This window comes from Micromonospora sp. NPDC003241, from assembly GCF_053589795.1.
Genome location: NZ_JBSFSO010000013.1, coordinates 57505 through 115175, shown reverse-complemented (window position 1 = coordinate 115175; position 57671 = coordinate 57505). Strand labels below are relative to the sequence as shown.

The following is a 57671-nucleotide window of genomic DNA, read 5'->3' as shown; positions in this document are numbered from 1 at the left end:
ACGGTCAGCGCGATGACCGAGCCGGCCACCCGCATCCGGGCGCGTGCCGTCTCCGGACGTGCCTGGGCCAGGTACGGGATGATCAGCGAGGAGAGCGTCGTCATCAGCAGCGTCACCGGGCCGAAGACCGTCCGGGCCGCGCCCAGGGCGCCGACCACGGCCACCCCCGCCGTGGCGGCCAGACCGCTCAGGGCCAGTTGGGCCGAACCGGTGGTGACCAGGAACTGCGCGGCGAAGGAGGCGGCCACGCGGGTGCCACGACGGTCGAGGCCCCAGCCGGGCAGCACGCCGTACCGCAGCCGCAGGGCGGCCACGACGCCGATGACCGCACCGGAGACCGCCCAGCCGACGAAGATCATGACCGGTGGCGCCGATCCGAGCACGGCCGCCCCGACGGCCAGCGCGGTGCAGCCCAGCCAGGCACACTCCTGCGCCAGCGCGACCCGGGTGCCGCCGACACCGATGCTGATCGCCTTGACGTAGTCATAGACCACCAGGCCGGGCAGGGCCAGGCCGACGACGGTGAGGTAGTCGGCGCCGACCACCACCCCGGTGGCCGCCGCGAGCAACCCGGACACGACGGCGACGGTGCAGGCGCGGCGGGCCCCCCGCGCGATCTCGGGCCGTGCCGGCCCGATCCGTGCGGCCAGCACCGACTCGGTGACCGCCGTCCGCACCAGGCCGATGACCAGCACGTAGATCGAGAAGGCCAGGGCGAACTGCCCCAGTCTCGACAGTGACTCACCCCGCGCGACGGACACCGAGACCATCAGGTTGCCCACGCTCGACAGCCCGTTCACCGACAGCGCCACCACCGTACGTCGGACGAACGCCCGCCGTCCGCCTGCCCGGGGGACCTCGCTCGCGGCCGACGGGCCGGGGCGCGGCGCCGCCCGGGTCGTCATGTCGGAAGCCGGATGGGCCCCGGCTGTGCCGGCGTCGGCACCCGGTGCCGGGTCAGTCGCAGGAGCAGCAGCACCGGCAGCGCGGCGACGCAGAACTGCACGAACGAGATCATGGACTCCGGATAGACCTTCGACCACATCAGTGGGCTGGCGACCGCGAAACCGAAGAGCGCGAGGCGGATCGGTCCGGGTGGGCCGCCGGCCCGCAGCAGCAGGACCCCGACGAGGGCCCAGCCGGTGTAGAACAGCACCACGCCCCACGGACCGTCGAGGAAGTAGATCGTGCCGAGCGCGAGGAAGGTGTACGCGGACGTCGACGTCCCGCCGAGGTACTCGTTGATCCGCGTGCCGGTCGACAGGGCCGGTCGGTCCGGATCGAGTGCCCGGGGCACCAGTCCGTACCGCACGATCTGGGACGGGCCGGGACGCTCGATGTCGACCGGCACGTCGTACTCGCTGGCGCGCGTCACCTGGAGGTCGAAACGGAGCCGGTCGGCGGAGGTGACCTCCTCGTCGACCGCCACGCCGCCGTCGACCCGGATCTCGTTGCGGGCGGCGTACACCGTCGGCCACGCCAGGAACAGCGCGATGACGGCGACCACCACGAACCGGGTGTGCAGCAGGCCGCAGAGGGCCGCCAGCGCCACCACGAAGGAGAGATAGCCCATCAAGGGAGCGGTCAACGCGGTGGTCACCGCCACCACCACCTGGGCACCGATGAGGTAGGCCGTCCACCGCAGACAGGCCAGCCGGCCCGCCCGTCCGGCGAGCAGACTCGCGGCCAGCAGCGCGAAGGCGAGGTACCGCCAGCCCATGAACAGCGAGCTGAGCATCGCCGTCGGTGACGAGGCCACCTCGCCGGTGAGCTGGGTGAAGATCGTGCCACGACCGGCCCAGGCGCCGACCAGGTCGGCGGTGACGCTGACCAGCGTGACCGCGCGGGCGATCGTGAACAGGCGGGGGTGACCGGCGCTCGCCTCGGTCAGGCCGCGTTGCCACTCGCCGCGTCGGCCCACCCGCCGCAGGGAGGCCAGTTCGACGAGTACGCACCCCGGCAGCGCCAGGGCCAGCAGCATGACGATGAAGCCCAGATCCGGATTGCCGTTGAGCACCGCCATCGGGACGACGAGCACGGCGTACGGGGCCAACACCATCGTGCTCACCGGAAAGAGTTGCAGCAGCCAGTTCAGCCGGGGCAGTTTGCGGCGTCGGCCCCGCTCAGCCCTTGTCGTGTCCGGTGCCGGGGTCGCCGTCGCCAGTCGGTCCTCGGCCACGCGGTACGACGTCGCACACGTCACCGGTCGGCCGTCCGGTCGGTGAGCAGACGATCATAGGTGTCGGTGAATCGGCGCAGCGCCGTCCGGCGGGAGAAGAGGCGCTCGCAGCGACGGCGGGCGGCCTCCGCCATCGCCGGGCCGGAGACGTCCAGGATGTCCAGGATCCTCGCCGCGACGGTCCCGCTCACCTCGTCGGCGGGCTCCAGGGGGACCAACCAGCCGGTCCGCCCGTCGGACACGCACTCGCGGGCACCGTGGGTGGCCGTGAGCACCGTCGGCAGACCACAGGCCATCGCCTCCACGGCCGAGAGACCGAGGCCCTCCTCGTAGGAGGTCTGGAGGAAGACGGACGCGCCTCGGTACAACTCCACCAGGTCGTCGGCCGGGACGTCGGGGCGTACCCGGACCCGCTCACCGAGCCCGAGTTCCGCGACCAGGGCCGGCACATCCGGTGCGAGCCGCCCCCTGCCGGCGAGGACGAGCGGCGGCAGGTCCGGGCGGCGGCGCAGCGCCTCGGCGTAGGCGCGGACCATCCGGTCGAGCCCCTTGCGGGGATCGCCGAGCCGGCAGACCGAGAGCAGGTATCCGTCGGCACGCCAGCCGGACCGCGACGGTGTGAACCGGGCGGTGTCCACGCCGGGCGGCGCGAGCAGGACGTCCGGCAGTCCGAGCGACTCCACCCAGTCGAAGATCACCTGGTTCTCCACCAGGACCGCGTCCGCCGCGCCGAGCGCCGACCGCTCGATCCGGGAGGTGAGCCTGGTCATCGCCGCCCGCCAGAGATCCGACGGGCGCCAGGGCCGCAGTGGACGGTGCGCCCGCTCCCACGCGACGAGCGTCGCCATCTGCACCACGACCGGCGGACCGGCGGCGAGCACCGGAGCCGCCCAGGCGGGGGTGCCGCAGACGACCTGGATGCAGTCGTATCCCGCCAACGCCGTGGTCAGCTCCCGCCGAGGTCGGTACCGCATGACCTCCACCTCGACCGCGTTGGCGCCCCAGTACCGCTCGTGCGGCACCGCGTCGGTCCGCCGCAGCAGGCTGGCGCGCCGCCAGGACCCGGGCGCGAGCAACCGCCGGCTGGTGGTGTCCCGGACGGACGTCGCCAGGTCGTGCACGTCCACGGTGTACCGGTCGGAGGCCGTCAACCCCTCGTACAGCCAGTTGACCACCGAGCCCACCCCGCCGTTGCGGTGCAGCCCGTGAGTCACCAGGGCGATCCGTCGGCGCGACGACGCGCCGGGACGGCGCCCGGTCGAGCCGTGACCCGCCGGTTGCCGACCGGGCGATGGACTCGTCGCTCCTCGAACGCGAACCTGGCCCGGCTCATTACTCATACGTCGGCCTCCGCGATATTCGATCGGGGTCGAGACAGAATAGCCAAAGTAGCATCGTGGTCGACGAATTCCGAACGAATGCACCGCGAGGCGGGTTCGCGAATAGTCGTCACGTCACGCTCGAACAGAAAACGGCGTACGCAATTGACGGACGCCGGCCGGTAGGCCCGGTGCGGCCGATCGGACTGTGGTGAGCTGTGCGCATGGACGGAATCCACCTCGGGCTGGTGCTCCATCCCACCCGGGACACCTCGCCCGTGGTGGACACCATCGCGGCCTGGGCCGTCCGGCACGACGCCACCCTGGCGGTACGCGTCGAGGACCGGCACCGGGTCCCCGAGTCGGTCCGGCCGATGCCGACGGCGGAGCTCGTCGCCCGCTCCGACGTGCTGATCAGCATCGGCGGGGACGGCACCATGCTGGGCGCGCTCCGGATGGCCGTGGACGACCCCACGCCGGTGCTCGGCGTACACCTGGGCAAGGTCGGGTTCCTGGTCGAGGTGGAGCCGCCGGAGGTGCCGGCGGCGCTGGACCGGCTGCTGACCCGGGACTACACCGTGGCGGGGCACAGTTGCCTGGCCTGCGACGTATGCGGCGACGACGTGGTCGCGTTCAACGACATCGCGCTGATCCGCGCGCCGGGCCAGGGTTTCGTCACCGCCACCCTGGCCGTCGACGGACGCCGCTACGGCTACTACCGCTGCGACGCGGTGGTGGTCAGCACGCCGGCCGGGTCGACCGCCTACAGCTACGCGGCGGGCGGGCCGCTGATCTCCCCGGCCACGCGGGCGGTGGTGGTGACCCCGAGCGCGCCGATGTCCGGCATCTCCCGGGCCGTGGTGCTCTCCCCCGACGAGAACGTCCGGCTGGAGCTGCGGCCCGGGTCCGGGCCGGTGGCGGTGGAGGTCGACGGGCTGCTGATCCGCGAGGGGTCGACCTCCGGCGCGGTCGACATCCGCTACCGCCACGACGCGGGCCTGGTGGTACGCCTCGACCCGGGCCGCTTCCAGGAGCGCAGCCAGCTCAAGCTGAGCCTGCTGGACCTGCCGCTGCTGCCCGAGCAACTGCGCGAACTGCTCCCCGAGGAGCTGCGTCACCGCCTCGACCGCCGGATACCACCTCCGGAGTGAATCCGACGTCTCCACATTCGGAGAATGTCTCCCGTTCCTCTGCACGCGACAATTGTTCGCAATTCCGGAAATGAACGACCGGCCAGAGAAACGTGAAAGAGGGAATCGCACGACCTTAATTCGGCTAAGCAGTTAGGGGACGTACGTGGCCCCTGACCTGATGTGGGTCTCCACCGGCCACGGACAGGACAGGGGAGATCGTCATGCCACCCGAGATAACGCCGACGCCCCGGGACCGGACCAGAGTGAACCGACGCCGTACCGCCGTCTTCCTCGCCGCCGACGCCCTCGCCTGGGTCGGCGGCTTCACCGTGGCCGGCTGGGCCCGACACGAACAGGTGCTCACTGCCGACCAGGCCGCCGACATGATGCTGCTCGGTGCCGCCACCGCCGTGTTGCACGTCGGCATCAGCGCACTACGGCGGATCTACTCCGGCCGGCAGCCGCTGGGCACCATCGAGGAGGTCCGTGGGCTCGCCGGCACGACCGCCACCACGGCCGCCCTGGTGCTGCTCGCCCTGCTCGCCTTCGGCGACCGCCCGGTTCCGGCCAGCACCCCGGTGGTCGGCGGCGCACTGGCGCTGCTGTTCATGCTCTGCTCCCGACTGCTGCACCGGCACCGCCGGGACCGCGCCATGCGTCCGGACGCCCGGTCGGCCACTCCGGTACTCCTCTTCGGTCTCGGCGAGGCCGGTCAGGGGCTAGTCCGGGCCATGCTCGGCGACCCGAAGGGGCGTTACCTGCCGGTCGGCGCGCTGGACGACGACCCGGAGCGGCGCGACCTGCGCATCGCCGGGGTCCCGGTGCTGGGCGGTCGGGCGCAGCTCGCCGAGGCGGTCCGTCGCACCGGAGCGACCACGCTGATCTTCTCGGTGGCGAACGCCGACGCCACGCTGATCCGCGAGATCCGGGAGATCACCCTCCGGACCGGCGCCGCCTTCAAGATCATTCCACCGGTCCGCGAGCTGGTGGACCACCGGATCCGGGTCAGCGACGTCCGCGACGTGCAGATCAGCGACCTGCTCGGCCGCCGCCAGGTGGTCGGCGACCTGACGCTCGACGACAACGGCCTCGCCGGCCGACGGGTGCTGGTCACCGGCGCCGGGGGCTCGATCGGCGCGGAACTGTGCCGGCAGATCATGCGCGCCAACCCGGGCGAGCTGATGATGCTCGACCGGGACGAGTCCGCGCTGCACAGCCTCCAGATGTCACTCACCGGACGGGCGTTGCTCGACGGCCCCGAACTCATCCTCGCCGACCTCCGCGACGACGAGGGAATCCGGCGGATCATGCGGGACCGCCGCCCCGAGATCGTCTTCCACGCCGCCGCGCTGAAGCACCTGACCCTGCTGGAACGGCACCCCGGCGAGGCGATCAAGACCAACGTCTGGGGCACGCTCACCGTCCTGGACGCCTGCCGGGACGTCGCCCGCTTCGTCAACATCTCCACCGACAAGGCGGCCAACCCGATCAGTGTGCTCGGCTACTCCAAGCGCCTCACCGAGATGCTCACCGCCCACGCGGCGGCCACCCACCCGGGCACCTTCCTCAGCGTCCGGTTCGGCAACGTGCTCAGCAGCCGAGGCTCGGTGGTGACCGCCTTCCAGCGGCAGATCGAGGCCGGGCAACCGCTGACCGTCACGCACCCCGACGTGACGCGGTACCTGATGACCGTGCAGGAGGCGGTGCACCTGGTCCTCCAGGCGGCCAGCATCGGACGCGACGGCGAGGCCCTGGTGCTCGACATGGGCGAGCCGGTCCGCATCGACGACCTGGCCCGCCGGATGGTCGCCCAGTCGGCCAGTCCGGTGCAGGTCGTCTACACCGGACTGCGCCCCGGCGAGAAGCTGCACGAGGACCTGCTCGGCCACGGCGAGGCCGACCACCGGCCGCTGCATCCGCTGATCTCGCACGTGAGCGTGCCGGCCCTCGATCCACTTGAGGTCAGCGCACTCGACCCGTTCGGCGACCCGGGCCTGATCGTCGACCAACTCGCCGCGCTCTGCGGCGTCCTGCCGGGTACGACCCGGGAACGTCAGCCGGGCATCCCGCTGGCCCGCTGACGCGCCACCGCCGTGCCGTCACCCACACCGGGTGACGGCACGCGGCTGTCCTGCGCACACGGCCGCCCGACCGCGCTCGGCTGTCCCACGGCGGTCACGGCCCGACGTCGCCGGGCCGGTCAGGCGCCGGACAGCACCTCGGTGACCAGTTCCTGCGCCTCCTGCTGGACCCGGGCCAAGTGCTCGGGCCCCTGGAACGACTCGGCGTAGATCTTGTAGACGTCCTCGGTGCCCGACGGGCGGGCGGCGAACCAGCCGGAGGCCGTCGTCACCTTGAGCCCACCGATCGCCGCGCCGTTGCCGGGCGCGGTGGTGAGCGTGGCGGTGATCGGCTCACCGGCCAACTCGGTGGCGCGGACCTGCTCCGGGGAGAGCTTGCCGAGCACGGCCTTCTGCTCCCGGGTGGCCGGCGCGTCGATCCGGGCGTACGCGGGCGCGCCGAACCGGTCGGCCAACTCGGCCCAGTGCTCACTCGGCGTCCGGCCGGTGGTGGCGATGATCTCGGCAGCGAGCAGGCAGAGCAGCAGACCGTCCTTGTCGGTGGTCCACGTCCCGCCGTCGCGGCGCAGGAACGAGGCGCCCGCACTCTCCTCGCCGCCGAAGCCCACCGCGCCGTCGAGCAGCCCGGGCACGAACCACTTGAAGCCGACCGGCACCTCCAGCAACGGACGCCCGAGGTCGGCGGCGACCCGGTCGATCATCGAGGAGGAGACCAGGGTCTTGCCGACGGCCGCGTCCGGACCCCACTGCTCCCGGGTCCGGAACAGGTGGGCGATCGCCACCGCCAGGTAGTGGTTCGGGTTCATCAGCCCGGCGTCCGGCGTGACGATGCCGTGCCGGTCGGCGTCCGCGTCGTTGCCGGTGGCCACCTGGTAGTCGGCGCGCATCGCGATCAGCGAGGCCATCGCGTTCGGCGACGAACAGTCCATCCGGATCTTGCCGTCACCGTCCAGGGTCATGAACCGCCACGTCGGGTCCACCGTCGGGTTGACCACGGTCAACTCCAGCCGGTGCCGCTGGGCGATCTCGCCCCAGTAGTCGACACTCGCCCCGCCGAGCGGATCGGCGCCGATCCGCACCCCGGCGTCGCGGATCGCGTCCAGGTCGATCACCGCCGGCAGGTCGTCCACGTACGCACCGAGGAAGTCGTACGTGCCGGTGGTGTCGACGGCGCGGGCCCGCGCGTACGGGATGCGGCGCACCTCCTTGAGCCCGGCGGCGAGGATCGCGTTCGCGCGGTCCTGGATCCACCGGGTCACGTCGGAGTCCGCCGGACCGCCGTGGGTCGGGTTGTACTTGAACCCGCCGTCGTCCGGCGGATTGTGCGACGGGGTGATGACGATGCCGTCGGCGAGCCCGCTGGTGCGACCCCGGTTGTGGGTGAGGATGGCGTGCGAGACCGCCGGGGTCGGGGTATAGCCGTCCCGGCTGTCCAGCAGCACGGTGACCTCGTTGGCGGCGAGCACCTCCAGGGCGTCCACGGCCGCCGGGGTGGACAACGCGTGGGTGTCCCGGCCCAGGAACAGCGGCCCGTCGACGCCCTGCTCCCGCCGGTAGTCACAGAGCGCCTGGGTGACCGCCAGGATGTGGTCGGAGTTGAACGCGTTGCGCAGGCTCGACCCACGGTGCCCCGAGGTGCCGAAGGAGACCTGCTGCGCCGGGTCGGCCGGGTCGGGATGCTCGGCGTAGTAGGCCGTCACCAGCCGCGGAACGTCGACCAGGTCGGCGGGCTGTGCCGGCTTGCCCGCGCGCGGGTGACCACTCATGGTTCTACCTTCTGTCCCTTGCCAATGACCACGATCCCGTTGTCCGAGACCGTGTAGCGCTCCCGGTCCCGTTCCAGGTCCACGCCGATCTCCGCGCCCTCGGGCACGTAGACGTTCTTGTCGAGGATGGCCCGGCGCACCACCGCGTGCCGGCCGATCTCGACGCCCTCCATCAGCACCGCGCCGTCCACGTGCGCCCAGGAGTGCACCTTGGCCTTCGGCGAGACGATCGAGTTCTCCACCAGCGAGCCGGAGATCACCGCGCCCGGCGACACCATCGAGGCGACCGCGCGGCCGACCCGTTCCCCCCACTGGTGGACGAACTTGGCCGGCGGGTACGGCGGCTGCTCGGTGTAGATCGGCCAGTCGAAGTTGTAGAGGTTGAACACCGGGTGGACGTTGATCAGATCCATGTGGGCGTCGTAGAAGGAGTCGAGCGTCCCCACGTCGCGCCAGTAGCCCCGGTCCCGGTCGGTGCTGCCCGGCACCTCGTTGTCGCGGAAGTCGTAGACGTTGGCCTCGCCGCGCTCCACCAGCATCGGGATGATGCTGCCGCCCATGTCGTGCTTGCTGGTCTTGTCCTCGGCGTCGCGCTCCACCGCCTCGATCAGCGCCCGGGTGGTGAAGACGTAGTTGCCCATCGAGGCGTAGATCTCGTCGGGCGCGTCGGGCAGTCCGACCGCGTCGGTGGGCTTCTCCCGGAAGGCCCGGATCCGTCGGCCGTCCGCGCCGACCTCGATGACGCCGAACTGGTCGGCGGTGTGCAGCGGCTGCCGGATGCCGGCCACCGTCACCCCGGCGCCGGAGGCGATATGGTCCTCCACCATCTGCCGGGGGTCCATCCGGTAGATGTGGTCGGCGCCGAAGACGATCACATAGTCGGGCTGCTCGTCGTAGATCAGGTTGAAGCTCTGATAGATCGCGTCGGCCGAGCCGGCGAACCACCAGGGGCCCCGACGCTGCTGCGCGGGCACCGGCGTCACGTAATTGCCGAGCAGCGTCGACATCCGCCAGGTCTTGGTGATGTGCCGGTCGAGGGAATGGGACTTGTACTGGGTCAGCACGACGATCTTCAGATAGCCGGCGTTGGCCAGGTTGGAGAGGACGAAGTCGACCATGCGGTACATCCCGCCGAACGGGACGGCCGGCTTGGCCCGGTCCGTGGTCAGCGGCATCAGGCGCTTGCCCTCTCCGCCGGCCAGGACGATCGCGAGCACCTTGGCAGCCATGACCAGACGCTATCCATCCCCGTGCTGCTTCACCACTCGTACGGGCACACTTCTGCACTAGGGTGCCGGGCATGAGCGACTCCGCCCCCCTTCGCGTCGACCTGCTCACCCGGGAGTACCCGCCCGAGGTCTACGGCGGTGCCGGGGTCCACGTCGAGTACCTGGCCCGCGAGCTGCGCCGGATCACCGAGGTCCGGGTGCACTGCTTCGGCGCGCCGCGTACCGAGCCGGGAGTCCGGGCGTACGCGGATCCGCCGGCCCTGGCCGGGACGAACGCCGCGCTGCGGACCATGGGCGTGGACCTGGAGATGGCCGCCGGGTGTGCCGGCGCGGACGTGGTGCACAGCCACACCTGGTACGCCAACCTCGCCGGACACACCGCGAAGCTGTTGTACGGGGTGCCGCACGTGGTGACCGCGCACAGCCTGGAGCCGCTGCGACCGTGGAAGGCCGACCAGCTCGGCGGCGGCTACGCGCTCTCCTCCTGGTGCGAGCGCACCGCCTACGAGTCCGCCGACGCGGTCGTGGCGGTCAGCGCCGGCATGCGCCGGGACGTGCTGGCCGCGTACCCGTCGGTGGACCCGGACCGGGTCAAGGTGATCTACAACGGCATCGACACCGCGCAGTACGCCCCCGACCCGGGCACCGACGTGCTGACCCGACTCGGCATCGACCCCGCGCTGCCCAGCGTGGTCTACGTCGGGCGGATCACCCACCAGAAGGGCCTGCCGCACCTGCTGCGCGCCGCCCGCGAACTGCCACCGGAGACGCAGCTCGTGCTGCTGGCCGGCGCACCCGACACGCCGGAGATCGCCGCCGAGGTGGAGGGTCTGGTCGCCGAGCTGCGGTCGCGCCGCTCCGGAGTGGTCTGGGTGGCCGAGATGCTGCCCAAGTCCGAGGTGATCCAGGTGCTCACCCACGCCACCATCTTCGTCTGCCCGTCGGTGTACGAGCCGATGGGCATCGTCAACCTGGAGGCGATGGCCTGCGAGACCGCCGTCGTCGCCACCGCCACCGGCGGCATCCCCGAGGTGGTCGCCGACGGCGAGACCGGCCTGCTGGTCCCGATCGAGCAGGCCACCGACGGCTCCGGCCGCCCGCTGGACCCGGCCCGCTTCGAGGCCGACCTGGCGGACCGACTGAACACGCTGCTGGCCGACCCGGAGCGGGCCGCCGCTCTCGGCCGGGCCGGACGACGGCGCGCGGTGGAGCACTTCTCGTGGGACGCGATCGCGCGCCAGACGCTGGAGCTGTACCGCTCGCTTTCGGTGTAAGGAAGGGCACCTTATTAACGCCTCGTGCATAGCAGGGGTCCCCTGCTAACACAGCTCACCCCGCACCCCCACCAGCTCACCCCGCACCCCCACCAGCTCACCCCGCACCCCCACCAGCTCACCCCGCACCCCCACCAGCTCACCCCGCACCGTCCACCACAGCTCACCCCGTACCGTCGCCACCGACGTGCAGGCTGGTGGCGAGGCGGGTGAGCGCGGCGGGAGCGGTGGCGGCGCGGGCCACCACGGCGACCAGGGCGCGGGCGGACGGGCGGTCGCGTACCTCCCCGGGGGCGGTCCGCTCGGCGTCCAACAGCGCCCGCCCCGCCTGGAGCATGTCGCCGCAGCGGGCGTGCGCGCGGGCCACGTCGAGCAGGTACGCCGCCCGGTGCTCGGTCGGCAGCCACCGCCACCCGCTCCCCGCGACCAGCCGAACGTGTCGAGCCGCCGCCACCCCGACGTCCCCGAGGTCGGCCGCGACCACCGCCCGCGCCGCCTCCACCGCCGCCGTACCGTAGCCGTCCGGCAGCTCGGGCACGATCGCCGCAGCCTGGTCGATCAGCTCGCGCGCGCTGCGGCCGTCGCCCCGACCACCGGCGGCCAGACCCGCCTGGACCAGCAACGTCGTGCGCAGCGCCGCCGCGTCGCCCGTCCCACGTGCGATCCGTTGCGCGGCCACGACCGCCGCGTCCATCGCGGACCGCCGCCGCCCGACCGCCCGCAGCGCCTGACTCAGCGGTACGGTCGCGACGGCGACCAGCAGCGCGTTCCCGGCCCCCAGGGCGACGGCCATCCCCCGGTCCGCCGCCAACCACGCCGACTCCCGCTGGTCCAGCTTGATCAAAGCCAGAGCAATCAGCCCGTACGCGCCGACCAGCATCTCGTCACCGACCGGATCGGGACGGTCGACCCGCACCTGCCGGACCGTGTCGAGCAGGTCGGGTAACAGCCTGAGCAGAGCCGGGTACCGGGCATGCCGGTAGCTCTGCTCGGCATGGTCCAGCCGGGCGCGCACCTGCGCCACGTCGACGGGCCGGGACGACGCCGGGACGTGGTACCTGGCCAGGGCCGCCTGGACCCGCTCCACACCGGCGGCAGCGGGCGCGGATCGCCCGGCCCGGTCCGGCAGCAGGCTCGCCAGGTCGATCCGGAGCGCGTCGGCCACCTCGCGCAGGTTCGACACCCGCTCCACTCGGCGCTCCCCACGTTCGACCTTGTCCACCCAGCTCTTGGACTTGCCGATCCGGTCGGCGAACTGCTGCTGCGTCATGTTCCGCCGGACCCGCCACTGCGCGATCCGCCGCCCCACCGGCACCTCACTCACCGCCACACACCCGCCCACCGACCGCCGCCGCGCCCGCCCTCCACGCACCTCCGCCGCCGATCATGGAGTCGTGGCACTCCCGAAAGGCGCGTATAGCAACAAATTCCGTGCCACAACTCCTTGATCGACGGGGGAAAGCCGGACGCGGGAGGAGGCGAGGCCGTGAGCGGGACCGTCGGCGGGAGGCGACACGCGGCACGTCGGGCGGGACGGGGCGCGGGATGTCGGGCGGGGGCTGGTGCATCCGTGCCTCCTTGCGAGTGGGAGGTGGGGCAGGGCGAGCACGACGGGGAGGTGAAGGCAGGGCGGGGCGGCACGGGGACCCGCCCCGCCCTGGTCAAAGGCACTCCGTTGCTGACGAGAGAACCTCCGGCAACTTCAACTTAGAAGGCTATGCCGTCACAGTCAACAGAGCATGCACGGCGCGTCACTCGGAGTGCGAAGATCGAGGCGCTGACGAGAGGTGGCGCGCCCATGCCGCAAGCACCGCTTTACGAGCAGATCATCAACGATGTCTCGACCGCAGTCCGCGCGGGCACGCTCAAGCCCGGCGACAAGCTGCCGTCCATCGCCGAACTGCGTGAGCAATACCAGTCGAGCGCCTGGCCGGTCCGATACGCCCTGCGCATTCTTGAGGAACGGGGCTGGATCGTCACCCGTCAGGGCAAGGGATCGTTCGTGGCGACTCAACCGCCGGCCTGATCTCCCACGCGCGCCGACCCGCACGAGGGCAGATCGAGCCGGCGCGAGGGCGGCGGGTGGCGACGGGCAAGTGGGGCACGGTACGGCGGTCGAACGAGCGCGAGCCGATCTCGCACAGTAGGTTGAGGCGGTGAGCGGACGGTTCCCGATCGAAGACGTCTCCCCCGTCGTCTCCTGCGGTCGCTACCCGGCCCGAGCGGTCGTCGGCGAGGTGCTGCCGGTGTCGGCAGTCGCGTACCGCGAGGGGCACGACGCGCTCGGCTGCAACGTGGTCTGGCTGGGCCCGGACGGGCTGGCGCGACCGTTCACCCGGATGAGACCGGGCGAGCCGGGCCTGGACCGGTGGCACGCCACGATCGTCCCGGACGCCGTCGGCGACTGGATCTTCACCATCGAGGCGTTCAGCGACCCGTACCTCACCTGGCACAACGCGGTGACCAAGAAGATCGCCGCGGGCCAGGGGCCGGCTGAGCTGGCCAACGATCTGGCCGAGGGCGTACGCGTGCTGCGGGCCGCCGCCGACCTGGTCCCGGCCGCCGAGCGGGCGGGCTTGGACGAGGCGGTACGCGCGCTGGGCGACACGGCGCTGCCGCTGCCGCAGCGGGTGGCTCCGGCGCTGGCCCTGGCCGACATGCTCTGGGCGCACCCGGTCCGCGAGCTGGTCACCACCGGCGAGGAGTACCGCATCTGGGTGGACCGCGAGCGGGCCCTCTTCTCCGCCTGGTACGAATTCTTTCCCCGCTCCGAGGGCGCTATCCCGGCCACCGTCGACGCGCCGGCCCGGTCCGGCACGTTCGCCACCGCCACCGAGCGGCTGCCGGGGGTGGCCGCGATGGGCTTCGACGTGCTCTATCTGCCGCCGATCCACCCGATCGGCCGGGTCAACCGCAAGGGCCCCAACAACACCCTGGTCGCCGGGCCGGACGACGTGGGTTCGCCGTGGGCCATCGGTGCCGCCGAGGGCGGGCACGACACCATCCACCCCGATCTGGGTACGCCGGAGGACTTCCGCGACTTCGTCGCCGCCGCCGCCGAACACGGCCTGGAGGTGGCGATGGACCTGGCGTTGCAGTGCGCCCCCGACCACCCGTGGGTGACCGAGCACCCGGAGTGGTTCACCACCCGGGCCGACGGCAGCATCGCGTACGCGGAGAACCCCCCGAAGAAGTACCAGGACATCTATCCGGTCAACTTCGACAACGACCCGGAGGGCATCCGCGCCGAGGTGCTGCGGGTGGTGCTGCACTGGGTCGGCGAGGGCGTGAAGATCTTCCGGGTGGACAACCCGCACACCAAGCCGGTCGACTTCTGGCACTGGCTGATCGGCGAGGTCAAGCAGGTCGACCCGGACGTGTTGTTCCTCGCCGAGGCGTTCACCCGACCGGCGATGATGCACGGGCTGGCGAAGGTCGGCTTCACCCAGTCGTACACGTACTTCACCTGGCGGACCTCGGCGGCGCAGATGCGCGAGTACTGCGAGGAACTGGTGGCGGCGGCCGACTACATGCGGCCGAACTTCTGGCCGAACACGCCGGACATCCTGCACGCCTCGTTGCAGCACGGCGGACCGCCGATGTTCAAGATCCGGGCGGTGCTGGCCGCGCTGCTCTCCCCCTCCTGGGGCATGTACGCCGGGTTCGAGCTGTTCGAGCACGTCGCGCGCCCCGGCGCGGAGGAGTACATCGACAACGAGAAGTACGAGCTGCGCCCCCGGGACTGGGCCGGCGCGCTGGCGCAGGGGCGGTCGCTGGCGCCGTTCATCGCCACCCTGAACCGGGTCCGCCGGGAGAACCCGGCCCTGCACCGGCTGCGCAACCTGGTCTTCCACGACATCGACAACCCGGCGCTGCTCTGCTGGTCCAAGCACGACCCGGCGACCGGCAACACGGTGCTGGTGATCTGCTCGTTCGACTCGCACACCGTGCAGTGGGGCAACACCACGCTGGACATGCCCGCGTTGGGCCTGGACTGGCACGACCGGTTCACCGTGCACGACGCGCTGACCGGCGCCGCCTACGACTGGGGGCAGCGCAACGCGGTCCGGCTCGACCCGTACCTGCAACCCGCGCACGTGCTGGTGCTGCACCGCGCCGACGCCGCCGCGCCCGGCACCGCCGGCACCGCCACGGCCGCGCCCGGCACCGCCAGCACTGCCACGGCCGCCGCGCCGATCGCCACCACCGTCCCCACCACTGCCGCCCGTCCCCGCAGCGGCACCGACTCCGCCACGAAGGACGACGCCCGATGGACCAGCTGATCTCCGGGGAGACCCACGACCCGCACGCCGTGCTCGGGGCCCACCCGGCGAACGGGCGTACGGTGATCCGCACGATGCGTCGGGGCGCGGCCGATCCGTGTCTGCTGGTCGGGGACCGGCGGTACCCGATGAACCGGGTGCACGACGTCGGCGTCTTCGAGGCGACCGTCCCCGGCGAGGTGTTCGACTACCGCATCGAGTTGGACGGGCAGTCACACGACGACCCGTACCGCCACCCGCCGACCCTGGGCGAGCTGGACCTGCACCTGATCGGCGAGGGCCGGCACGAACGGCTCTGGGAGGCGCTCGGCGCCCGCGTTCGCGACGACGGCGTGGCGTTCGCCGTCTGGGCCCCCAACGCCCGGGGCGTACGGGTGATCGGCGACTTCACCGGCTGGGCGCCGGACGACGGCTGGCCGATGCGGTCGCTGGGCTCCACCGGCGTGTGGGAGATCTTCGTGCCCGGGGTGGCGTCCGGCGCCCGGTACAAGTACCGCGTGCTCGGCGCGGACGGGTACTGGCGGGACAAGGCCGACCCGCTCGCCGCGTACGCGGAGGTGCCGCCGGCCACCGCGTCGGTGGTGCACCGCTCGACCTACGAGTGGACGGACGCGGACTGGCTGGCCCGGCGGGCGAGGCAGCAGCCGCACCAGGAGCCGATGAGCGTGTACGAGGTGCACCTCGGCTCGTGGCGGCCCGGCCTCGGCTACCGGGAACTGGCCGAGCAGTTGGCCGCGTACGTGGTCGAGCTGGGCTTCACCCACGTGGAGTTCCTGCCGGTGATGGAGCACCCGTTCGGCGGCTCCTGGGGCTACCAGGTGACCGGCTACTTCGCCCCGACGTCCCGGTTCGGCGACCCGGACGACTTCCGCTACCTCGTGGACCGGCTGCACGCCGCCGGTGTCGGGGTGATCCTGGACTGGGTGCCCGCGCACTTCCCCAAGGACGAGTGGGCGCTGGCCCGCTTCGACGGCACCCCGCTCTACGAGCACCCGGACCCGCGTCGCGGCGAGCACCCCGACTGGGGCACGTACGTCTTCGACTTCGGCCGCCGCGAGGTCCGCAACTTCCTGGTCGCCAACGCGCTCTACTGGCTGGAGGAGTTCCACGTCGACGGGCTGCGGGTGGACGCGGTCGCCTCGATGCTCTATCTCGACTACTCCCGCGCCGACGGGCAGTGGGTGCCCAACCAGTACGGCGGCCGGGAGAACCTGGAGGCCATCGCGTTCATGCAGGAGACCGACGCGACGGTCTACAAGCACCACCCCGGGGTGGTGATGATCGCCGAGGAGTCCACCGCCTGGCCGGGGGTGACCCGCCCGACCAGCGACGGCGGGCTGGGTTTCGGCTTCAAGTGGAACATGGGCTGGATGCACGACACCCTGCTCTACACCTCGAAGGACCCGATCTACCGGCAGCACCACCACCATCAGCTCACCTTCTCCCTGGCGTACGCCTGGAGCGAGAACTACGTGCTGCCGATCAGCCACGACGAGGTGGTGCACGGCAAGGGCTCGCTGCTCGCCAAGATGCCCGGCGACCAGTGGCAGCGCCTGGCCAACGTGCGCGCGCTGCTGGCGTACATGTGGGCGCACCCGGGCAAGCAACTGCTCTTCATGGGCTGCGAGTTGGCCGACGAGCGGGAGTGGAGCGAGGAGCGCGGCCTCGACTGGTACCTCCTGCACGACCCGGCCCGGGCCGGCGTGCAACGCCTCGTCGGCGACCTCAACCGGGTCTACCGGGACACCCCCGCCCTGTGGGCGCAGGACACCTCCCCCGCCGGCTTCCGCTGGCTCGCCGGTGACGACGTCGCCAACAACACCGTCTCGTTCGTCCGGATCGCTCCCGACGGGGCAACCCTGGTCTGCGTCGCCAACTTCTCCGCCCGGCCCGTGGACGACTACCGGGTCGGCCTGCCGGCGGCGGGCGCCTGGGCCGAGGTGCTCAACACCGACGCCCACCACTACGGCGGCTCCGGCGTCGGCAACCTCGGCACCGTCCACGCCCAGGACATCCCCTGGCACGGGCTACCCGCCTCGGTGGCACTGCGCGTCCCCCCACTCGGCGCCCTCTGGCTCCGCCCGGCCTGACCACTGCCCGGCTCGACCACTGCATAGGGTCGACCACTGCACGGCCTGAACACTGCACGGGTCGTCGTCACGGCCGTGGCCGTCCCAGACGTGGCCGTTGCGGGGCCTGGCCGTCACGGCCGTGGCCGTTGCGGGGCCTGGCCGTCACGGCCGTGGCCGGTGCGGGGCCTGGCCGTCACGGCCGTGGCCGGTGCGGGGCCTGGCCGTCACGGCCGTGGCCGGTGCGGGGCCTGGCCGTCACGGCCGTGGCCGTTGCGGGCCTGGCCGTTGCGGCCTGCGAACCCTTCGACCCCGATACCTCCCTAGCCTCGCCGCCTGTCGAGCTGAACCGTTCGCGCTATCGCGTCGCCAGGAACGGCACGCCGCAGCCTGCGGCCACCTGACGCGATCCGTTCCCGCTCTCAGCTCGACAGGGCCCGACCCTGCTAAAGCAGCCAGGCTCCGATCAGGGGCAGGCCGTCGGTGAGGACGTCGCGGACAGCGCGGTCGAGGGCGACGCGATCAGCCGGTAGAGCGGGACCCTGCCCCGGGCACCGTCCTCGGTGATCTCGCCACCGACCACCACGCGACCACCCGACGAGACCTGTCTCCTCCGGGACGGGCCGGCACACTTCTCCTCCGGGATGGGCCGCCACACTCGCCGCCTCATGTCTGCGTGACAACGCGATCACCAGGTCGGTAACAATTCGCCGGGCTCTCACGTAGATCACCGAGCGGTGAACCGGCGGCGCCCGCGCGCCCGTACCTCCGAGGGCAGTTGACGACGAGGGGGAGAGAAACGATGGCGAGCAACAGACGTACCACCCTGAGCAGTCGGCGCGGGACCTCACCGCGACAGCGGAAGATCGCGGGGGTCGCGGCGATCGGGGTGACCCTCGGCGTGGCCTTCGCGATGGCGACCGGGACCAGCTCGGCGAGCGAGAACTGCGAGGGTCTCGACACGGCCGTGGGCAACAACCTCGCCTTCATCGCCGACCAACTGGTGTTCCCGGACCCGCTGTCGGAGGCCCGGATCGCCAACCGGCAGGCCGTCATCGACCAGCTCGAACAGCGACGCGCGGCGGCCGGCTGCACCGGCGAGGTCGAGGTGCCGGACGCGGACCCGAACGCGGCACTCAACGGCGGCGCGGCGGAGAACTGCGACGGCCTCGACACCGCCGTTCGCAACAACCTGACCTTCATCGCCGGTCAGCGGCAGAACCCGGACGCGCTGTCGGAGGCCCGGATCGCCAACCGGCAGGCCGTCATCGACCAGCTCGAAGACCGCCGGCACCTGGCCGGCTGCACGGGCGAGGTAACGCTCACCCCCGGCGGCTGACCTCCGACGCGCTGGCTCGGGAACGGCGTGCGGGACGGGAACCCCGTCGAGGGCCCGCACGCCGGGCCGGCTCAGACCAGGCCGGCGCCGCGCAGCAGGGTCCAGAGGCCCGCGCCGTCGGGGGCGGAGAGCCACTTCTGCCCGATCGGCCCCTCGGCCGGGCTGTCGTGCGGGACGGGGAGGCTACCGGCCAGCACCGCCTGGGTGGGTGAGAGCCGCCGAATCGCCACGCCTGCCACGTTGTCCGGGTGGGCGGCGGCGAACTCGCGGTAGATCTCCGGGTCGTGCTGGCCGTCGTCGCCGACGAGCAACCAGCGGACGTCGGGGAACTCCTTGGCCAGCCGGGCCAGGGTGGCGCGCTTGTGCTCCCGGCCGCTGCGGAACCAGCGGTCGTGGGTGGGACCCCAGTCGGTCAGCAGCAGCGGCCCGGCCGGATAGAGGTGTCGGGACAGGAAGCGGGTGAGCGTCGGGGCGACGTTCCACGCGCCGGTGGACAGATAGAACACCGGGGCGCCGGGGTGCGCGGTGACCAGGCGCTCGTAGAGCACGGCCATGCCGGGTACCGCCATCCGGGCGTGCTCGTCGAGCACGAAGGTGTTCCAGGCGGCGAGCAGCGGCCGGGGCAGCGCGGTGACCATGACCGTGTCGTCGATGTCGGAGAGGACGCCGAAGCGGACCTCCGGGTCGAGGATGCGGACCGGGGCCTCGACCGGCTCGGCGTCCGGGACGCTGAGCCGCACCGAACCCCAGCCGGGCGGCAGGTCCGTCTCGACCACGACGTCGACGAAGCCGCTGCGGTCGGCCCGCGTCTCGTGGGTCACCCCACCGGTCTCGATCGTCACCGTGACGTGCTTGGCGGGCAGCGTGGTGAAGCTGCGCCAGCCCCGGACCTTCTCCAACCGGCCCCGCTGACGGGTGTCCGGTCGCCCGAGCAGCACCCGGCACATCACCCGCGCCCAGCCGGGCGCGCCGTACCCGGTGTACGCGATGATGTTGATCCGCCAGCCTGTCCGGCGTAGCCGACGCTCAACCACGGCGTGCACCGCGTCCTCGATCCGAGCGGCCCGGTGCAGGGTCGGTATGGCCAGTTGGCCGGCGGGAGTGGGTGGCACGGGTGCAACCCTGCCACACGCCGGCGACCTCGGCCACGCGAGAGCCGCCCCTGCACCCCGTCGGCGACCCGGACGACCCGCACCGCCGCCCGGTGCGCCACCGCGCGGACGAGGGCCGTGCCGCCGGGCGCGCGAGGCCGCCCGAGCTGCGGCAAAGCGGCCCTTAGCGACGTCCGACCGTGCGAGACTCCGGTCGGGACGACGACGGGGGCGATGGTCGTGCCACGTGCAGGGTCGCAATCAGGGCGACAGCGCGGACGGGGGTGGCTCCGGCTCGACCGGCCGGCGCTCGTCGCGCTGCTCCTCGGGCTGGCCGGGGTCGGCTACCGCCTCTACCTCGTGCTGCACACCGTGCCGGTGTCCAACAGCGACGAGGCGACGTTCGGGTTGGCCGCGCTGCACATCGCCGAGGGCCGCGAGCACCCGGTCTTCCTGTACGGCCAGCGCTACATGGGCATGTTGCAGTCGTACCTGGCCGCTCCCCTGCTCGCGGTCGGCGGACCGAGCTGGCCGCTGCTGCGGCTGCCGGTGCTCGCGCTCTACGCGGTGTTCCTCTGGCTGATCCACCGGCTGACCCGGCGGATCGGTTCGCCCTGGTTCGCCACCCTGGTCGTCGGACTGCTGGCGCTCGGCTCCGAGCGGGTGATCCGGGACCAGGTGACGACCGTCGGCGGACGACCGGAGGTCAAGGTCGCGGTGCTGGCGATGCTGCTGCTGGTCGCCGGGCTGGCCCAGGGCACGGTCCGCCACCGCCGGCTGGCCGTCGGCCTCTTCGGGCTGCTCGCCGGGGTGGCCGTCTGGTCGGACTGGCTGATCGTGCCGTATCTGGCGGTGGCCGGGCTGGCGCTGGTGTGGGCGGTGCGTCGGGAGTTGCTCGGCGGGGCCGGGCTGCTGCTGCTCGTCGGGTTCGCCGTCGGGATCGCCCCGATGATCCGCGACAACCTGGTCGCCCCGCCCGGACAGGACTCCCTGTCGGTGCTGCGCACCATCAGCGGCGCCACCGGTGCGCCGCCACCGTGGACCCAGCGGCTGGACGGTGGCCTGCTGGAGGGGGTGTCGCTGGCGGGTGGGCTCTGCCCGCTCACCGGCTGCACCCGCTGGCAGGAGTGGTTCGGGCTGCTCTACCCGGTGCTGCTGGTCGTCGCGGCGGTGCTCGCCGGGCGCGCGTACCGCCGGGGGGCCGGGCGCGCCGACCGGGTCGGCCCGGTGCTGCACCTCGCGCTGCTCGGCGGCGCGGCGTTGACGCTCCTGGCGTACGTGCGCAGTTCGCTCGCCGCGAGCGACCCGCTGGGCAACGCGCGGTACCTGTCGGTGCTGCAACTGTCGCTGCCGGCGGTGCTGTGGCCGCTCTGGTCCGCGGCGGTGGCCGGCGTTCGGGGCACGGTCGGCGCGCTGGGACGGCTGGCCGGGGCGTTCGCCGCCGCCGTCCTGGCCGCCCTGGCGGCGACGTCGCTGGTGGTCACGGTCCTGTTCGCCACTGCCGGTGCGGACCCCGGCCGCCGGGAGGAACGGTACGCGCGGCAACTCGCCGCCACGGTCCACGCGGCCGGTCTGCACGAGGTGTACGGCGAGTACTGGACCTGCAACCGCCTGATCTTCAACACCGCCGAGAAGGTGGTCTGCGGGGTGCTCGACGGCGACCTGCACCCGGGCCAGAACCGCTATCCGGCGTACTGGTGGCGGCTGGCCCGCGCCACCCGGCCGGGGTACGTGCTGGCGGCCGGGGCACCGGCGGACCGGCGGCTGCGAGAGCTGCTCGGCGCCGGTGCGGACGGCAGCCTGCTCGCCGAGATCGGTGGCTTCCGGGTCTACCACCCGCCGGAGCCGGTGCGCCCCTGGCGTTAGAGTCACCCATGCTCATCCTGCTGCCGCCCTCCGAGGGCAAGGCCGACGCCGGCACCGGCCGCAAGCTGGACCTGGACCGGCTCTCGCTGCCGGCGCTCACCCCCGCCCGCCGGGAGGTGCTGGACGCGTTGGTGGCGCTCTCCGCCGGGCCACCGGAGGCGGCACTGGACGCGCTCGGGCTCAGCGCCGGCCAGCACGCCGAGCTACGGCGTAACGCCCGGCTGACGGCGGCGGCCACCGCCCCCGCCGAGAGGATCTACACCGGCGTGCTCTACGAGGCCCTCGACCTGGCCACGCTCCCGCCCAGCGCCCGGCGGGCGGCGCAGCGGCAGGTGCTGGTCAGTTCCGGCCTGTGGGGAGCGGTCCGGCTGACCGACCGGATCCCGCCGTACCGCTGCGCGATCGGGGCCCGCCTGCCCGGTCTCGGTGCGCTGTCGGCGTACTGGCGGCGGGTGCTGGGGCCGGTGTTGACCGAGGCGGCCGGCACCGCTGCGGTGCTCGACCTGCGGTCCGGCGCGTACGCCGCCACCTGGGCGCCGCGCGGCGCGTCGGCCGAGCACGTCGTGACGGTACGCGTGCTGCACGAACGTGAGGTGGACGGGCAGCCGGTGCGGTCGGTGGTCAGTCATTTCAACAAGGCCACCAAGGGTCGCCTGGTGCGGGACCTGCTGCTCGCCGGGGCCCGGCCACGCACCGCGAACGCGCTGGTCACGGCGCTGCGGGACCTCAAGTACACGGTGTGCGAGCAGGCCGGAACGCCGGGCCGTCCACGGCAGATCGACGTTGTGGTTTCCGAACTGTAACCAGGCGCAAGATTTCCTCAAGGCTGAGCCGGATCGGTACCACCCGCGGGTGTCACAGGTCACCGTAAGGAGGACCCGACACCACAAGGAGGCACTCCGGTGGTTGCCGCACCCATTCTGCTCGACCGGCATCGCCAGGCGACGACCCTGCCGCCGTTGGACTGGACCACGCTGGCCGACGCGTTCGAAACAGCCTGCCTGCTGCGCTGCATGCCGCCTCCGGCGGCTCCCGGCAACCGGTACGCGGGCCAGCAACCCGCCATCCCGGCGACGATCGAGTTCAACCGGGAGGAGGCGGCGCGGCGTACCCGACAGCTACTCGACCGCCTGCACATCCCGGTCCGGCACGAGACGGCGGTGGGCGGGCTGCGCCGCCGCTACGAACTGCACCAGATCCATGTCGCCCGCGAGCACCGGATGGCGTACGCGGCGATGGTGGAGAACGGGTGGCGGCGTGGCCGCCGGGAACTGCTCGGGGGGCCGGTGCCCGGTGCCTCGACGGCCCGACGGCTGTGGCGTACCCGGTTGGCCGCCGCCGCCTGGCGGTCCGCGCTGCTGGCCGGTGGCCGGCACGTCCGTCGGCACATCCTCGGCGTCCGGATCACCGACCGGGAGTTGGCCGCCGTGCTGGTGCGCGGCGCGGCCCTGCTGGACGTGCCGGCGCTGCTGCGCCCGGGCACCGGCTGCTTCCTGGTCAGTGTCGCGCACGGCCGGGATCGCGAGCAGATCCTGCGCCACGCCGGAGAGGAGGCGGCACACCGCCCAGTCGCCTGATCCGTGGCCATCCGGACGGCTGGATCGGCTCGCCGGCCGCCGGTCAGGGCCACCCGGACGGCCCCGGCAGACCCGCCGGGGCCGTCCGGAGGGCGCTTCCGCCGCCTCTGGGCTTGCGCCACAGGGGTTCGGCGGCGCACAGTGCTGCCCGTGAGCCGTACCCGGTACACCGCCCGAGCCCGGCGACGCGGCGCCCGCGCGACGCTGGCGCTGACCGTGTTGCTGGCCCTGCCCGGTCTCAGCGCCTGCCGGGAATCTCCGGACAAGACAGTGCATATCCGGATCGCCACCGGCAGCCCGACCGCCGTGTACCACGCCTTCGGCGAGTCCCTGGCCGCCATCCTCAACCGGGAACTGCCCGACGTCCGCGCCGAGGTGATGGTCACCGCCGCCTCGGCGGAGAACGTCCGGCTCCTCGGCGCCCGCGAGGCCGAACTCGGTTTCACCCAGGCCGACGTGTTGCCCGCCGATCCCGGCCCGCACCCACAGGTGGTGGCGGTCGCCCGGGTCTACGACGACCTGCTGCACCTGGTCACCACCGCGAACAGCCCCGTGCAGACCCTCACCGACCTGCGGGGACGACGGGTGTCGGTCGGCGCACCCGGTTCCGGTACCGAGATCACGGTGCAGCGGTTGCTCACCGCCGCCGACCTCGACGACGGCCAGGTACGCCAGGAACGGCTCGGCCTCGACGACTCGGTGGCCGCGCTGCGGGAGGGGCGGATCGACGCGTTCTTCTTCTCCGGCGGGCTTCCGGTGCGAGCCGTGGCCCAGTTCGCCCAGGACACCCCGACCCGCATCGTCGACCTCGGCGAGTGGACCGCCCCGCTGCGGGTGGGCAACCCGGAGGTGTACGTGCCACGGGACATCCCCCGCTCGGTGTACGGCATCGACCCGGTCACCACCGTGGCCAACCCCAACTATCTGCTGGTCCGCGCCGACCTGCCGGAACCCCTGGTGCGCGAGGTGACCCGGCTGCTGATGGAACGGCGCTCCGAACTGGCCAGCGCGCACCCGGCGGCCGGTCGGATGAGCCCCCGCTCGGCGATCGCCACCTCACCGCTGCCGCTGCACCCGGGCGCCGCCGACTACTACCGCGCCAGCAAGCCCTGATCCTCGCCGGCCACCGAGGCCGGCGGCACCGGCTCGGTGAGGGCCGGACCGTGCGGCGCGTCCGGTGCGGCGAGGTCGGCCGGCTCGGTGGCCGCCGGGAACCACAGGGCGGCCACCAGGCCCCGGGGTGCGTTCGGGTGCATGGTCAACCGGCCGTCGGAGGCGTCGACGAGCACCGCGGCGATGGTCAGGCCCAGCCCGGCACCGTCGACGTTCTGCACCTCCGGTGCCCGCCAGAACCGTTCGGTGGCTTGGCCGAGCTGGTCGGGGGTCATGCCCGGGCCGGTGTCGCGTACCTCCAGGGCGATCCCGCCCTCGCGGGTCGCCACGGACACGGTCACCTCGCCGCCCACGCCACTGAACTTCACCGCGTTGTCGATCAGCGCGTCCAGCCCCTGGTCGATGGCGGTCGGCACGGTCCGGGCGTACGTCGGCGCCGGGTCGGCCGCCAGGCGCAGGGCGACCTTGCGGTGCCGGGCCAACGGCTCCCAGGCGGCGACCCGGGACGCGGCCACCGCCACCGCGTCGACGGTCACCCGCTGATTCTCCCGCCGCTCGGCCCGGGCCAGGGTGAGCAGCGCGTCGAGCAGCAGCGCCAGCCGATCGGTCTCCTCCAGGGCCAGCCGGTGCTCGGCGCGGCCGTCCTCGTCGGTCAGGCTCGGGCCCAACTCCTCGACCCGCAACCGCAACGCGGTCAACGGGTTGCGGAGCTGGTGGCTGGCGTGCGCGACGAACGCGCGTTGCCGGTCCATCACGTCGGAGACGGCGTCGGCCATGTGGTTGAAGCTCGCCGCCAGGCGGCGCAGCTCCGGCGGGCCCACCTGGTGCTGCACCCGGGCCCCCCGGTCCCCCTCGGCGATCTCGTGGGTGACCGCGTCCAGCTCGGTGACCGGGCGCAACACCCAACCGGCCAGCCCGAACGCGGTGAGCACGCAGGCCAGCACCGCCAGCGTGCCCAGCGCGGCGAGCAGCAGCCACCAGGTGGCCACGGTCCGGCGTACCCCGTCGGACGGGGTCGCGGTCACCACCGCGCCGAGCACCTCACCGCCGTCGTTGATCGGCACCGCCACCACGATCGGCCCGGACAGCCAGGGCCAGACCGACTCCGGTCCACTGGTCTGCTGGCCGGAGAGGGCGACGTCCAGCGCCTCGCGGGTGCCCGTGCCCGGCCGGTAGCTGCCCGACGCGACCACCACCCGCCGGTCCCGGTCGACCACCGCCGCGCCGATGCCGAACAGCTCGTCGTAGCTGCTCAACTCGGCGTCCAACGGACCGGAGACACCGCTGCGCAGGGCCGGACCGGCCAGCGAGGCGAACCGGGTGGCGTCGGCGGTCCGGTCCGCCCGGACCCGTTCGGTCTCCCGGGTGGTCAGCGTCATCCCCAGCGGCAGGCCCAACGCCGCCAGCACCAACACCATCAGCAGGAGGTAGCTGATCACCAACCGGCGGCGCACTCACTCGCTCCGCAGCCGGTAGCCGACGCCACGGACGGTCTCCACCAACCGCGCGTCGCCGAGCTTGCTCCGCAACGACCCGACGTGCACCTCGACGGTGTGCCGGTCGGCGAAGGTGGTCCCCCAGGCGTCCAGCAGGATCCGGTCGCGGGGCACCGCGACGCCGGGCTGCCGGGCCAGCGAGACCAGCACGTCGAACTCCTTGCGGGTCAACGCGACCGGGCGTTCGGCCACGGTGACCGTACGGGCCGCCACGTCGATGCGCAGCCGCCCGGCCTCGATCAGGTTGCGCTCCGGCACCGCGTGCGAGGCCCGCCGCAGCACCGCCTCGATGCGCGCCTGCAACTCGACCATCGAGAAGGGCTTGACCACGTAGTCGTCGGCGCCGAGCCGCAGACCGAGCACCCGGTCCCGCTCCTCGCCCCGGGCCGTCACCGCGATGATGCCGAGCTGGTTGCTGCGGCGGCGCAGCTCCCGGCAGAGGTCGGTGCCGTCGCCGTCGGGCAGCGTGAGGTCGAGCAGCACCAGATCGCACGGCGCGGCGGAGAGGGCGGCGGTGACGGTCGCCGCGTGCTCCACCTCGTAGCCGCGACGCGTCAGCGCGGACGACAACGCGGCGGCCACCCGACGGTCGTCCTCGACCAGCAGGATGCGCACCCGGCCTCCCCGTTCGGTCTGCTCCGCTGACCCCGCATGGTCCCGGTGGATTGCGCCGACCGTGGGGACACGGTCGGCGGAACTGACCTTAGATGGTCGCAGACAACCGCCCCGGGTGACAGGCCCAGGGCCGGGTGACGGTGGTTCAGAGGCCGAAGACCTCGTCGGCGGTGGCGTCGCGTACGCCGTCCACGAAGCCCCGGAAGGCGGGATCGTCGTGGCTGGCCGGCACGGTGGTGACCAGCTCACCCGTGGCCTCGGTGATCGCGTCGACCAGGGGCGGGAAGTCGATCTCGGCGTCGGCGAGCGTGTCGTCGTCGGCCTGGCCGAGGTTGATCACCTGCTGGACGTCCTCCGCAGCGGTGTCGGGGTCGCCGGCCCAGTCCGCACCGGCCCGGTAGCACTCGTCGTAGAGCGCCCGCTGGCTGTCGGTCCAGTCCTCGTGGTAGCTCTCCACGCCCGTCCCCTCTCCCGCGACCTGCCTCCGAGCATGCCCGTCCGCGGGCCCGGCCGGGCCCGTACCGGACAAAACCGGTCCCGGCGCGCCGCCCGCCGGCTCGGGGACGACGCCGCGCCGCCTGCCGGGCGGCGGCCCCGCCCGGTGCCGAACGCGCGACCCGCGCTCAGCCCGATGCCGGACCACGACGCGCCCGGGACGACAGGTCGTCCCGGGCGCGTGGCGGTCGTGATGTCGGTCAGCGGCAGAGCCGCCCGATCTCCTCGGCGAACCGGTCCATCGGGTTCGCCTCGGCCGGGCCGAGCAGATAGGTCTTCAGCTCCCGACGGGCCTCGGTCATCGGGTCGTCACCGGCCCGGGTCACCGCGACGATCTTCTCCAGCTCGCCACAGTCCGCGGCGAGCAGGTACGCCGCCCGCGAGGTGGGGAAGGTCCGCCGGAACTCGTCCTCGGGCAGCCCGGCCGGGTTGGCCACCACGTACGGCCGCTGGCTCTGCACGAAGTCCGACACCACGCTGGAGACGTCGCTGATCAGCAGGTCGGTCTGGTTGAAGCAGTCGAACAGCGCGGGCACCCGACCGGTGACCACCCGGTGCGCCGGCCCGTCCAGGCCGGCCGCGTCGACGTCGCCGCCGGCCGCCCGGATCCGCTCGACGATCCGCTGGTGCACCGCCTTGGCCTGCTTGGACCGGGTCCCGGTCAACGGGTGCGGCTTGTAGATCAGCCGGACGGCGGGGCGGGTGGCCAGCAGCGCGGCCACGATCCGCTCCCCCATCAGCATCAGCGACGTGTGGTACGGGTCGTCGTCGAGCCACCCCTCCCAGGTGGGCGCGTACAGCACGGTGAACGGGCGGTCCACCGCCTCCGAGCCGAAGGTGTGCACGCCGGCCAACTGCGGGCGGCCGATCTCCACGATGTCGGCGTCCAGCACGCCCACCCCGGCCCGCGCGTACCGCTCCCGACCGGCCAGGCCGGCGACCCACACCTCGTCGTAGACCTTGCTGTACGGGTTGACGCTGGCCGCCTTGTCACTGTCACCGTGCCCGACGAAGACGTGCTTCATGCCGGGCTCCCGCAACATGTGGATGTTCGGCCCGACGTTGGCGGCGTACAGCGTCACCTGGATGCTGCTCTTGTCCAGGTTCATGAAGTCCGGCGCGGCCGGCACGAAGACCACCGGCAGCCGGGTGTCGGCCAGCTCCAGGAAGGCGTCCCGGTTGCGCATCAGCACCACCGCGTGACGCCCCACGGCCTCGATCGGCGCCAGCCACATGTTCGCCTGGTAGACGTCCTTGGCCGGGCCGGCGAAGTACAGCGCCACCTCCGGGCGGTAGCTGTTCAACCACTGCTGCACGGCCGGCAGCGGCGAACTCTGCCCGGTGCCCCGCCCACGTAGCCAGGTGAACGCGACGATGCCGCCGATCACCCCGGCCAGCCCGACGGCCACCGCACCAGCCACGAAGACCGGCAGCACGTCGCTCGCGACGACGGCCACCACCGCGGCCGGGACGAGCAGGACGTTCGTCCACGGCAACCGGTCGCCGACCGCCTCGGCGACCCATCCCGGCGGGCGGGGCGCGGACCGCTTGCGGCCCAGATCGATGTTGCGCACCAGCGCCGAGTCGGCGGTGCGGCGGTCGATCATCCGGTTGAACGCCCCGGCGAAGACCGCGACCAGCCACACCACGGCGGGCAGCAGGAGCAGCAGGGTCAGCTCGACGCCGGTCACCGGCACGTGGGCGGCGACCAGCAGCACCACCGACAGGTCGCGAGCCAACTGCCGATAGACCAGGCTGACGCCGACCTTCTCCAACAACGTCACGGTGGCCGGCGACCACCGTGCGGCGGCGAACTCACCGAGCACCGCCGCCAGGCCGGCGACCGCGAAGAGACCGACCCAGCCGAAGGCACCGGCGGCGAGCAGCACCAGATAGGACGCCAGCAGCAGGGCGCCACGCGGGGCGACTCCCACGCGCGAAGTCAACATGCCGAACAACGAGAATGCTCCCTTACGAGATCGATGACCGGCTGGATGCGCGTCGACGGCCGCCAGCGTAGCTGCGACCTTAACGCGAAGTGCCGTCGGGACGAAGGTCGGGTATCAGGCATCTTTCTCCCAAACCACCGTTGCCCGCACCGCTGACCGCCCGCCGTGGACAGTCGGCGTGACCAGGCCGAACGCGCGCACCCTCAGACACGACGCAGACAGACCACGGTGCCGGACCGGCCCGGCACCCGACGGCTGGCGAACTCGACGTACCCCAGTTCGCCGGCGGTCTGTCGGGCGTAGCGGTTTCCGCCGTAGACACAGATCGTGCCGACGTCCACCCGCTCCAACGCCCCGGCCACCTCCTCCGGGGTGGGACGCTCGTCGGCCGGTGCCCCACTGGCGAACCGGGTCAGCAACAGCCGGTCCCTGGCGAACTGCGACGTCAGGTCGTACTCGACCAGATAGAAGTCGCGCGGCAGCACGACCCGCATCTCGCTGGTCACGATCGGCGTGGTCCGCATGATGGTGTCGGGCGCGAGCAGGAAGCCGTCCGGCCGGTCCAGACCGTCGATCCAGAACACGATGCTCTGCCGGTGCTGCGGCAACTTCCAGGTCGGCCGGTCGTGCACCTCCACCCAGCTACGCTCCGACCACATCGGAGTGGCGTACCCGGCGAACGAGGCCACCATCACCCCGGCCAGCGCCACCCCCACCAGGGCGCGCACGGCCCGCAGCCCGGTGGGCAGCCAGACCGTGCAGAGCAGCCCGACCAGCGCGGGCAGGGCGAGCAACCACGGCACCCGCCAGAGGACCACCGAGATGCCGGTGAGCGCGGCGAGCCACTCCAGCACGCCCGGCACCAGCAGGACGCTCAGCGTCAGGGTGCCGCCGGCCGCCAGCAGGGCGGGGGTGCGACGGCGGACCAGCAGCGGCCCGCACCACAGCGCCAGCCCGCCGATCACGCCGACGATGCCGACCTCGAAGGTACGCCGGTAGGTGTACTCGGCGTCGTAGACGATCGCGTCCGCCCCGGTCGCGGTGCCCTGCCCGAGGACCAACTGCGTCACGACCACCGCGCCGACCGGGTACGCCACGGCGGCCACACCGGCGACCAGCGCCGCCTTCCAGCGGCCGACCAACGTCATCATCAGTACGGCGCCACCGACCAGCATCGGCAGGATGATCGCCGCGGTGGTGCTGAGCCCGATCGCGGTGACCGACAGCGCGACGATCAGCACCAGGATGCGCGGGGACCGGTCGTCGAACCAGCGGGTCAGGTAATACCACATCAGCGGCACGACGGCGGAGACGAACATGCCCTTGCCCTCGTAGAGCCGGGGCAGGTGGAAGGTGCCCAGGGCGGCGTCCGGGCCGGCGACCAGCCCGAGGAAGGCGATCGCCACGGTGAATGCGAGCACCGGACGTCGGGGCGCCCACTGCTGCACCACCCGCCAGAGCGCCAGCACGGCCAGCACGGCCAGCACCGGCAGCAGCACGTACCAGGTCGCCGAGGCGGCGTGGATGTCGAGGAACCGACCGAGCGCACCGGCGAAGACCTCGATGCTGGCGGTCGGCGGCAGCGAGGCCATCGCCGGGAGCACGTTCTCGCTGAACAGGAAGTCGTTGAGCGGGACGACGTCCCGTTGCGCCACCCACACCGACCGGCCCACGTAGTAGACGTCGTCGGGGGTGTTCCGGGCGATGAGCAGCGAGGCCACCGCGACCAGACCGGAGACCAGCAGCGCGTACGCCGACTGCGCGGCGGTCGGTGCCGGCGTGGGTGGCCGGGTCGCCGGGATGACCCGCCAGGTCCGCCGGGTCAGCAGCACCGCGCCGACGGCGGCCACCGCTCCGGCCGAGGCCGGCACCCACCAGGACAGACCGTCGCCGGCCGGCGTTCCGGCCAGGCCGGCGGTGATCGCCGCGACGACGCCGAAGAACAGGACCGGCACGGTCCACCGACGCGGGGCCCCCGGCGGCCGGCCGGACGGCTCGCCCGCCGGCTCCGTGTCGGTTTCCCGATCCGTGTCGGCCGCCTCCGGCGTCCCGCTGTCCGGGGCGGCCCGGCCGGCGCGCCGACGCCACCACCATCGCAGCGGTGGCGCGAGCAGGACCACCACCACGCAGGAGACCCACCAGATCCGGAACGTCGACGACGGGGCGAGACCGAGCGGAAGGGCCGCGTGATACAGCAGCGTCCAGAGCGCGAAGGCCAGTACGGCGCCGTCGGTGAGTACGACGGGCAGCACGGCGGTCACGGCACCGACCCGGCGCCCGACCGACCGCAGGCGACCCGGTGCGGTCGGTCCGTCGACCGCTGTCGGGACGGTGGCGGCGACGGTCTGGTCGGTCATCGACAGGGGTCCTTCGTGGTAGGCGCAGGGCTGCCCGGCCCGGCGTCGACGGCCGGCGTGAGCGGGCATCGTGCGGGATGAACGGCACCGAGGGTATGCCGAGTCGGACCGACGTGAGGACCTGGCTCGCCGGGGCCCGGACGTGGACGACCGTGGCTTTCGCAGGGTCCGACCGGGGGTGGGTATGCTACGCGACGTTCGATGCCCCCGTGACCCGATGGGATCCAAGGTTGACTGACGAGAGCGCCTCCACCGTCTTCGTGCACCCGACCGCCGACGTCGAGCAGGGCGCCCAGGTCGGCGACGGGACCAAGGTGTGGCACCTGGCCCACGTCCGGTCGTCCGCGCAGGTCGGTGCCGGCTGCGTGATCGGACGCAACGTGTACGTCGACGCGGGTGTCACGGTCGGCGACCTCGTGAAGATCCAGAACAACGTCTCCGTCTACCAGGGGGTGACCCTGGAGGACGAGGTGTTCGTGGGCCCGTGCGCGGTCTTCACCAACGACTTCCGCCCCCGCGCGCAGAACCCGGACTGGAAGATCACCCCCACCGTGGTACGCCGGGGCGCCTCCATCGGTGCGAACGCCACGCTGGTCTGCGGCATCGAGGTCGGCGAGTACGCGATGATCGCCGCCGGTTCGGTGGTCACCCGGGACGTCGCGCCGTACCAACTCGTGGCGGGCAACCCGGCGCGGCCGAAGGGTTGGGTCGACGAGCGCGGCGAGGTCGTCTCGCGCGACGTGGACAACCCGCCGCAGCGCGGCTGACCCGGTCAACGGCACGGGCCCGGCGACGCGGTCGCCGGGCCCGTCACCGTTCGTTCAGCCGCCGATGACCACTCGGCGCACACCCGCCCACCGGTCCGGGTCGGTGACCCGCCGGCCGTCCACCAGCACCGTCACGCCGGGCAGGTCGGCGGGAGCGAGCGTCCGGTACTCGGCGTGGTCGGCCTGGACGACGGCGGCACCGACCGGCTCTCCGGCGTAGCCCGGCAGGCCGTGCGCCACGAGTTCCTCGTTGGTGTACATCGGGTCGGTGACGTACGGCGTCGCGCCCCGGCGGCGCAGCGCCTCCACGGTCGGGAAGACACCGGAGAAGGCCGTCTCCTTGACTCCGCCCCGGTAGGCGGCGCCGAGCACCAGCACACCGACGCCGGTCAGGTCACCGTAGGCGGCGGCCAGGAGGTCGACGGCGTACTCGGGCATGGCCACGTTGGCCTCCCGGGCCGACCGCACCACGGTGGCCGCCGGGTCGTTCCACAGGTACATGCGGGGATAGACCGGGATGCAGTGCCCACCGACGGCGATACCCGGCGAGTGGATGTGGCTGTACGGCTGCGTGTTGCAGGCCTCGATCACCTTGGTGACGTCGACACCCACCGTGTCGGCGAAGCGGGCGAACTGGTTCGCCAGGCCGATGTTCACGTCCCGGTAGGTCGTCTCGGCGAGCTTGGCCAGCTCGGATGCCTCGGCCGAGCCCAGGTCCCAGACGCCGTTGGGACGGTCCAGGTCGGGCCGCTCGTCGAAGTCCAGCACCGCCTCGTAGAAGCGCACGCCGTGCTCGCCCGACGCCTCGTCGACGCCGCCGACCAGCTTCGGGTAGCGGCGCAGGTCGGCGAAGACCCGGCCGGTGAGCACCCGCTCCGGGCTGAAGACCAGGTGGAAGTCCTTGCCGGCGGTGAGTCCGGAGCCCTCCTGGAGCATCGGGGCCCACCGGTCGCGGGTGGTGCCGACCGGCAGGGTGGTCTCGTAGCTGACCAGGGTGCCCGGTTTGAGGCCGGCGGCGATCGCCCGGGTCGCGTCGTCCATCCAGCCGAAGTCCGGCACGCCCTCGGCGTCCACGAACAGGGGCACGACCACCACGACCGCCTCGGACTCGGCCACCGCCGCGGTGGTGTCGGTGGTCGCCGACAGCAGCCCGGCGGCCACCGCCTCCTTCAGCTTGACGTCCAGGTCCGTCTCGCCGGGGAAAGGCACGGCCCCGTCGTTGACCAGCTGGACGACCCGCTCGGAGACGTCGGCACCGATCACCCGGTGTCCCTTCGAGGCGAACTGGACGGCCAACGGCAGGCCGATCTTCCCGAGGGCGACGACGCAGATGTTCATGGAACTACTTTCCTCTCGACGACCACTTGGTGGTCAAACGGGCGACTATCCGGCGCGACGTGACAGACGTGATCATCAGGATCACCCGGTGCTTGCGATCCGTGTGCGGCGTGACCAGGTACAGGCGGAACCCGCGCCGGGCCGCCCGACGTGGCGCGGCAGGGCGTCCCTCTGCCCGCAGCCCGGTCGTGGCCGCCCCACCCAGCACGCTGAGCTTGGCCTCGACCTTGCGCGGCTCCGCGCCCGCAACCCCGATGCCGAGCAACTGGAGCAGCGGCCATTGCGCCCGTACGACGGTACCCGGCCCGCCCGGACGCAGCGTGACGGCGGCCGCCAGCCCGCCGAGGCTCACCTGGACCGCCTGCGGCGGGAACCCCGCCAACTGCGCCCAGGGGCTGTGCGCCGTGAGCACGAGGGTCTGCGCGCCGGTCTCGTCGCGTTCCCAGGCCAACTCGGTCGCGGTGACCTTGATCGCCTGCTTGGCGGCCCGCTCGGTGACGTCGTACCACTCGTCCGGAAAGCCCAGCTCCGGGTCGCGGAAACCGAAGTAGTGGGCGTAGCCGCGGTCGTCGACGACGGTCACCTCGGGCAGTGCGCCGTCCTTCTGCTGGCGGATCAGCTGGAGCAGCCCCTCCAGGTCCCCGTGCCCGGCGGCCAGCAGGCGCAACCGGACGGCGGGCGCGAGCCGCTCGCGGATGCCGTCGGTGAGGTAATTTTCGACGAGCCGGCGGATCCGCTGGTGGGCCTGCTCCTGCCGGGCCGGTTCGAGGTCGAGGAAGTCGGCCTGGAGCAGCTTGGCCACCTCCCAGCTGAAGTTCCGCAGCAGGATCGCGTCCCGCCGGGGCCCGGGCTCGATCAGCCCGGCGACGAACTCGACCAGCTCCTCGGCGCAGCGCAGTCGCTCCTCGAACCGGCTGGCGTAGGTGATGTTCTGCGCGTTGTCCCGTTTGACCGCGTAGTAGTAGACGTAGTCGGCGAGGACCGAGATCCGCCCGGCGCGTACGCAGGCCTCCAGCGTGAAGGGCTGGTCGCTGCCCATCCGCATGTCCTCGCGGAACCGCAGGCCGTGCCGCTCGATCAGGTCCCGCCGGAACAGCTTGGTGTTCGACAGCGACCAGGGCAGCTCGCTGCCGAAGAGGTCGACCTGCTCCGAGGTGCTGGCATAGATGGCCTGGTGGACGTAGCGGTTGTTGGTGCCGACCATCCGGCCGAGCACCACGTCCGAACCCCACCGGTCGGCGGCGTCCACCAGCCGCTCCAACGCCTCCGGGCCCAGGTGGTCGTCGGAGCCGATGAAGAAGACGTACCGCCCCTGGGCGACCTCCAGCGCGCGGTTGCTCGGTGCCGCCGGACCGCCCGAGTTCGGCTGGTGCAGCACCGTGACCGTGCCCGGGTACCGCTTGGCGTAGCGGTCGAGTTCCTCGCCGCTGCCGTCGGTCGAGCCGTCGTCGACCGCGACCACCTCGAGCCGGTCCAGGCCGATGGTCTGCCCGACGAGCGAGTCCAGGCACTCGGTGAGGTACGGCATGGTGTTGTAGACGGCGACCACGACGGTCACGTCGGGCGCGGTCATCCGGCCAACTCCGCCGAGGTCAGAGCCGTGTCCGTGAGCAGCCCAGCCGGCCCCGGCAGTAGCCGGGAACCACCGTCGACGCGTCTCCGAGAATCCACCGCTGCGGTCGTGCCGTCAGATCCCATCCCCGCCCGTTCCCGTCGTAACCGGTGCCGCCGTCCGCGGGACCCGAGCGAGTCTACGACAAGGATTCAGGTCGGAAAGGCCGCTGCCGTCGGCCGTCCGCGACGCGCGGAAGTCGATTGCTAACCTCCATGCTGTTCGACGGCCGGTGGGCGTCCCGGGTCGGTGGCCGTGCCAGTCTGGCCGCACCACGGGCTGCTGCCGCATCATGCCGAGTCGGCACGCACGGGACAGCCGGGGTGAATGTGGTGGACGACCAGGAAGTACCGCCGGGAGATGGCGGGCCCAGCCGGCCCGGGAGGCTTCGGCGACTGGGTGCCGCCGCCCGCTACGCCATGCCTGGTCTCGCCGCCTATGCGGTGATCCGGATGGTCGGCGTGGTGGTCGTCCACTTCTGGGGCGGCAACGTCGGCGTCCCCCTCGACGAGTCCCTGATGAAATCGGACGGGCACTGGTACCTCGCACTCGCTCAGCACGGGTATGACGGGTACGAGAAGACGCAAAGCAACATGGCCTTCTTCCCCCTCTACCCCGGGCTCACCGCCGCCCTGGACCGGATGTCCCCGCTCAGCACCGAAGTCGCGGCGCTGATCGTGGCCTGGTTGGCCGGGCTGGCCGCCGCCTGGGGGCTGTTCGCGATCGGCGCGCACCTGCACGACCGGCGCACCGGCGTGCTGCTCGCCGCACTCTGGGCCGCCCTGCCGCACGCCATCGTCCAGTCGATGGCGTACAGCGAGACCCTGTTCACCGCCCTCGCCGCCTGGACGCTCTATGCGCTGCTACGCGGCTACTGGCTCACCGCCGGCGTGGTCTGCCTCTTCGCCGGCCTGACCCGGCCGACCGCCTCCTCGTTGATCGCGGTGGTGGGGCTGGCCGCGCTGGTGGCGATCGTCCGACGCCGGGACGGCTGGCGTCCCTGGGCCGCCGCACTGCTCGCCCCTGCCGGCTGGCTGGGCTACCTGGCCTGGGTGGGCAGTGAGGTCGGACGACCGGACGGCTGGTTCCACATCCAGTCCGCCGGCTGGGGCAGCACCTTCGACCTCGGTGCCGACACGGTGCGCCGCAGCCGGGAGGTACTGGCGAACCCGACTGCGGCGCAACTGTTCGTGGTGAGCGTGGTGCTCCTGCTAGCGCTGATGTTCTTCGTGCTGAGCGTGATCGACCGGCAGCCCTGGCAGTTGCTGCTCTACAGCGGGCTCCTGCTGGTCACCACGTTGGGCGCGGCCGGCTACTACCATTCCAAAGCCCGCTTCCTGCTGCCGGCCTTCCCGCTCCTGCTGCCCGCCGCCGTGGCGTTGGCCCGCGCCGGGTGGGCGCGGGCCGTCACCGCGCTGCTGGCGATGACCGCGTTCGCCACCTATTTCGGCGGCTACCTACTGCTGATCTGGAAGCGGTCCCCCTGACCGGATGACCGGGACGGACGGTCACCCGGTCAACGGGCGGACGTCCCACAGCCAGACGTCATCCACTCGCTGTCCCGGACCGTAGAGGCTGTCGAGCACGGTCTTCAGCGCGTCGTGCCGTCGGGCACCCCGGTCGGGCAGCACCACCGCGTCGGCCTTCCAGTGGCGGACGTCGGCCCGCGCCTGGTCGATGTCGGCCGGGCCGACCGTGGTGTCCCGCTTTCCTTCGGACACCGCAGTGATCAGTTTCGCCGTCGGCTGCGGCTCGACCCCCCAGCGACCGGTGGCGTCGGTCGCCGAGACCGGTCCGAGGAAGTAGCCCTCCGGCACCGCGAATCCGGCCAGTGCGGCGGAACCCCAGTAGACCGACCTCATCCGGGTGACCGGCACGGGTACCAGGGTGCGGCCGGGCGCCACGTGATCACGCCAGGCGCCGCTGGTCACGAAGTCCGGCACCGGGGCACGGCCCCGCGCCGGCAGCGGCGTCGGCATGATGGGCACGAGCGCGACGGCCACGGCCACGGCACCCGCACCGAGGACCAGTCGGTTGGCCGGTCGGCCCTGGCGGGACACGAGACGGTCGACGGCGACCGCCAGGAGCACCCCGAGCGCCACGGTCGTGATCAGGGCGAACCGGGCCACCACCACGGAGTCGAAGACCGGCAGGTGCTGCACGAGCGCGAACGGGGCCGGGACATCGGTACGGCGGGTACCGACCGTCCAGGTGGTGCCGATCGAGAACAGAGCCGTCACCAGGCCGACGATGCCGAGTACCCGTACGACGGCCTCGCGGCGCAGCCAGCAGAGCACACCGAGGACGAGCAGCAGCAGGGGCCAGCCGTAGAAACTCGCCTGCTCGGTGGTGTTCGGCGCCCAGCCCACCGCGCTCGTCGGGCCGCCGGCGACCGACTGAGTGGCGTACCGGACGAACGAGCCGAGCTTCAGGGCGTACATGTCCGGTGTGCCGGGATGACCGGTCCGGTGCTGTGGGCCGGCGAAGTACATCCACAGCGGGTAGGCGGCCGCGACCGCCACCAGCCCGGCGGTGATCGCCAGGCCCAGCAGCAGTGCCCGCCAGCGCCGCACCGCGTCCTGCGGCCGGACGGCGAGGTAGGCCAGGGCCAGCATCAGACAGCCCAGGGCGGTGAGGAAGAGGATCTCCAGGCTGACGAAGAACTGCGCGATCACCAGCGCGCCCAACACCAGGCCGTCGCGGACCACCTGCCCGCCCCGAGACAGTGCGACCACCCGCCAGACGATGAACGGCACCAGCCACTGGGCCGTCATGTGCGGGTGGCCGTTGCTGTGCGAGACCAGCGCCGGGGCGAACGCGCAGAACAGACCACCCAGGAAGGCCGCCGCCCGGGAGTCCACCATGTGCCGGGAGAGCACGTGGTACCAGGCGTAACCGGTGCCGGCCAGGTTCAGGGTGATGAACAGCAGGTAGGCGACCGGCGCGCCGAACAACAGGGTTACCGGACTGAGTAGCAGTCCGGGCAGTTGCAACCCGACATTGGCTACCAGGTTGACCCCGTCCGGAGCGTTCTGCAGCGTGGTGAAGAACGGATTCTCCAGGTTGCTGACCGCGTGGGCCGCGTACGCCAACATCCACTCGTTGAAACCCTGGTCGTCGGGGCGGCTGCCGAGCAGACGACCGTACGGGTCGAGCCACCCGCGGGCGGTGACCCAGCCGGCACCGGCCAAGAAGACCAGGGCGACACACGCGTCGAGCGGCCAGCGTCGGGTGACCCTGCGAGCGGTGCCGGACGCCGGGTCGGCGTCCGGCATCGGGCGGGGCGCGTCCTCCGTCACCTCGGCACTCCCGGTGGGGGCGGGCGCGCGGTGGCGAGTGTCGGGAGTGGTCATGGTGGGCGATACCTCTCACGGATACCGGGGCGGCCATCGGGGGATCGGCCGGCGGCCAGGACGACTGACGCTCGGGCCGGCGTTATTGTAGGGTCAGCACCTGACCGCGGGCCGTGCACGGCCGTCGCGGAGCAGGCACCGCGTCAGGCCGACCGACGAGGTACGGCGTACCGCTGATGAAAGGTCCCGCCCGGCATGGTCCCGCTCCGCAGATGTCCTGCGGCTGCCGCCCCTCGACCGGGTAGCGAAGAGGGGCCGTTCCGGTGCCAGCGCCGGATCTTCACACACCCTCAGGATCGGAATCGATGAACAAGTGGCGAACCCTCTGGGACTCGTGGAAACTCCCCCGGACACGCCAACCCGGTTCCCGGCCACACATGATCTACCTCGCGATCGGTTTTCCTCCGGCGGCCAAGAGTTCCACCTACCGGATGCGGGCGACCGCCAACCAGTTCGCCGCCGAGGGCTGGGACGTGACCGTGGTCACCATCATGGACGAGGCGTGGGAGCTCGACTACGGGCTCGACCACTCCCTCACCGAGGGCGTCGATCCCCGTATCCGGGTGGTGAAGCTGCCGCTGTTCCGGGAGGACCTGGAAACGGACGTCCGGTCGTACACCGAGCAGCGTGCCCTGGCCCACCGCGACTACCTGGCTGAGTTGCGCGAACAGCACCTCAAGGTCTTCCCCGAGCCGGTGTTCGGTGGCTGGCGTCCCGCGCTGGAGAAGGCGCTGCTCCAGATCCACCGAGAGCGGCCGGCGGAGTTGCTGGTGACCACCTGCGTGCCGTACGTGAACCTGGCCGCCACGTGGAAGCTCTGGAAGGCCCACCGGGTCCCCTACGTGGTGGACTTCCGGGACGGCTGGTCCGTCGACGTGATCAACGGTGGGGAGGCGTTCACCAAGGAGTCGGTCTCCGGTCGGTGGGAGACCAAGCTGCTCACCGACGCCGTGGCCATCTGGAACGTCAACGAGCCGATCTCCCGGTGGTACCGGGAGCGGTATCCGGATCTGGCCCACAAGATGCGGATCGTGCGCAACGGCTACGACGCGGTGAGCATCCCGGTCGAGTCGCTTCCCGCCCCGGCAGACCGGCCGCTGACCTTCGGCTACCTCGGTGCGCTGAATCTGCCGGTGCCACTGCTGGAGGCGGTACTCGAGGGGTGGCGGACGGCACGCGCGACAGACCCGGCGCTGGCCGACGCCCGTTTCGAGGTACGCGGGCACATCGGCTCCGGGTGGTCCCGGGGCGACAACTACCATGCCGAGCTACTCAAGGCGGCCGCAGCGGACGGAGTGCTGGTCGGCGGCTCGGTACCCAAGGCCGAAGTGATCGACCTGTACTCCCGGTGGGACGCCGTGGTGCTGATGGTGACCGGCGGCCGGTACATGACGTCCGGCAAGGTCTACGAATACATGGCCACCGGGCTTCCGGTGGTGTCCGCCCACGAGCCGGTGCACGACGCCTCCACGCTGCTGTCCACGTACCCCCTCTGGACCGGGGCGGTCGGCCTCGATCCGGTCGAGCTGACCGAGGCGTTCCGGCGGGCTGCCGCGATGGCGCGGAACGCCGACGCGGCCGAGCGCGAGAAGGCTCGGGCCGAGGCACGGCAGTACGCCCGTGAGGAGCAGCTCATCCCTGCCGTCCGGGAGGTCACCGAGTTGGTGCTGGGCACCGCCGGGCCGGCCGGCACCGCGCCCGGTCTCCCCGCCGGAGCGCACGTTCTCGCCAAAGAAGGTGAGTCATGATCGAGGTACTGGTAGTGCTGGGAGCAGTACCCGGCCGGGTGGCGGTGCTGACCGACGCGGTGGAGCAACTCCAGGCCCTGGGCGCCACCGTACGATTCGCCACCACCTTCGATCCGGTGGAGAAGATCCCGGCGGTCGCCGAGCTGGCCGAGGTGCACCAACTACCCACGGTCGAGGAACTGGGGCGACGTTTCGGTCGGGCCTACAAGCGGACCGCGCCGGCCCGTCGCCCGTGGCTGCGTGCCCAGCGCGACCCGTGGGTCCGTCGGCACGCGAAGCGTGCCGACGTGCTGGTCGCCCTGGACGCGAAGGCCCTACACACGGTCTGGCAACTGGCCCAGCGGCACCGACGGGCTGATGCGGTCCACGGCATCACCCCGACGCTGCAGGCGGTGCGGAAGCGGTTGGCCGACCCCGCGAAGTACCGCCGGCCGCGCCTGAGCACCGTCGGTCCCTCCCCGGTGCTCCTGACCAGTGCCACCCGCAATCAGACCGTCGAGCTCGCCAAGCGGGTGTTCCAGGTGAGCACCGGTAAGCGGGCCATGAAGCTCGCTCCGGTGCGCTGGCTCTGGCACCGGGCGGTCACCGCCCCCGGCATACCGGAGCGCCTACGCGGAGTGGCCGCGCAGCGGGTCAACCGGAGCATGCGCCGGGCCGGTCACCGGAGCAGCGCCAACCGGTTGGCGCTGGCGGCCCAGCGTCGGTTGCGCAGCGCCGCGACGAGGAGCCAGCTACTCGCTCCGATGGTCGAGGCGGAACTCGACCGGGGCGGATTGCCCGAACACCTGATGACGGTGGTCGAGGGGCAGTTCCAAGCGGCGGACGCCCTCCTCAAGAAGCGCAAGCCGAGCCAGGCCGCAGAGCACGTGGTGCGCGCCTTCAGCCTGATGTTCCACCGGAACGTGCACTTCGACGGGCTCACCTCGCCGTTGGCTGCGGACCCGGACGGCTTCCTCGCGCCGCTGCACGACAGCGAGGCCGGTAAGGCGCTGGCGGCGCCGCGCGGCCGCCGGACGCCGGCCGAGTTCCCGCCGGCCGGCCGTCCGCACCGGATGCTCTTCTTCACCGGGATCAACGACAATTTCGTCGGTCCGATCCTCTCCCGCTACGAGGCGACGCCCGGGGTGGAGGTCCGCCGGCTGAACCTGGTGGAGGAATCGATCCGTCCGGTCCTCAGCAACGGGCGGATGCATCTGGTGCAGCATCGGCTCACCGGCACACGGACGCACGTCGAGCAGGTCCAGCAGGCGTGGGGCGCCCAGGTCGAGTGGGCGGACACCGTCTTCGTCGACTGGTGCAACCTGCCCGCCGCCATGCTCACGATGATCGATCCGGGTTCGGCCCGGGTGATCGTCCGGTTGCACAGCTTCGAAGCGTTCACCTGGTGGCCGCACCTGACCGACTGGTCCCGGGTGGACGACCTCATCTTCGTCTCCGAGCACCTGCGTGACCTGGCCCTGGCGGCGGTGCCCCAACTGCGCGCGCCGCAGGGGCCACGGACCCACGTCATCGCCAATGCCATGGACCTGCACCGGTACGTGCTGCCGAAGCAGTCGGCGGAGAGCCGCTTCACGCTCGGCCTGGTCGGGCTCAGCGCAGTCGCCAAGGATCCGCTCTGGGCGTTGGAGGTGCTGCGTGAGCTGCGTCGCCGCGACGAGCGGTACCGCCTGAAGCTCGTCGGTGACGAGCTGCGGACCGCGCTCGGCCCGGCGGTGCGGACCTACGCGGCGACGCTCGCGGCCGAACTGGCCGAACTGGAGCCGTCCGGTGCCGTCGTACGGACCGGACGGACCGAGGACGTGCCGGGTGCCCTGACCGACGTCGGGGTCATTCTCAGCACGTCGGTGCGGGAGAGCTTCCACTGTGGCCTGGTGGAGGGCGCGGCCAGCGGTGCCGTCCCGGTGGTGCGGGACTGGCCGTTCTTCGCCGGTCGAGCGCACAGCGCCCGCACCCTCTTCCCCAACGACTGGGTGGTGTCCACTCCGCAGGAGGCGGCGGAGCGGATCCTGGACGTCACCGCGTCCGAAGAGACCTGGCGCGAGGCGGGCCGGGCGGCGGCCGCACACGTGTTGAACACCTGGGACTGGTCGGTCACCCACAAGGACTTCGACCGGTTGATGCTGGAGCCGCCGACGGGTACCGGCTGAACCGACCGGCGCACCACGCGAGGGCTGTCCCGACAACACGGAACGGTCCTCGCGTCGTTCTTCCGGCCGGGTCGAGGCGTCGACGCGGCAGCGAAAACCGGCACGGCCGGCCCGCCTGAGGCGGTCCGGCCGTGCCGTCGACGGTGCTGCTTCAGTGTCCCGCGGGAGTCAGCTCCCGGTCGTCCGCCACCTGTGGCGCCCTGGCCGGCACGCCCAGCACCGAGCGGTAGACCTCGTCGAGCAACTGTGCCTGGGACTCCCAGGTCCAGCCCTCCAGCAGGCCCGGCTCGTCGTACGCGGCCCGGTAGCGGCCCGGGTCCGCGAGCACGGCGCGGACCGCCCGAACGTAGTCGGCCAGGTTCTCGGCCTCGAACACCTCGCCCTGGCCGGTGGCGCGGGCGGTCTGCGCCATCGTCCGGACATCGCTGACCACGATCGGCAGCCGGGCGTGTGAGTACTCCAGGAACTTGGTGATCAACGCCAGCTCATGGTTGACCTTGTGGTGAATCGGGATGACCCCGATGTCCGCAGCCGAGAGGAACGGCACCACCTGCCAGTGCTGGACGTACGGCAGCAGGTGCACGCGGTCGGCGACGCCGAGCTCGACGGCCCGCTCGTGCAGCTCCTCGGAGAACCGGTTGCTCCCGTTCGGATTGACGGTCACGAACGCGACGTGGACCTCGGGCAGGTGTGGCAGCGCCTCCACCATGATCTGGCAGCCCCGGCTCGGGTTCACCGCGCCGGAGTAGACCAGCAGTGGCGTCCGCTCGTCCACCCCGCACCGGGCCCGCAGGTCCGGCACCTCGCCGTCGGCGTCGACCGCTGGCGCCATCGGCGCGTTCAACACCACGGCCGGCCGCGCCGGCAGGTCGTGGGTCTTCTGCAACAACTCGGCGAGGGTGTCGGAGACGGTCACCACCGCGTCCGGATAGGCGGCGTACTCGGCGGTGTAGGCGATCTGCGCCGGCAGCCAGCGCGGATTCTCCGCCCGGCCGGTGATGCCGCTGACGAACTCGTGCGCGTCCCAGACCAGCTTGGTCCTGCGACCCGCCGCCCGGGCCCGCAGCATGGCCCGCGACCCGACCCCGAGCATGCGGAAGTCATTGGCATGGATGATGTCGGGCTTGAGGGCGTCGATCTCCTTGCGGAACGCCAGTTCGAAGTCCCACAGTCCCGGGTCGAGACGACGCCAGCTGCGGCTGCCCCGGAGCATCTGCCAACCACGGATGGGCAGGCGGTTGAACAGCGCCTGCGGATCGGCCTGCGCTTGGCGCATCCGGCGGGTCTCCGCGCTGCGCAACCGCACCCAGCGGCTCATCAGCGAGGCCATCGCACGGGACGGCAACTGCACCGCGCTACCCACGGTGGCAGGAACCACGCCGCCGAGTGCCTTCGCCCGAACCCGACGCTCATAGAGGTCGGCCTGCCATGCCTGCACCTTCTGGGTCCGGTACGCCGCCTTGGTCGGCGACGCGTACGACAGCGGCCGCCACAGCGACCGGGTGTTCTCCCGGGGCTGGCGGTTCAGCGGCTTCGGCACCCGCAACAGCCGCACCTCGGCGTCGCCGATCCGCCAGTTGTCCGATGCGGAGTGGGTGTTGCGAATGCCGAGGAGAAAGACCTCCCAGCCCGCGTCGGCCGCCGAGCGGGCGGCCTTCTGCACCCGGGAGTCGCCGTGCACACCGTTGTCGACGAGCATGACCACCCGACCCCGGTAACGCTTCGTGCTCTTGGAACCCATCGTGCCGATTCTCCCCTGGATCCGGTCTCAGCTAGCGGGTGGTGGCAAGCTCGGCGTCGTGGTTCGGTGCCACCGTGACGACCTTGCCCGCGTCGGCCGCCTCCAACAGCCCTGCGGCGACCTGCACCGTCCGCAGGCCCTGCCGGAGGGTGACGATGTCGCTCTGCTTGCCCTCCACGGCGTCCCGGAAGCGCTCGTGTTCGACCAGCAGGGGTTCCCGCTTCGGAGCGGCGTAACGGATCATGTCGCCCTCCGCGACGCCGCGGAAGGCCCGCAACGCCTCCCACTCCGTGCCGATGGCGCCGTTGGCATAGAAGGTGAGGTCGGCCGTGAGGGTGTCGGCGACGAAGCAGCCCCGATCGCCGGTGATCACTGTGGACCGCTCTTTCAACGGGCTGAGCCAGTTCACCAGGTGATTGACCATCGTGCCGTCGGTGAGCGTACCGATGACCGCCACCATGTCCTCGTGCAGCCGGCCGCTGCGGGAGACCGTCCGGGCGGACACCGAGACGTATTCCTGGCCGGTCACCCAGCTGGTCAGGTCGATGTCGTGGGTGGCCAGGTCCATCACCACGCCGACGTCGGCGATCCGGTGCGGGAAGGGGCCCTGCCGCCGGGTCACCACCTGGTAGACCTCGCCCAGCTCGCCCGCCTCCAGGCGGGTCCGCAGGTTCTGCAGGGCGGGGTTGTAGCGCTCGATGTGGCCGACGCCGGCCACCAGTCCACGGCTCTCGAACGCCTCCACGATCCGGGTCGCCGCCTCGACGGACTGCGCGAGCGGCTTCTCGATCAACGCGGACACACCGTGCGCGGCGAGTTCGAGCCCGATCTCCTCGTGCAGCGCGGTCGGGCAGGCGACCACGGCGTAGTCGATGTCGCGGGCCAACAGCTCGCCCAGGTCGGGCAGCACCGGCGCCCGGAGCTGCCCGCTCGCGTCACCGACGGGGTCGACGATGCCGACCAGTTCGACGCCGTCCAGACCGGAGAGCACCCGGGCGTGGTTGCGCCCCATCGCGCCCAGGCCGATCAGGCCGGCGCGCAGCTTGTCGCTCTGCCGCTTGCTCACTGGGCACCGCCCGCGAGGTTGGCGGCGTCCGCGATCCGCTCGAGGTCGCTCTGCTCCAGCGTGGGGTGCACCGGCAGCGAGATCACCTCGGCCGCGGCCCGGTCGGTCTCCGGCAGTTCCCACGGGCCGGGCCGACCGTCCGCACCCAGGTACGGCTTGAGCCGGTGGATCGGGGTCGGGTAGTAGACGGCGTTGCCGATGCCCTGCTCGGTCAGACGCTCCTGGGCGGCGTCGCGGTCGCCCCGGACGCGGACGGTGTACTGGTGGTACACGTGCCGGGCGGCGTCCGCCACCGGCGGGGTGATCATGTTGGTGATCTTCGAGTCGAGGTACTTCGCGTTCGCCTGGCGCTGTGCGGTCCACTCGGCCAACTGCGTCAACTGCACCCGGCCGATCGCCGCGGCCACGTCGGTCATCCGCATGTTGGCGCCGACGATCTCGTTGGCGTACCGCTGCTCCATGCCCTGGTTGCGCAGCAGCCGCAGGGTGCGGGCGAACCCGGCGTCCGCGGTGCTGATCATGCCTCCCTCCAGGGAGTGCATGTTCTTCGTGGGATAGAAGCTGAAGCAACCGGCGATGCCGAACGCACCGACCGGCGTGCCGTGCAGGCCGGCCCCGTGGGCCTGGGCCGCGTCCTCGACGACGGCCAGACCGTGCCGCTCGGCCACCGCCATGATCTTGTCCATCGCGGCCGGGTGGCCGTACAGGTGCACCGGCATGACGGCGACCGTCCGCGGGGTGACCGCGGCGGCGACCGCATCCGGGTCGAGGCAGAAGCTGTCCCGCTCGATGTCGGCGAAGACCACCTCGGCACCGACCAGCCGCACGGCGTTGGCGCTGGCGGCGAAGGAGAAGGACGGCACGATCACCTCGTCACCCGGGCCGACGCCGAGCGCCAGCAGGGTCAACTGGAGGGCCGAGGTGCCGGAGTTGACGGCGACACAGTGCCGACCGGCGACCACCTCGCCGAACTCCTGCTCGAAGGCCGCGACCTCGGGCCCCTGCACCACCATGCCGCTGCGCAGCACCCTGACCGCCGCCTCGATCTCGGCCTCGCCGATGATCGGCCGGGCTGGCGGTATGAAGTCCGGACGCTGGCCAGTCATGAAGGTCCTCCCGTGTCACAAGACTTGTTCGCGAGTTCGGGGTGCGATACTAGTCCGTTTGGAGCGGGAGTCGGGAATGGCACTCATGTGGCATCCGGTCCGCGTTCACGTTTCATCCAGCGGACGGATGTCCGCGCAGCTCACGGCACCTCCTCCCGCGGGCTCGCGCAGACGACCCGCAGTGCGGCCACGGCCGCCTCCGCCATCCGGGCCAGCTCGGAGGGCTCCAGTGGCACCCGGGCGATGGCCAGCCGCCAGTAGACCGGCCCGACGATCAGGTCGGCCGCAGCGCGCGGATCCGCACCGGGGGGCAGCTCCCCCCGCTCGATCGCCCGTCCGATGACGATCTCGCCGATGCGGTCCTGGTAGTCGTTCAGCGTGCTCTGCAACGTGCCGGCGATCTGCGGGTTGCGTGCCGCCTCGGCGAGCAGATCGGGGATGATCTGTGTCGCCATCGGGTGACCCAACGCACCGGTCACGACCAGCAGCAGCAGGCGTACGTCCCCGTCGAGGGTGCCGGTGTCGAGCATCGGCAGCTTCCGGCTGGCGACGGCCGAGACCACGTCCAGCACGAGGTCGAGCTTCGAGTTCCACCGACGATAGATCGCGGTCTTGCTGACCCCCGCCCGCCGGGCCACCGCCTCGATCGAGAGCCGGCCGTAGCCGACCGCCGCCAGTTCGTGCATCAGGGCCCGCCGGATGGCCGCGGTGATCTCTCCACGGAGCACCGCGGCACCGGCCGGCGCGCGCCTCTTCTCGGTCGTCACCTGGGACTCTTCTCCACTGTCACGAACAACAATGTAGCGCAACGACGGTACGGTTGCGTCCCGACGTCTTTCGGACTACTGTCCACGCAGCGGCGAGGCGGCGCTCCACGCTAGATTCCATCGTCGCGAACGTATCCGCCGCACGACAGATCGGAGCGCCCATCCCCATGGCCAACACCACGCTGGCCGACCCCGACTCCGGCCTCACTCCCGCGCAGGTGGCCGCCCGCCACGGCCTGCGGGTGGCCGGGGAGCGGCCCTCACTCCGCCGCTACAGCGGTGAGCTGTGGCGTTACCGGCACTTCGTCGCCGCGTACGCCAACGCCAAGTTGACCGCCTCGTTCAGCAACGCCCGACTCGGGCAGCTCTGGCAGGTGCTCACCCCGCTCAGCAACGCGGCGGTCTACTACCTGATCTTCGGCGTGGTGCTGGAGCAGAACCGGGACATCCCGAACTTCATCGCCTACCTCACCACCGGTCTGTTCATCTTCAACTTCACCCAGACCACGGTGCAGCAGGGCACCCAGGCGATCAGCGGCAACCTCGGCCTGATCCGGGCCCTGCACTTCCCCCGGGCCTGCCTGCCGCTGGCGATCACCGCCACCCAGTTCCAGCAGCTCCTGGGCTCGCTGCTGGTGCTGGTCGGCATCGTGGTGGTCACCGGCGAGCCGATCACCCTGATGTGGCTGATGCTGGTGCCGGCGGTGCTGCTCCAGACGGTCTTCAACGCCGGGCTGACCATGGCGATGGCCCGGCTGGGCGCCAAGGCCAGCGACCTCAAGCAGGTCATGCCGTTCGTGCTGCGGGCCTGGATGTACGGCTCCGGGGTGCTCTACAGCGTCGAGCTGTTCTCCAACAACCTGCCCGGCTGGGCCGTCGGGATCGTGCAGTTCAACCCGATGCTGGTCTATATCGAGCTGGCCCGGACCGCCCTGCTGGAGCAGGCCCCGTTGCTCAACGACTCGCTGCTGCTGACCTGGCTGATCGCGGCCGGCTGGGCGGTCGTGATGGGCATCGGTGGCTACTTGTTCTTCTGGCGCGGCGAACAGGAGTACGGTCGTGGTTGATCACCTGGCGATGTCCAACGACGTGACGGTCACCCTGCCCCGGATCCAGGAACGCATCCCGACCGTGGTGGTGGACGACGCGCACATCGTCTACCGGGTACACAAGGGCGCCGCCGGCAACACCAGCCCGGTGGCCGCGCTCAAGCGGATGGTGAGCCGCTCCTCGGCGCCGAACGTGCGCGAGGTGCACGCGGTGCGCGGGGTCACCTTCACCGCGTACCGGGGTGAGGCGGTCGGACTGATCGGCACCAACGGCTCCGGCAAGTCCACCCTGCTGCGGGCCATCGCCGGCCTGCTGCCGGTGGAGCGCGGCGCGATCTACACCCAGGGGCAGCCGTCGCTGCTCGGGGTGAACGCGGCGCTGCTCAACGACCTGCCCGGCGAGCGCAACGTCACGCTCGGCTGCCTGGCCATGGGCATGCACCCGGCCGAGGTGCAGCGCAAGGTCCCCGAGATCATCGAGTTCTCCGGGATCAACCAGCGAGGCGACTTCGCCTCGCTGCCGATGCGGACGTACTCCTCCGGCATGTCGGCCCGGCTGCGCTTCTCCATCGCGGCGGCCAAGCAGCACGACGTGCTGCTGATCGACGAGGCGCTGGCCACCGGAGACAAGGCGTTCCGCAAGCGCAGCGAGAAGCGGGTACGCGAGCTGCGGGAGAGCGCCGGCACGGTGTTCCTGGTCAGCCACCAGCTCTCCTCGGTCCGGGACACCTGCGAACGGACAATCTGGCTGGAATCGGGCCTGATCCGGATGGACGGGCCGACCGCCGAGGTGTTGAAGGCGTACGAGGCGTTCACCAACGGCAAGTAGAGTCCAGGCGAACGTCCGGCGTCTCGACGACGTCGCGCGGACCGCGTCGGCCCGTTGGGGTGACGCGGTCCGCGCGTTAAGGTTCATCCCGTCGCCAGCGGCGGCGACACTCCCCTCCCACGTTGACACTCCCCGCGAGCCATGTACCCCGAGAGCGAGGACCCGCGATGACGCAGGACCTGACCACCGACCCGGGCAGCCAGCCGGACGACCCGGCGCCGTGGCGACCCTCGCGGACGGTGGCCGTGGTGCTGGCCGGCGGTACCGGCACGCGACTGGGCCTCGGCATCCCCAAGCAGCTCCTCAAGATCGCCGGTAAGCCGATCATCGAGCACACCCTGGCCGTCTTCGAGGCCGCGCCGGAGATCGACGAGATCATCGTGCTGATGGCCACCGGACACGTCGACGAGGCGCAGCGGATCGTCGACAAGGCCGGCTTCCGCAAGGTCACCAAGGTGATCGAGGGCGGCGACACCCGCAACGCCACCACCCGGATCGCACTGGACGCCGTGGGTGAGGCGGACTGCAACATCCTCTTCCACGACGCGGTCCGGCCCCTGCTCAGCGGCCGGATCGTCCGGGAGTGCGTGAACGCCCTCTGGACGTACGCGGCGGTCGACGTGGCCATCCCGTCGGCCGACACGATCATCCAGGTCGACGAGGACGAGTGCATCACCGGCATCCCGGTCCGCGCCACGCTGCGCCGGGGTCAGACGCCGCAGGCGTTCCGGTCGAGCACCATCCGGGAGGCGTACCGGCAGGCCGAGGGTGACCCGAACTTCGCCGCCACCGACGACTGCGGCGTGGTCCTGCGTTACCTGCCCCAGGTGCCGATCAAGGTGATCGACGGTTCGGACGAGAACATCAAGGTCACCCACCCGGTCGACGTGCACCTGGCCGACAAGCTGTTCCAGCTCGCCGCCGCCAAGGTGCCCCGGCTGACCGACCACCGCGCGTACAGCGAAGAGGTCACCGGCCGCACGATCGTGATCTTCGGCGGCAGCTACGGCATCGGCCACGACCTGACCGAACTGGCTCGCCGCCACGGCGCCCAGGTCTTCCCGTTCAGCCGCTCCAGCACGGGCACGCACGTGGAGCGGCCGGAGGACGTCGAAGCCGCGCTGCGGACCGCCTTCGAGGCCACCGGACGGATCGACCACGTCGTGGTCACCGCCGGGGTCCTGGAGAAGGGCGCGCTGGCCGAGATGGACCAGGAGACCATCGACCGGGTGCTCCAGGTCAACTTCGTCGGCCCGGTGACCGTCGCCCGGCAGTCCCTGCCCTACCTCCAGCAGACCAAGGGCCAGCTCCTGCTCTACACCTCCAGCTCCTACACCCGGGGACGGGCCGACTACGCGCTCTACTCGGCCACCAAGGCGGCGCTGGTCAACCTGACCCAGGCGCTCTCCGACGAGTGGGCCGAGTTCGGCGTACGGGTCAACATCATCAACCCCGAGCGGACGGCCACCCCGATGCGGACCAAGGCGTTCGGCGCGGAGCCCGAGCACACCCTGCTCGCGGCCGAGACCGTCGCCCAGGCTTCGCTGGACGTGCTGATCTCGGAACTCACCGGCCAGGTGATCGACGTACGCCGGCCGCCCGGCGAGACGTCGGCTCCCGCCCCGGTACCCACCCAGGCCGACGCCAGCAGCGGCACCCGCGTCGGCTGACCCGCCGACGACGACGAGCACGAAGGCAGCGCCGAGATGCGTGGTGACCTGGTCACGAAGTTGGCCGCCCGGGGCCTGGCCACCGGCGGGGCGGTCCTGGCGTTCCTGGTGCTCGCGCTCACCGGCGCGACCACCTGGGGACTCGGGCTGGCGGTGGCCGCGCTCACCGCCACGGTCTGGGAGCGCCGGGTGCGACCCGGCGCCGACAGCGTCGCGGAGACCGCCCTGCTCGCCGCCGGGATCCTGGTCGGCTACGCCCGGCAGCTCGACGGCGGCTTCGACCCGATCCTGGTGGTCACCGCCCTGGTGCTGCTCGGGCTGGTGCTGGTCACCGGGCCGCTGCGGACCGCCGGCAACCTGGAGATCCGCGCCGCCAACCTGCCGGTACGCACCTGGGTGCCGCAGGTCGCCGCCCGGGGAGACGACGCGGTGGCGGGGCTGCTCGCCGCGCTGGCCGTGGCCGCCCTGGCCGGTCTGCCCGCCGTGGTCGCCCTACTGCTCTGCCTGCCGGTCGGCGCCGCCGCCGGGGCGGTCGCCCTCGACCTGGCCCGCCGCCGGTTCCGGCCGACGGCCGGCGGGTCGGCGGTCACCCGGGCACTGCGCCGGCACCAGCCGGAGTTCGTGCTCCACTTCTCCGCCCCGCCCGGGTCGGAGTACCAGGTCACCATGTGGCTGCCGTACCTGGAACGGATCGGTCGGCCGTTCGTGGTGATGCTGCGGGAGCCCGAGTTCCTGCCCGCCGTCGCGGCGGCCACCACCGCCCCGGTGGTCTACTGCCCCACCCTGCGCACCATGGACGAGGTGCTGGTGCCGAGCCTGCGGGTGGCGTTCTACGTCAACCACGGCGCGAAGAACAGCCACTGCATCCGGTTCACCCAGCTCACCCACGTCCAACTGCACCACGGCGACAGCGACAAGGCGCCCAGCGCCAACCCGGTGTCGGCGATCTTCGACCGGATCTTCGTGGCCGGCGAGGCGGCCATCGACCGGTACGCCCGCGCCGGGGTGGAGATCCCGGCCGAGAAGTTCGTGGTGGTGGGCCGTCCGCAGGTCGAGGCGATCGAGGTCCGCCACCAGCCGACGCGCGGGCTGGCGAACCCCACCGTCCTCTACACCCCCACCTGGACCGGCCACCACGCCGACGCCGACTACTGCTCGCTGCCGATGGCCGAGACGCTGCTGCGGCGGCTGCTCGACCGGGGCGCCACGGTGATCCTGCGCGCCCACCCGTACACCAACCAGCATCCGGCCTCGGCCCGACGCCTGGCCCGGCTGCACGAACTGCTCGCCGCCGACCGCTCCCGCACCGGCCGTCAGCACGTGTTCGGCGCCGCCGCCGGCCGGCTCACCCTGGCCGAGTCGGTGAACCGGGCGGACGCCCTGGTCTCCGACGTCTCCGGGGTGGTCTCCGACTGGCTGTACTCGGGCAAGCCCTACGTGGTCACCGACACCGGTGTCGACGGTGACCGGTTCGTCGAGCGGTTCCCCCTCGCCGCCACCGGCTACGTGCTGCGCCGGGACATGTCCGACCTGGACGACGTGCTGACCCGGCTGCTCGACACCGATCCGCTCGCCGAGGCGCGCTGGGCGACCCGTCGGCGCTACCTGGGCGACTTCCCGGCCGAGTCGTACGCCGAGGCGTTCCTCGCCGCCGCCCGGCGGGAGCTGGACCCGACCTGGACCGCCCCGGCACCACGGACCACGACCGACGCCGCCCTGCCCAGCGCCACCTGAGCGGTCTCAGCGCCAGGGGTCGAGCAGGGCCAGCACCGCCGCCGGATCCTCGACGTGGGCGTGGTGACCGAGACCGGGCAACGTCACCACGGGTACGCCGTACGCCCGGAGCTGGTCGTCGGTGACCATCGTGTCGTGTTCGCCCCGGGCCAGCAGGACCGGCACGTCGATCGCCGCCAGCAGGGCGGCCAGGTCGGGTTCGCCGACGGCGAAGGCGGCGGGGTCCATGGCCAGCCGCCACCGCCCGTCCACCTGCCGCAGCCCGGCGTCCACCGCCGGTTGCTCCGGGCCGAGCAACCCGGTCAGGCCGGCCACCCGCAGGTGTCGCCGGGCCGCCTCGTCGCGGGTGCCGAACCAGGTGACCGGCCGGGCGGCCAGGTCGGCGGCGCGGGCCAGCTCCGCCGGGGACCAGACCGCCTTGATGCCGAGGCCCACCACCGCGTCGACCGCCACGCCCCGGTCGGCGGCGGCCAGCGCCAGGCCGACCACCCCGCCGAGCGAGTGTCCGAGTACGACGATCCGGTCACCGGGGGCGAGACTCCCCGCGACCCGGTCGGCGAGAGCGGTGAAGGAGTACTCCGGCAGCGGCGGCGCGGCGCCGTGACCGGCCAGATCCGGGGCCGACCACCGGCCCGGCCACCGCTCCTGCAACAGCGGCGCCCAGGGCAGCCACACGTCGCCGGTGCCACCCATCCCGTGCAGCAGCACCAGCACCGCCCGGTCGCCCGACTCCTCGCTCATGCGCGAAGTCTGCCACCTGGAGGTAAGGAGGGGTCCCCTGCTATGCACGAGGCGTTAGCAGGGGACCCTTCCTTACATCTCAGGAGGAGTAGCCGCGGGTGGCGGCCCAGTGGGCGAGATCGATGGTGGTCATCCAGTACGAGTAGTACGAGGCGTCGGCCGAGTCGGCGATCTTGACCAGTCGACCGTCGTCCTCGTAGCCCACCACGGCGACGTAGTGGCCGCCGGGGAAGGAGTGCCAGCCGCCGTCGGTGTCGGTGGCGCTGCCGGCCACGTTCACCACGACACCGCGCCCGTCGGTGATCGCCTCGACCACGTCGGCCTGGAGCTGGTCCATCTGCGCCGGGCTGGCCGAGCCGCCCGGCAACATCGTGGTCGAGTACGGCCCGCCCTTGACCGTGGCGTTGAGCACCCGGGTGGTGTCCTGGGCCGAGTTGGTGCCGGCGTACGTGGTGCCGAGCTGGGCGGCCAGGGTGTCCTGGTCACGGTCGACACCGGCGGCGCTGAGCGCGTTGCGTACCGCGGCCGGGCCGCAGTAGTAGCCGGTGGTTTGCGCCTGGAAGTCGTAGTCCAGGACCTTCCGCGCCGGTGCCTTCGGGGCGGCCTTCGCACTGGTGGCCACCGGCGAGGGGGCCGCCGAGGTGGCCTTCGGCGAGGGCGACGGCGCGGCGCTGCTCGGGGCCGCGCTGCTGGGCGGGGTCGACGGGGTCGGCTCCACCCGGGCCTCGGCGCGGGAGACCGCGGTGTCGCCGCGCAACTCGGCGACGGTGGTCGTGGTGTGCGCGGTGGCCGGGGCGTCCTCGGTGCCGACGAGTACGGCACCGGCACCGGTGGCCAGCGCCAGCGCAGCGGCCGAGGCGGCGACGACCTGATAGGGGCGTTCGGTGGCCAGCCGGCGTAGCTGGCGCGTGACGGTCTGCTTCACGGAGTCCTCCACGGGAGCTCAGGGAGGCACGGCGAACCGCTCCGGCGGTCAACTCGACAGGACCTGTCGAGGACCGCCCGAGTACGGGGACGGCCGTGCGAGGGGCTGCGCCCGGATGACCGGGCGGGGGCGGTGGCCGCAGTCAGCTCGTAGCCGACGGCCCGGCGAGCGCGGGCACCGCAGTGCCGTGGAGGTGAGGGAACTCAAGGGGTACGACGAGGGGATGCACGAGAGGAAGGCTCCTTCCGACACCGCCGACCGGGTTAGCTGACGGGTTCGGGCGGGAAGACGGCCCTACCGTGAGCCGAGGCTCGCGGATTCACCCCAGTGGTGCGGTGGGTCCCCGGTTCGTGAGACCACGATTAGGCGGGTCGATGCGGCGTCGCCTCCTGCGATCGGGTACCGCATCGGACGGGCCGACACTACTGGCCGGCCATTGCCCTGCCAACCCGCTCTGACCTGCGTAAACATGATCCAGGTCGATGATTTTCGGGCGTTCGGTCAGCGACGTCGCGCAACGGGACCGACGGCGATCGACGCAACAGGCGGTGACAGGGGGACCACCCGCAGACAATGTCTCCGGGCATCGCGTCACGTCTCGGGCGGTTCCCGCCTCGGCGTCCGTTCCGGCGAGGGATGTGACCGGGCTCACCCAATCCGGCCGGACTATCCGGTCGCCGAGCCGGGTCACCCCACGCGCGCCGGTCGCCACCGCAGGACCGCTGCGGCCGGACGTGCGACGGCGGTGACGGCGGGCGCCGGGAACGGGTTCGGGCGCAGGCGCTGCGCGGCGGCGTACGCCTCGGCGGAGAGCACCCGGGCCGCGTCGATGGCCAGCTCGGCCTCCCGCCAGGCGGCCCGTTCCCGCTCGGCGGCGACCCGGTACGCGGCCCGGTGGTTGTCGCGGACGACCCGGGCCAGGACGACCTCCTGTTCGGCCGGGTGCAGTCGGGGATCCCAGCCGGCCCGACGCGCCAGCACGTCGGTGAGCTGCCGCGCCGACAGGTCACCGCGCCAGTGCGCCTGCATCGCCGCGTGGTGCAGCCAGCGCTCCCGGGCGGCGTACTCGCTGGCGGTGCGCGGGGTGCGGGGAGCCGGCAGCGCGGTGACACCGGCAAGCCGCCGGGCCCGGCTCTCCGCCTCGTCGAATCCGGCCCAGGCCCGGTCGAGAGCGGTCTGAGCGGTACGCCACGCCTCCTGCCGCCGGGCGGCGTTCTGCGCGGCCCCGGCGGCGGCCACGGCCACCTCACCGGCGTAGCGGCGCAGGTCGGCCGCCTCGGCCTCGGCGGGGTCGGCGGCCGGACCGGTGGCCTCGTCGGCGCCGGACGAGGCCGTTTCGGGCCGGGCGACCAGGGCGGTGAGCACGCCCAGCGCGAGCACGAGCAGCACCGACCAGATGGCGGCGGCCCGGGGCACCTCGATCAGGAACTGGTAGAGGACGGTCTTCTCCATGGCGGTACCTCGTGGGCAGTGGTGCGCTGACAGCGGACCGCGCCGGCATCCGGTCGTCCGGTGGCGGTGCCACGGGACCGGGCGGGGCGGTGACGGGATGTGTCGCGGGCAGAGGTCCCGGGCGTTGCGGGACGGGCTGCGGCGGAGTCCGGTCGGCGGGCCGCAGCGGGGCGCGAGGTCAGGCGCCGGGTGGGGCGCGGGCACCGTGGGCGGCCGGTGCGACCGTCGTCGGGACGGATGTCGCCGGACCTGCGACCACCGTCGCGGCGGGCCGCTGCGCCTCCGGGCGCGCCTCCGGCAGCAGTCCGGGTACGCCCACCGGGTCGACCCGGTCGACGACCCCGGTGTCGGCCACCGCGACCAGCGTGCCGCCCGACGTGGGCTGCCAGCCTGCGTGGGGCGGCTGCGCGAGCAGGGCGGACGACGCGACCCGGTCGACGGCGGGGTGCCCGGCCGGGGCGCCCTGGGCGGGCATCGCCCAGGCGCCGAGGGTGAACGCGGCGGCGACCGCGAACCCGGTCAGCAGCCGCGTCGCCCAGCGCGCCAGCCACCACAGGGGATGGGCGGACGCGACGGGAAGCACATCGTCACGCTACCGCCACCGCCGTCGAATCACATCGTCGGCGGGCGTGTCGCGTCGGCGACGCGCCGCCGATGACACACGAAACAGCAGGTCGGACGGCCGACGAGGGCCATCCACCATGGACTCAGCGGTGCGGGTCGCGCCGACCGGCGGTGCTCGACTCGTCACCCGCCACCCGCTGCCTCGGCAGCCCGGCGGGCGGCTCGGTACGTGGCTGCACGGGCGACCCCGCAGGCGGCTCCGCGCCCGCTTCTGCGGGCGGCTGGGTGGGCGGCCCTGCGGCCCCGGCGGCGGGTGGCGGGGCGGACCCGGCGCGGCTCGGGGCGAGTCGCCGCATCATCGGTTGCTCCACGTAGCGGTGCAGCAACGCGGCCAGCGCCAGGGTGAGTAGCAGGAACCCGATCACCGCCGGCACTCCCCACCAGCCGGGCAGGCCGGTGCCCCAGTCTCCGGTGAGCCGCAGGATCGTCATGATCGCAAAGACGTGCACCAGGTAGAAGGCGAACGAGACCTCGCCCAGCCAGACCATCAGCCGGGAGCGCAGCGGCGACCAGCGGCCGTGCACGTCGGCGTCCGCCGCCGCCGCGATCACCAGGACGTACGCCACCGACAGCAGGGTCGCCCAGAGCTCGGCCCGGATCCACTGCGAGGCCGCCACCCAGGTCGCGACGAAGATCACGGTGGCCAGCGGCAGCCGGGGCCCGCGCCAGCGACCGCGCAGCATCAGCTCGGCGGCGGCCACGCCCATCCAGAACTCCAGCGACCGCACCAGCGGGAAGATCTGGGCGAACCACCAACGGCTCTGCTCCGGCACCAGCAACTGACCGGGCCAGAGCGCCAGGATCAGCAGCGGCATGGCGATCACCACGGCCCACAGCATCCACGGCCTGGCCCGGCGGACCAGCGGCAACGCCAGCGGCAGGCAGAGATAGAAGAACAGTTCGCAGGAGAGCGACCAGCTCACGTTGTTGACGCTGTAGAAGTAGCCCGGTCGCGGGTCCCAGGCCTGGAGCAGGAACAGGTTCTCCAGCGCGGCCACCGGGTTGATCGGGTCGGCGAACCAGAGCGCCGCGAGCATGGCCAACGCCCACATCACCACGTGGTTCGGATAGATCTTGGCGATCCGGCGACGCCAGAACCGGCGGCGGGAGTCACCGACCCGGGCCGACCAGACCAGCACGAAGCCGCTGAGGATGAAGAAGAACTGCACGCCGGACAGGCCCAGGGTGAAGATCTCGCCGACCACCGCCTGGTGACCGGGCTCGGCGATGATGCGCATGGTGCCGGCGTGGAAACCGAAGACCAGCAGTGCGGCGATCCAGCGCAGTCCGGTCAACGAGGGCAATCGGCTGGCGTCACCGCGTCGGGTGGTGGAGGGTGGCCTATCGACGACGGTGGTGCTGGTCATTCCGGGCACCATACCGGTGCGGGCACTCCCCCTCGAACCGGGCGGGGAGGCCGGGCGGATGGGGCGGATGTGGCTCAGGTGTCAACCGGTCCCCCGGTGGCCTACTATTCCCGGGACTTGGATGAGCACCCACCCCGCCATCCGGCCCGGTGGTGCGCTGGGCATGCCGAGGCGGGGGGCGGCACCGACGAGAGGCAGAGTCAGCGATGCACCAGCGGATCCTGATGCGGGCCCGGAAGGGTCCCTTCGACGTCAACTCGCCCGAGGAGACGTTCGAGCGGAACCTGATCGGTGAGAACGCGGGCAACCTGGTCTTCAGTCACGCCGCGAACAAGCTGCTGGCCACCCGTGCGGCCACCATCACGCCCAACGGCTTCACGGTCAACATGCGCGACAGCGACCGG

45 protein-coding genes and 1 riboswitch (2 of these 46 only partly in view) are annotated in these 57671 nt (G+C 72.1%); of the genes, 20 read left to right on the top strand and 25 right to left on the bottom strand.

Features of this window, described 5'->3' with window-relative positions:
* The 3 genes in view from ACWDVW_RS13810 to ACWDVW_RS13800 are tightly spaced (at most 20 nt apart) and all read right to left on the bottom strand, a layout consistent with a single transcriptional unit that may run on beyond the window.
* On the bottom strand, positions 1-905 hold the 5' portion of the coding sequence (locus ACWDVW_RS13810; protein WP_449947994.1) for a hypothetical protein. It extends 361 nt beyond the left edge of the window; only the first 905 of its 1266 coding nucleotides appear in the window; it begins with the start codon at positions 903-905; the stop codon falls past the left edge of the window.
* On the bottom strand, positions 902-2179 hold the full coding sequence (locus ACWDVW_RS13805; protein ID WP_449947992.1) for a hypothetical protein: 1278 nt from the start codon (positions 2177-2179) through the stop codon (positions 902-904). Before ACWDVW_RS13805 ends, ACWDVW_RS13810 begins: the two co-directional genes overlap by 4 nt.
* Positions 2180-2199: 20 nt before the next feature.
* A complete protein-coding gene (locus tag ACWDVW_RS13800; RefSeq protein ID WP_449947990.1) occupies positions 2200-3393 on the bottom strand; it encodes a glycosyltransferase in 1194 nt (397 codons plus the stop codon).
* Positions 3394-3722: 329 nt separating this feature from the next.
* On the opposite strand from ACWDVW_RS13800, the gene ACWDVW_RS13795 reads away from it, so the two are divergent.
* Entirely contained in the window at positions 3723-4649 is a 927-nt protein-coding gene (locus ACWDVW_RS13795) for an NAD(+)/NADH kinase (protein WP_449947987.1), read from the top strand.
* Between the two features lie 203 nt (positions 4650-4852).
* Complete coding sequence (locus ACWDVW_RS13790; RefSeq protein WP_449947984.1) at positions 4853-6712, top strand: polysaccharide biosynthesis protein; 1860 nt, start codon at positions 4853-4855, stop codon at positions 6710-6712.
* 119 nt (positions 6713-6831) lie between these two features.
* On the opposite strand, the gene pgm is transcribed toward ACWDVW_RS13790, so the two are convergent.
* The gene (pgm, locus tag ACWDVW_RS13785; protein ID WP_449947982.1) at positions 6832-8478 is read right to left on the bottom strand and encodes a phosphoglucomutase (alpha-D-glucose-1,6-bisphosphate-dependent); all 1647 of its coding nucleotides are present in this window, start codon (positions 8476-8478) and stop codon (positions 6832-6834) included.
* A complete protein-coding gene (glgC, locus tag ACWDVW_RS13780; protein ID WP_449947979.1) occupies positions 8475-9707 on the bottom strand; it encodes a glucose-1-phosphate adenylyltransferase in 1233 nt (410 codons plus the stop codon). Before glgC ends, pgm begins: the two co-directional genes overlap by 4 nt.
* A 71-nt stretch (positions 9708-9778) precedes the next feature.
* Here glgC and glgA point away from each other — a divergent pair, with 71 nt between their 5' ends.
* Positions 9779-10981 carry a glycogen synthase gene (gene glgA, locus ACWDVW_RS13775; protein WP_449947976.1) on the top strand — a complete coding sequence of 401 codons (1203 nt, stop codon included), beginning with the start codon at positions 9779-9781 and terminating at the stop codon, positions 10979-10981.
* Positions 10982-11026: 45 nt separating this feature from the next.
* On the opposite strand, the gene ACWDVW_RS13770 is transcribed toward glgA, so the two are convergent.
* Both ACWDVW_RS13770 and ACWDVW_RS13765 read right to left on the bottom strand, forming a co-directional pair.
* A complete protein-coding gene (locus tag ACWDVW_RS13770) occupies positions 11027-11164 on the bottom strand; it encodes a hypothetical protein (protein WP_449947975.1) in 138 nt (45 codons plus the stop codon).
* Positions 11145-12305, bottom strand: coding sequence for a helix-turn-helix domain-containing protein (locus ACWDVW_RS13765; protein WP_449947972.1), 1161 nt, complete (start codon positions 12303-12305; stop codon positions 11145-11147). Before ACWDVW_RS13765 ends, ACWDVW_RS13770 begins: the two co-directional genes overlap by 20 nt.
* A 474-nt stretch (positions 12306-12779) precedes the next feature.
* Here ACWDVW_RS13765 and ACWDVW_RS13760 point away from each other — a divergent pair, with 474 nt between their 5' ends.
* The 4 genes from ACWDVW_RS13760 to ACWDVW_RS13745 all read left to right on the top strand — a co-directional run bounded on the left by ACWDVW_RS13760 (position 12780) and on the right by ACWDVW_RS13745 (position 18672).
* The gene (locus ACWDVW_RS13760) at positions 12780-13007 is read left to right on the top strand and encodes a winged helix-turn-helix domain-containing protein (protein ID WP_350695259.1); all 228 of its coding nucleotides are present in this window, start codon (positions 12780-12782) and stop codon (positions 13005-13007) included.
* Between the two features lie 130 nt (positions 13008-13137).
* The gene (locus ACWDVW_RS13755) at positions 13138-15264 is read left to right on the top strand and encodes an alpha-1,4-glucan--maltose-1-phosphate maltosyltransferase (protein WP_449947969.1); all 2127 of its coding nucleotides are present in this window, start codon (positions 13138-13140) and stop codon (positions 15262-15264) included.
* The gene (gene glgB / locus ACWDVW_RS13750; RefSeq protein ID WP_449947966.1) at positions 15252-17354 is read left to right on the top strand and encodes a 1,4-alpha-glucan branching protein GlgB; all 2103 of its coding nucleotides are present in this window, start codon (positions 15252-15254) and stop codon (positions 17352-17354) included. The genes ACWDVW_RS13755 and glgB overlap by 13 nt, the downstream gene beginning before the upstream one ends.
* Positions 17355-18135: 781 nt before the next feature.
* Positions 18136-18672: a hypothetical protein gene (locus ACWDVW_RS13745; RefSeq protein ID WP_449947964.1), complete on the top strand. Its 537-nt coding sequence runs from the start codon at positions 18136-18138 to the stop codon at positions 18670-18672.
* Between the two features lie 71 nt (positions 18673-18743).
* Here ACWDVW_RS13745 and ACWDVW_RS13740 read toward each other — a convergent pair whose 3' ends face one another.
* Positions 18744-19784 (bottom strand): App1 family protein, encoded by a 1041-nt coding sequence (locus tag ACWDVW_RS13740; RefSeq protein WP_449947961.1) that lies wholly within the window; start codon positions 19782-19784, stop codon positions 18744-18746.
* Positions 19785-20003: 219 nt separating this feature from the next.
* Between ACWDVW_RS13740 and ACWDVW_RS13735 the strand changes: the two genes are divergently transcribed.
* The 4 genes from ACWDVW_RS13735 (at position 20004) to ACWDVW_RS13720 (ending at position 24319) form a co-directional block, all read left to right on the top strand.
* Positions 20004-21629 (top strand): ArnT family glycosyltransferase, encoded by a 1626-nt coding sequence (locus tag ACWDVW_RS13735; protein WP_449947958.1) that lies wholly within the window; start codon positions 20004-20006, stop codon positions 21627-21629.
* Between the two features lie 8 nt (positions 21630-21637).
* Positions 21638-22432 carry a peroxide stress protein YaaA gene (gene yaaA, locus ACWDVW_RS13730; RefSeq protein WP_449947956.1) on the top strand — a complete coding sequence of 265 codons (795 nt, stop codon included), beginning with the start codon at positions 21638-21640 and terminating at the stop codon, positions 22430-22432.
* A 99-nt stretch (positions 22433-22531) separates the two neighbouring features.
* On the top strand, positions 22532-23206 hold the full coding sequence (locus ACWDVW_RS13725) for a hypothetical protein (RefSeq protein ID WP_350695273.1): 675 nt from the start codon (positions 22532-22534) through the stop codon (positions 23204-23206).
* Between the two features lie 150 nt (positions 23207-23356).
* Positions 23357-24319, top strand: a complete 963-nt coding sequence (locus ACWDVW_RS13720) for a TAXI family TRAP transporter solute-binding subunit (protein WP_449947954.1) — start codon at positions 23357-23359, stop codon at positions 24317-24319.
* On the opposite strand, the gene ACWDVW_RS13715 is transcribed toward ACWDVW_RS13720, so the two are convergent.
* The 5 genes from ACWDVW_RS13715 to ACWDVW_RS13695 form a co-directional block, all read right to left on the bottom strand.
* Positions 24298-25773 (bottom strand): sensor histidine kinase, encoded by a 1476-nt coding sequence (locus tag ACWDVW_RS13715; protein ID WP_449947951.1) that lies wholly within the window; start codon positions 25771-25773, stop codon positions 24298-24300. The genes ACWDVW_RS13720 and ACWDVW_RS13715 overlap by 22 nt on opposite strands.
* Complete coding sequence (locus tag ACWDVW_RS13710; protein ID WP_396746364.1) at positions 25774-26430, bottom strand: response regulator transcription factor; 657 nt, start codon at positions 26428-26430, stop codon at positions 25774-25776.
* A 145-nt stretch (positions 26431-26575) separates the two neighbouring features.
* Complete coding sequence (locus ACWDVW_RS13705) at positions 26576-26887, bottom strand: hypothetical protein (RefSeq protein ID WP_449947947.1); 312 nt, start codon at positions 26885-26887, stop codon at positions 26576-26578.
* Positions 26888-27125: 238 nt separating this feature from the next.
* On the bottom strand, positions 27126-28883 hold the full coding sequence (locus ACWDVW_RS13700; protein ID WP_449947944.1) for a CDP-glycerol glycerophosphotransferase family protein: 1758 nt from the start codon (positions 28881-28883) through the stop codon (positions 27126-27128).
* 194 nt (positions 28884-29077) lie between these two features.
* A complete protein-coding gene (locus ACWDVW_RS13695) occupies positions 29078-31231 on the bottom strand; it encodes a DUF6077 domain-containing protein (protein WP_449947941.1) in 2154 nt (717 codons plus the stop codon).
* A gap of 230 nt (positions 31232-31461) precedes the next feature.
* Between ACWDVW_RS13695 and ACWDVW_RS13690 the strand changes: the two genes are divergently transcribed.
* Positions 31462-31998, top strand: a complete 537-nt coding sequence (locus tag ACWDVW_RS13690; RefSeq protein ID WP_350695284.1) for an acyltransferase — start codon at positions 31462-31464, stop codon at positions 31996-31998.
* A 54-nt stretch (positions 31999-32052) separates the two neighbouring features.
* Here the strand turns inward: ACWDVW_RS13690 and ACWDVW_RS13685 are convergent, their stop codons facing one another.
* Both ACWDVW_RS13685 and ACWDVW_RS13680 read right to left on the bottom strand, forming a co-directional pair.
* Positions 32053-33336, bottom strand: coding sequence for a nucleotide sugar dehydrogenase (locus ACWDVW_RS13685; RefSeq protein ID WP_449947938.1), 1284 nt, complete (start codon positions 33334-33336; stop codon positions 32053-32055).
* A gap of 4 nt (positions 33337-33340) precedes the next feature.
* A complete protein-coding gene (locus tag ACWDVW_RS13680; protein WP_449947936.1) occupies positions 33341-34909 on the bottom strand; it encodes a glycosyltransferase family 2 protein in 1569 nt (522 codons plus the stop codon).
* A gap of 371 nt (positions 34910-35280) precedes the next feature.
* Between ACWDVW_RS13680 and ACWDVW_RS13675 the strand changes: the two genes are divergently transcribed.
* Complete coding sequence (locus ACWDVW_RS13675) at positions 35281-36435, top strand: hypothetical protein (RefSeq protein ID WP_449947934.1); 1155 nt, start codon at positions 35281-35283, stop codon at positions 36433-36435.
* A gap of 21 nt (positions 36436-36456) precedes the next feature.
* On the opposite strand, the gene ACWDVW_RS13670 is transcribed toward ACWDVW_RS13675, so the two are convergent.
* Entirely contained in the window at positions 36457-38301 is a 1845-nt protein-coding gene (locus ACWDVW_RS13670; protein ID WP_449947931.1) for a hypothetical protein, read from the bottom strand.
* A 305-nt stretch (positions 38302-38606) separates the two neighbouring features.
* Here ACWDVW_RS13670 and ACWDVW_RS13665 point away from each other — a divergent pair, with 305 nt between their 5' ends.
* On the top strand, positions 38607-40049 hold the full coding sequence (locus ACWDVW_RS13665) for a glycosyl transferase (protein WP_449947928.1): 1443 nt from the start codon (positions 38607-38609) through the stop codon (positions 40047-40049).
* On the top strand, positions 40046-42196 hold the full coding sequence (locus tag ACWDVW_RS13660) for a glycosyltransferase family 1 protein (protein WP_449947925.1): 2151 nt from the start codon (positions 40046-40048) through the stop codon (positions 42194-42196). Before ACWDVW_RS13665 ends, ACWDVW_RS13660 begins: the two co-directional genes overlap by 4 nt.
* Positions 42197-42347: 151 nt before the next feature.
* Here ACWDVW_RS13660 and ACWDVW_RS13655 read toward each other — a convergent pair whose 3' ends face one another.
* The 4 genes from ACWDVW_RS13655 to ACWDVW_RS13640 form a co-directional block, all read right to left on the bottom strand.
* On the bottom strand, positions 42348-43937 hold the full coding sequence (locus tag ACWDVW_RS13655; protein WP_449947922.1) for a glycosyltransferase family 4 protein: 1590 nt from the start codon (positions 43935-43937) through the stop codon (positions 42348-42350).
* A gap of 31 nt (positions 43938-43968) precedes the next feature.
* Complete coding sequence (locus tag ACWDVW_RS13650; protein ID WP_449947919.1) at positions 43969-45003, bottom strand: Gfo/Idh/MocA family protein; 1035 nt, start codon at positions 45001-45003, stop codon at positions 43969-43971.
* Positions 45000-46109 (bottom strand): DegT/DnrJ/EryC1/StrS family aminotransferase, encoded by a 1110-nt coding sequence (locus ACWDVW_RS13645; protein ID WP_117227538.1) that lies wholly within the window; start codon positions 46107-46109, stop codon positions 45000-45002. Before ACWDVW_RS13645 ends, ACWDVW_RS13650 begins: the two co-directional genes overlap by 4 nt.
* A 140-nt stretch (positions 46110-46249) precedes the next feature.
* The gene (locus tag ACWDVW_RS13640; protein WP_396746330.1) at positions 46250-46876 is read right to left on the bottom strand and encodes a TetR/AcrR family transcriptional regulator; all 627 of its coding nucleotides are present in this window, start codon (positions 46874-46876) and stop codon (positions 46250-46252) included.
* A gap of 167 nt (positions 46877-47043) precedes the next feature.
* Here ACWDVW_RS13640 and ACWDVW_RS13635 point away from each other — a divergent pair, with 167 nt between their 5' ends.
* The 4 genes from ACWDVW_RS13635 (at position 47044) to ACWDVW_RS13620 (ending at position 52158) form a co-directional block, all read left to right on the top strand.
* Complete coding sequence (locus tag ACWDVW_RS13635; protein ID WP_396746327.1) at positions 47044-47943, top strand: ABC transporter permease; 900 nt, start codon at positions 47044-47046, stop codon at positions 47941-47943.
* Between the two features lie 10 nt (positions 47944-47953).
* Positions 47954-48754, top strand: coding sequence for an ABC transporter ATP-binding protein (locus ACWDVW_RS13630; protein WP_449948082.1), 801 nt, complete (start codon positions 47954-47956; stop codon positions 48752-48754).
* A gap of 167 nt (positions 48755-48921) precedes the next feature.
* Positions 48922-50424, top strand: coding sequence for a D-ribitol-5-phosphate cytidylyltransferase (locus ACWDVW_RS13625; protein ID WP_449947915.1), 1503 nt, complete (start codon positions 48922-48924; stop codon positions 50422-50424).
* Positions 50425-50460: 36 nt separating this feature from the next.
* Positions 50461-52158, top strand: coding sequence for a CDP-glycerol glycerophosphotransferase family protein (locus ACWDVW_RS13620; RefSeq protein WP_449947912.1), 1698 nt, complete (start codon positions 50461-50463; stop codon positions 52156-52158).
* A gap of 6 nt (positions 52159-52164) precedes the next feature.
* Here ACWDVW_RS13620 and ACWDVW_RS13615 read toward each other — a convergent pair whose 3' ends face one another.
* From ACWDVW_RS13615 to ACWDVW_RS13595, 5 genes are all read right to left on the bottom strand, one after another.
* Positions 52165-52899: an alpha/beta fold hydrolase gene (locus tag ACWDVW_RS13615; protein WP_449947909.1), complete on the bottom strand. Its 735-nt coding sequence runs from the start codon at positions 52897-52899 to the stop codon at positions 52165-52167.
* A gap of 79 nt (positions 52900-52978) precedes the next feature.
* Positions 52979-53836, bottom strand: a complete 858-nt coding sequence (locus ACWDVW_RS13610) for a C39 family peptidase (RefSeq protein WP_449947906.1) — start codon at positions 53834-53836, stop codon at positions 52979-52981.
* A gap of 225 nt (positions 53837-54061) precedes the next feature.
* Positions 54062-54203: riboswitch (cyclic di-AMP (ydaO/yuaA leader) on the bottom strand.
* A gap of 308 nt (positions 54204-54511) precedes the next feature.
* Complete coding sequence (locus ACWDVW_RS13605) at positions 54512-55276, bottom strand: hypothetical protein (protein ID WP_449947904.1); 765 nt, start codon at positions 55274-55276, stop codon at positions 54512-54514.
* Between the two features lie 178 nt (positions 55277-55454).
* The gene (locus tag ACWDVW_RS13600) at positions 55455-55859 is read right to left on the bottom strand and encodes a hypothetical protein (RefSeq protein ID WP_449947902.1); all 405 of its coding nucleotides are present in this window, start codon (positions 55857-55859) and stop codon (positions 55455-55457) included.
* A 124-nt stretch (positions 55860-55983) separates the two neighbouring features.
* A complete protein-coding gene (locus ACWDVW_RS13595; protein WP_449947899.1) occupies positions 55984-57267 on the bottom strand; it encodes an acyltransferase family protein in 1284 nt (427 codons plus the stop codon).
* Between the two features lie 206 nt (positions 57268-57473).
* Between ACWDVW_RS13595 and ACWDVW_RS13590 the strand changes: the two genes are divergently transcribed.
* Positions 57474-57671: the beginning of a polysaccharide pyruvyl transferase family protein gene (locus tag ACWDVW_RS13590; protein ID WP_449947896.1), read on the top strand. 1131 nt of this gene lie beyond the right edge of the window; 198 of the gene's 1329 nt are visible here — the first part of the coding sequence; the start codon lies at positions 57474-57476; its stop codon lies beyond the right edge, outside the window.

What these genes read in the sequence shown, in the direction of transcription:
- ACWDVW_RS13795 (WP_449947987.1), top strand. Translation starts at nt 3,723, where the DNA reads ATGGACGGAATCCACCTCGGGCTGGTGCTCCATCCCACCCGGGACACC.
- ACWDVW_RS13790 (WP_449947984.1), top strand. Translation starts at nt 4,853, where the DNA reads ATGCCACCCGAGATAACGCCGACGCCCCGGGACCGGACCAGAGTGAAC.
- pgm (WP_449947982.1), bottom strand. Translation starts at nt 8,478, where the DNA reads ATGAGTGGTCACCCGCGCGCGGGCAAGCCGGCACAGCCCGCCGACCTG.
- glgC (WP_449947979.1), bottom strand. Translation starts at nt 9,707, where the DNA reads ATGGCTGCCAAGGTGCTCGCGATCGTCCTGGCCGGCGGAGAGGGCAAG.
- glgA (WP_449947976.1), top strand. Translation starts at nt 9,779, where the DNA reads ATGAGCGACTCCGCCCCCCTTCGCGTCGACCTGCTCACCCGGGAGTAC.
- ACWDVW_RS13760 (WP_350695259.1), top strand. Translation starts at nt 12,780, where the DNA reads ATGCCGCAAGCACCGCTTTACGAGCAGATCATCAACGATGTCTCGACC.
- glgB (WP_449947966.1), top strand. Translation starts at nt 15,252, where the DNA reads ATGGACCAGCTGATCTCCGGGGAGACCCACGACCCGCACGCCGTGCTC.
- ACWDVW_RS13745 (WP_449947964.1), top strand. Translation starts at nt 18,136, where the DNA reads ATGGCGAGCAACAGACGTACCACCCTGAGCAGTCGGCGCGGGACCTCA.
- yaaA (WP_449947956.1), top strand. Translation starts at nt 21,638, where the DNA reads ATGCTCATCCTGCTGCCGCCCTCCGAGGGCAAGGCCGACGCCGGCACC.
- ACWDVW_RS13695 (WP_449947941.1), bottom strand. Translation starts at nt 31,231, where the DNA reads ATGACCGACCAGACCGTCGCCGCCACCGTCCCGACAGCGGTCGACGGA.
- ACWDVW_RS13685 (WP_449947938.1), bottom strand. Translation starts at nt 33,336, where the DNA reads ATGAACATCTGCGTCGTCGCCCTCGGGAAGATCGGCCTGCCGTTGGCC.
- ACWDVW_RS13680 (WP_449947936.1), bottom strand. Translation starts at nt 34,909, where the DNA reads ATGACCGCGCCCGACGTGACCGTCGTGGTCGCCGTCTACAACACCATG.
- ACWDVW_RS13670 (WP_449947931.1), bottom strand. Translation starts at nt 38,301, where the DNA reads ATGACCACTCCCGACACTCGCCACCGCGCGCCCGCCCCCACCGGGAGT.
- ACWDVW_RS13665 (WP_449947928.1), top strand. Translation starts at nt 38,607, where the DNA reads ATGAACAAGTGGCGAACCCTCTGGGACTCGTGGAAACTCCCCCGGACA.
- ACWDVW_RS13660 (WP_449947925.1), top strand. Translation starts at nt 40,046, where the DNA reads ATGATCGAGGTACTGGTAGTGCTGGGAGCAGTACCCGGCCGGGTGGCG.
- ACWDVW_RS13655 (WP_449947922.1), bottom strand. Translation starts at nt 43,937, where the DNA reads ATGGGTTCCAAGAGCACGAAGCGTTACCGGGGTCGGGTGGTCATGCTC.
- ACWDVW_RS13645 (WP_117227538.1), bottom strand. Translation starts at nt 46,109, where the DNA reads ATGACTGGCCAGCGTCCGGACTTCATACCGCCAGCCCGGCCGATCATC.
- ACWDVW_RS13635 (WP_396746327.1), top strand. Translation starts at nt 47,044, where the DNA reads ATGGCCAACACCACGCTGGCCGACCCCGACTCCGGCCTCACTCCCGCG.
- ACWDVW_RS13630 (WP_449948082.1), top strand. Translation starts at nt 47,954, where the DNA reads ATGTCCAACGACGTGACGGTCACCCTGCCCCGGATCCAGGAACGCATC.
- ACWDVW_RS13625 (WP_449947915.1), top strand. Translation starts at nt 48,922, where the DNA reads ATGACGCAGGACCTGACCACCGACCCGGGCAGCCAGCCGGACGACCCG.
- ACWDVW_RS13620 (WP_449947912.1), top strand. Translation starts at nt 50,461, where the DNA reads ATGCGTGGTGACCTGGTCACGAAGTTGGCCGCCCGGGGCCTGGCCACC.
- ACWDVW_RS13615 (WP_449947909.1), bottom strand. Translation starts at nt 52,899, where the DNA reads ATGAGCGAGGAGTCGGGCGACCGGGCGGTGCTGGTGCTGCTGCACGGG.
- ACWDVW_RS13605 (WP_449947904.1), bottom strand. Translation starts at nt 55,276, where the DNA reads ATGGAGAAGACCGTCCTCTACCAGTTCCTGATCGAGGTGCCCCGGGCC.
- ACWDVW_RS13595 (WP_449947899.1), bottom strand. Translation starts at nt 57,267, where the DNA reads ATGACCAGCACCACCGTCGTCGATAGGCCACCCTCCACCACCCGACGC.